The 57,671-nt window shown below is 71.5% G+C and carries 44 protein-coding genes (2 of these 44 only partly in view); 23 read left to right on the top strand and 21 right to left on the bottom strand.

Annotation, left to right across the window (positions count from 1 at the left end; translation table 11 throughout):
• Both ACZ5VD_RS07120 and ACZ5VD_RS07115 read right to left on the bottom strand, forming a co-directional pair.
• Nucleotides 1-430 carry the 5' end (the start) of a cytochrome P450 gene (locus ACZ5VD_RS07120; protein WP_468681258.1) on the bottom strand. 791 nt of this gene lie to the left of the window's left edge, so the window shows 430 of its 1,221 coding nt (coding positions 1-430); the start codon lies at nt 428-430; its stop codon lies beyond the left edge, outside the window.
• A gap of 57 nt (nt 431-487) precedes the next feature.
• Nucleotides 488-1,285 (bottom strand): N-formylglutamate amidohydrolase, encoded by a 798-nt coding sequence (locus tag ACZ5VD_RS07115; RefSeq protein ID WP_468681256.1) that lies wholly within the window; start codon nt 1,283-1,285, stop codon nt 488-490.
• Nucleotides 1,286-1,369: 84 nt separating this feature from the next.
• Here ACZ5VD_RS07115 and ACZ5VD_RS07110 point away from each other — a divergent pair, with 84 nt between their 5' ends.
• Nucleotides 1,370-1,711, top strand: coding sequence for a DUF5713 family protein (locus tag ACZ5VD_RS07110; RefSeq protein ID WP_468681253.1), 342 nt, complete (start codon nt 1,370-1,372; stop codon nt 1,709-1,711).
• Between the two features lie 108 nt (nt 1,712-1,819).
• On the opposite strand, the gene ACZ5VD_RS07105 is transcribed toward ACZ5VD_RS07110, so the two are convergent.
• Nucleotides 1,820-4,039 (bottom strand): NADP-dependent isocitrate dehydrogenase, encoded by a 2,220-nt coding sequence (locus ACZ5VD_RS07105; protein ID WP_468548409.1) that lies wholly within the window; start codon nt 4,037-4,039, stop codon nt 1,820-1,822.
• A gap of 233 nt (nt 4,040-4,272) precedes the next feature.
• On the opposite strand from ACZ5VD_RS07105, the gene ACZ5VD_RS07100 reads away from it, so the two are divergent.
• Nucleotides 4,273-5,814 (top strand): M1 family metallopeptidase, encoded by a 1,542-nt coding sequence (locus ACZ5VD_RS07100; RefSeq protein ID WP_468681251.1) that lies wholly within the window; start codon nt 4,273-4,275, stop codon nt 5,812-5,814.
• A gap of 12 nt (nt 5,815-5,826) precedes the next feature.
• Here the strand turns inward: ACZ5VD_RS07100 and ACZ5VD_RS07095 are convergent, their stop codons facing one another.
• The 3 genes from ACZ5VD_RS07095 to ACZ5VD_RS07085 form a co-directional block, all read right to left on the bottom strand.
• Nucleotides 5,827-6,906 carry a mechanosensitive ion channel family protein gene (locus tag ACZ5VD_RS07095; RefSeq protein WP_468548766.1) on the bottom strand — a complete coding sequence of 360 codons (1,080 nt, stop codon included), beginning with the start codon at nt 6,904-6,906 and terminating at the stop codon, nt 5,827-5,829.
• A 260-nt stretch (nt 6,907-7,166) separates the two neighbouring features.
• Nucleotides 7,167-8,696 carry an amino acid permease gene (locus ACZ5VD_RS07090; RefSeq protein ID WP_468548411.1) on the bottom strand — a complete coding sequence of 510 codons (1,530 nt, stop codon included), beginning with the start codon at nt 8,694-8,696 and terminating at the stop codon, nt 7,167-7,169.
• Nucleotides 8,697-8,768: 72 nt separating this feature from the next.
• Nucleotides 8,769-9,767, bottom strand: coding sequence for a hypothetical protein (locus ACZ5VD_RS07085; RefSeq protein WP_468548412.1), 999 nt, complete (start codon nt 9,765-9,767; stop codon nt 8,769-8,771).
• 311 nt (nt 9,768-10,078) lie between these two features.
• Between ACZ5VD_RS07085 and ACZ5VD_RS07080 the strand changes: the two genes are divergently transcribed.
• The 3 genes from ACZ5VD_RS07080 to ACZ5VD_RS07070 all read left to right on the top strand — a co-directional run bounded on the left by ACZ5VD_RS07080 (nt 10,079) and on the right by ACZ5VD_RS07070 (nt 14,371).
• Complete coding sequence (locus ACZ5VD_RS07080) at nt 10,079-11,518, top strand: FGGY family carbohydrate kinase (RefSeq protein ID WP_468681249.1); 1,440 nt, start codon at nt 10,079-10,081, stop codon at nt 11,516-11,518.
• Nucleotides 11,519-11,685: 167 nt separating this feature from the next.
• Nucleotides 11,686-13,131: an FAD-dependent oxidoreductase gene (locus tag ACZ5VD_RS07075; protein ID WP_468681663.1), complete on the top strand. Its 1,446-nt coding sequence runs from the start codon at nt 11,686-11,688 to the stop codon at nt 13,129-13,131.
• A gap of 22 nt (nt 13,132-13,153) precedes the next feature.
• Nucleotides 13,154-14,371 carry an NAD(P)/FAD-dependent oxidoreductase gene (locus ACZ5VD_RS07070; protein ID WP_468681247.1) on the top strand — a complete coding sequence of 406 codons (1,218 nt, stop codon included), beginning with the start codon at nt 13,154-13,156 and terminating at the stop codon, nt 14,369-14,371.
• A gap of 25 nt (nt 14,372-14,396) precedes the next feature.
• Here ACZ5VD_RS07070 and ACZ5VD_RS07065 read toward each other — a convergent pair whose 3' ends face one another.
• Nucleotides 14,397-15,383 (bottom strand): lysylphosphatidylglycerol synthase transmembrane domain-containing protein, encoded by a 987-nt coding sequence (locus ACZ5VD_RS07065; RefSeq protein WP_468681245.1) that lies wholly within the window; start codon nt 15,381-15,383, stop codon nt 14,397-14,399.
• Nucleotides 15,384-15,548: 165 nt separating this feature from the next.
• Here ACZ5VD_RS07065 and ACZ5VD_RS07060 point away from each other — a divergent pair, with 165 nt between their 5' ends.
• From ACZ5VD_RS07060 to ACZ5VD_RS07035, 6 genes are all read left to right on the top strand, one after another.
• Nucleotides 15,549-17,450, top strand: a complete 1,902-nt coding sequence (locus ACZ5VD_RS07060; RefSeq protein WP_468548767.1) for an ABC transporter ATP-binding protein — start codon at nt 15,549-15,551, stop codon at nt 17,448-17,450.
• A 175-nt stretch (nt 17,451-17,625) separates the two neighbouring features.
• The gene (locus ACZ5VD_RS07055) at nt 17,626-19,836 is read left to right on the top strand and encodes an MMPL family transporter (RefSeq protein ID WP_468681243.1); all 2,211 of its coding nucleotides are present in this window, start codon (nt 17,626-17,628) and stop codon (nt 19,834-19,836) included.
• A gap of 117 nt (nt 19,837-19,953) precedes the next feature.
• On the top strand, nt 19,954-21,303 hold the full coding sequence (locus ACZ5VD_RS07050; RefSeq protein ID WP_468548418.1) for a sensor histidine kinase: 1,350 nt from the start codon (nt 19,954-19,956) through the stop codon (nt 21,301-21,303).
• Entirely contained in the window at nt 21,300-21,980 is a 681-nt protein-coding gene (locus ACZ5VD_RS07045; protein ID WP_468548419.1) for a response regulator transcription factor, read from the top strand. Before ACZ5VD_RS07050 ends, ACZ5VD_RS07045 begins: the two co-directional genes overlap by 4 nt.
• Before the next feature lie 78 nt (nt 21,981-22,058).
• Nucleotides 22,059-22,949, top strand: a complete 891-nt coding sequence (ppk2, locus tag ACZ5VD_RS07040; protein ID WP_468548420.1) for a polyphosphate kinase 2 — start codon at nt 22,059-22,061, stop codon at nt 22,947-22,949.
• 205 nt (nt 22,950-23,154) lie between these two features.
• Nucleotides 23,155-23,916, top strand: coding sequence for an alpha/beta hydrolase family protein (locus ACZ5VD_RS07035; RefSeq protein WP_468548421.1), 762 nt, complete (start codon nt 23,155-23,157; stop codon nt 23,914-23,916).
• On the opposite strand, the gene ACZ5VD_RS07030 is transcribed toward ACZ5VD_RS07035, so the two are convergent.
• The 7 genes from ACZ5VD_RS07030 to ACZ5VD_RS07000 form a co-directional block, all read right to left on the bottom strand.
• Nucleotides 23,913-25,238: a lipase family protein gene (locus tag ACZ5VD_RS07030; protein WP_468548422.1), complete on the bottom strand. Its 1,326-nt coding sequence runs from the start codon at nt 25,236-25,238 to the stop codon at nt 23,913-23,915. The two genes, ACZ5VD_RS07035 and ACZ5VD_RS07030, sit on opposite strands and share 4 nt — an antisense overlap.
• 379 nt (nt 25,239-25,617) lie before the next feature.
• Complete coding sequence (locus ACZ5VD_RS07025) at nt 25,618-27,369, bottom strand: RICIN domain-containing protein (RefSeq protein ID WP_468681661.1); 1,752 nt, start codon at nt 27,367-27,369, stop codon at nt 25,618-25,620.
• Nucleotides 27,370-27,416: 47 nt separating this feature from the next.
• Nucleotides 27,417-29,570 carry a beta-galactosidase gene (locus ACZ5VD_RS07020; protein WP_468681241.1) on the bottom strand — a complete coding sequence of 718 codons (2,154 nt, stop codon included), beginning with the start codon at nt 29,568-29,570 and terminating at the stop codon, nt 27,417-27,419.
• A gap of 44 nt (nt 29,571-29,614) precedes the next feature.
• On the bottom strand, nt 29,615-30,547 hold the full coding sequence (locus tag ACZ5VD_RS07015; RefSeq protein WP_468681240.1) for a carbohydrate ABC transporter permease: 933 nt from the start codon (nt 30,545-30,547) through the stop codon (nt 29,615-29,617).
• The gene (locus tag ACZ5VD_RS07010; RefSeq protein ID WP_468681238.1) at nt 30,544-31,470 is read right to left on the bottom strand and encodes a carbohydrate ABC transporter permease; all 927 of its coding nucleotides are present in this window, start codon (nt 31,468-31,470) and stop codon (nt 30,544-30,546) included. Before ACZ5VD_RS07010 ends, ACZ5VD_RS07015 begins: the two co-directional genes overlap by 4 nt.
• Nucleotides 31,471-31,472: 2 nt before the next feature.
• Nucleotides 31,473-32,852: an ABC transporter substrate-binding protein gene (locus ACZ5VD_RS07005; protein ID WP_468681235.1), complete on the bottom strand. Its 1,380-nt coding sequence runs from the start codon at nt 32,850-32,852 to the stop codon at nt 31,473-31,475.
• Nucleotides 32,853-33,211: 359 nt separating this feature from the next.
• Nucleotides 33,212-34,357 (bottom strand): LacI family DNA-binding transcriptional regulator, encoded by a 1,146-nt coding sequence (locus tag ACZ5VD_RS07000; RefSeq protein ID WP_468681234.1) that lies wholly within the window; start codon nt 34,355-34,357, stop codon nt 33,212-33,214.
• A gap of 260 nt (nt 34,358-34,617) precedes the next feature.
• Here ACZ5VD_RS07000 and panD point away from each other — a divergent pair, with 260 nt between their 5' ends.
• Nucleotides 34,618-35,037, top strand: a complete 420-nt coding sequence (panD, locus tag ACZ5VD_RS06995) for an aspartate 1-decarboxylase (RefSeq protein ID WP_468681232.1) — start codon at nt 34,618-34,620, stop codon at nt 35,035-35,037.
• A 28-nt stretch (nt 35,038-35,065) separates the two neighbouring features.
• Nucleotides 35,066-35,410: a GNAT family N-acetyltransferase gene (locus ACZ5VD_RS06990; RefSeq protein ID WP_468548429.1), complete on the top strand. Its 345-nt coding sequence runs from the start codon at nt 35,066-35,068 to the stop codon at nt 35,408-35,410.
• A 595-nt stretch (nt 35,411-36,005) separates the two neighbouring features.
• Here the strand turns inward: ACZ5VD_RS06990 and gndA are convergent.
• The 3 genes from gndA to ACZ5VD_RS06975 form a co-directional block, all read right to left on the bottom strand.
• Nucleotides 36,006-37,445: an NADP-dependent phosphogluconate dehydrogenase gene (gene gndA, locus ACZ5VD_RS06985; RefSeq protein ID WP_468548430.1), complete on the bottom strand. Its 1,440-nt coding sequence runs from the start codon at nt 37,443-37,445 to the stop codon at nt 36,006-36,008.
• 150 nt (nt 37,446-37,595) lie between these two features.
• A complete protein-coding gene (locus ACZ5VD_RS06980; protein WP_468548431.1) occupies nt 37,596-39,467 on the bottom strand; it encodes a KGGVGR-motif variant AAA ATPase in 1,872 nt (623 codons plus the stop codon).
• Complete coding sequence (locus tag ACZ5VD_RS06975) at nt 39,464-40,045, bottom strand: TIR domain-containing protein (RefSeq protein WP_468548432.1); 582 nt, start codon at nt 40,043-40,045, stop codon at nt 39,464-39,466. The genes ACZ5VD_RS06980 and ACZ5VD_RS06975 overlap by 4 nt, the downstream gene beginning before the upstream one ends.
• Before the next feature lie 222 nt (nt 40,046-40,267).
• Here ACZ5VD_RS06975 and ACZ5VD_RS06970 point away from each other — a divergent pair, with 222 nt between their 5' ends.
• The gene (locus ACZ5VD_RS06970; protein WP_468681230.1) at nt 40,268-41,452 is read left to right on the top strand and encodes a transglycosylase family protein; all 1,185 of its coding nucleotides are present in this window, start codon (nt 40,268-40,270) and stop codon (nt 41,450-41,452) included.
• Here ACZ5VD_RS06970 and ACZ5VD_RS06965 read toward each other — a convergent pair.
• Entirely contained in the window at nt 41,442-42,782 is a 1,341-nt protein-coding gene (locus ACZ5VD_RS06965) for a DMT family transporter (protein WP_468681228.1), read from the bottom strand. The genes ACZ5VD_RS06970 and ACZ5VD_RS06965 overlap by 11 nt on opposite strands.
• A 192-nt stretch (nt 42,783-42,974) precedes the next feature.
• Between ACZ5VD_RS06965 and ACZ5VD_RS06960 the strand changes: the two genes are divergently transcribed.
• The 6 genes from ACZ5VD_RS06960 to ACZ5VD_RS06935 all read left to right on the top strand — a co-directional run bounded on the left by ACZ5VD_RS06960 (nt 42,975) and on the right by ACZ5VD_RS06935 (nt 52,216).
• Nucleotides 42,975-43,790, top strand: a complete 816-nt coding sequence (locus tag ACZ5VD_RS06960; protein ID WP_468681226.1) for a (2Fe-2S)-binding protein — start codon at nt 42,975-42,977, stop codon at nt 43,788-43,790.
• Between the two features lie 38 nt (nt 43,791-43,828).
• A complete protein-coding gene (glgA, locus tag ACZ5VD_RS06955) occupies nt 43,829-44,992 on the top strand; it encodes a glycogen synthase (protein WP_468548436.1) in 1,164 nt (387 codons plus the stop codon).
• A gap of 102 nt (nt 44,993-45,094) precedes the next feature.
• Entirely contained in the window at nt 45,095-46,318 is a 1,224-nt protein-coding gene (gene glgC / locus ACZ5VD_RS06950) for a glucose-1-phosphate adenylyltransferase (protein WP_468548437.1), read from the top strand.
• Between the two features lie 162 nt (nt 46,319-46,480).
• Entirely contained in the window at nt 46,481-49,084 is a 2,604-nt protein-coding gene (locus ACZ5VD_RS06945) for a PA14 domain-containing protein (RefSeq protein WP_468681224.1), read from the top strand.
• Between the two features lie 188 nt (nt 49,085-49,272).
• Nucleotides 49,273-50,604 carry a wax ester/triacylglycerol synthase family O-acyltransferase gene (locus ACZ5VD_RS06940; RefSeq protein ID WP_468681222.1) on the top strand — a complete coding sequence of 444 codons (1,332 nt, stop codon included), beginning with the start codon at nt 49,273-49,275 and terminating at the stop codon, nt 50,602-50,604.
• Between the two features lie 118 nt (nt 50,605-50,722).
• Complete coding sequence (locus ACZ5VD_RS06935) at nt 50,723-52,216, top strand: SDR family NAD(P)-dependent oxidoreductase (protein WP_468681220.1); 1,494 nt, start codon at nt 50,723-50,725, stop codon at nt 52,214-52,216.
• A gap of 43 nt (nt 52,217-52,259) precedes the next feature.
• Here the strand turns inward: ACZ5VD_RS06935 and ACZ5VD_RS06930 are convergent, their stop codons facing one another.
• Nucleotides 52,260-53,099: an SDR family oxidoreductase gene (locus tag ACZ5VD_RS06930; RefSeq protein ID WP_468681218.1), complete on the bottom strand. Its 840-nt coding sequence runs from the start codon at nt 53,097-53,099 to the stop codon at nt 52,260-52,262.
• A 25-nt stretch (nt 53,100-53,124) separates the two neighbouring features.
• The gene (locus ACZ5VD_RS06925) at nt 53,125-53,571 is read right to left on the bottom strand and encodes a hypothetical protein (RefSeq protein ID WP_468548444.1); all 447 of its coding nucleotides are present in this window, start codon (nt 53,569-53,571) and stop codon (nt 53,125-53,127) included.
• A 460-nt stretch (nt 53,572-54,031) separates the two neighbouring features.
• Between ACZ5VD_RS06925 and ACZ5VD_RS06920 the strand changes: the two genes are divergently transcribed.
• The gene (locus ACZ5VD_RS06920; protein WP_468548445.1) at nt 54,032-54,205 is read left to right on the top strand and encodes a hypothetical protein; all 174 of its coding nucleotides are present in this window, start codon (nt 54,032-54,034) and stop codon (nt 54,203-54,205) included.
• A gap of 59 nt (nt 54,206-54,264) precedes the next feature.
• A complete protein-coding gene (locus tag ACZ5VD_RS06915) occupies nt 54,265-54,747 on the top strand; it encodes a GNAT family N-acetyltransferase (protein ID WP_468548446.1) in 483 nt (160 codons plus the stop codon).
• A 92-nt stretch (nt 54,748-54,839) separates the two neighbouring features.
• Here ACZ5VD_RS06915 and ACZ5VD_RS06910 read toward each other — a convergent pair whose 3' ends face one another.
• The gene (locus ACZ5VD_RS06910) at nt 54,840-56,183 is read right to left on the bottom strand and encodes an amidase (protein WP_468681216.1); all 1,344 of its coding nucleotides are present in this window, start codon (nt 56,181-56,183) and stop codon (nt 54,840-54,842) included.
• Between the two features lie 248 nt (nt 56,184-56,431).
• Here ACZ5VD_RS06910 and ACZ5VD_RS06905 point away from each other — a divergent pair, with 248 nt between their 5' ends.
• Nucleotides 56,432-57,671, top strand: partial view of a family 20 glycosylhydrolase gene (locus ACZ5VD_RS06905; RefSeq protein ID WP_468681214.1) — the 5' portion only. Its footprint extends 605 nt past the window's final position; the window shows 1,240 of its 1,845 coding nt (coding positions 1-1,240); the start codon lies at nt 56,432-56,434; its stop codon lies off the right edge, out of view.

Below are 57,671 nucleotides of genomic sequence, written 5' to 3'. Positions count from 1 at the left end.
CGGGCCGTCCGTCGCTCACCACGCCGTCCACCAGTCCGTCGAGCATCTCCTGTGCCCGGGGCCGCAGCAGCTTCATCGCGCCGACGGTGAACGCCCCGGCCACCGCCTTGCGCAGCCGGTTGTGGTCGGGCTGGTCGGCGAAGGCGAGGGAGCCGGGCCGGGGCTTGAAGTGCGGGGCAAGACGGGTCACTTGACGGTTCGTCACCTCGGCCCGGCCGAACCGCGGGTCGTTGGTGATCGCCTTCACGTCGGCGTGGCGGGTGGCCAGCCAGGCCCAGCCCTCGCCGTGCGGCAGCCGGATACGGGTCAGCGGTCCCTCGCGCATGAGGTCCGCGAGGACGGGGTCGAACTCCGTCCCCGCCAGGTCGAGCGCGGGCCAGTCCCGTACCGGCGGTTCCCGCCCGGTCAGCGTGGTGGTCTCCTCGGTCATGCCCCCACCCTCACCGCCGCCCGGCCGGGTGTCGCGCGGGAGTGGTCCAGCCGGAGGTCAGCCCGTCACGGCCGCGACGAGGGCGGCCAGCGCCGACGAGAGACGGGTCAGTCCGGGCCCGGCGGGGCCGCCCGGCTCGCTCATGTAGGTGTCCCGGCGGATCTCCACCATCAGCGCGCTCACCCGGGGATCGCGACCGTAGAACTCCAGCGGCACGTACGCCCCGCCGAACGGAGTGTCCAGCCCGATCTCCCCGCACCCCGCGAACGCCTCCCGGGCCGCGCCGAGCAGCTCACCGGGTGTGTGGAAGGAGTCGGTGCCCAGACAGACCGGTGGCCGGGGCCCCTCGCCGTGCAGTTCGTAGGGCAGCGCACGCGTGGGATAGGAGTGCACGTCGATGATCACGGCCCGCCCCGCCACGGCGAGCCGCCCGGCCACCGCCTCCGTCATCGCCTGCGCGTACGGCCGGAAGTACCGCGCGATCAACGGCTCCGGGTCGGCGTCCGCGGGCCGCAGCGTCGCCCCGTGCGTGGTCCGGGTGTACACGGCGCCCATCCCGGCCGCGAGCATCTCCTCCCGCTCGTCGGGGAACCGCTCCGGATCCACGACCAGCCGGGAGAGCCGGTTGACGAACCGCCAGGGAGCGACCGGGGCGATCCGGGCGGCCTCGGCGGCGATCCGGGCGGTGTGCGCGTCGGTGATGTGGTCGAGCTCCCGCTCCAGCGCCGCGTCGTCCGGCACGATCCCCGCCCGCACCGCCGGCGGTATCTCCCGGGCCGAGTGCGGCACATGGAGGAGCACCGGGGAGTCCGCCGCGCCGGGCAGCAGCTCGAAGGACGGTGCGGCAGGGGTCATGGGGCGGCTCCCGGGGCGTTGTCAGTGGCATGGTGCACGATCAAGGTGGCACATCGGAACGTCGAGGAAGGGCGGGGAAACAGCATGCCCGTCAGCAACCAGCAGGTGACCGCACACCCGTTTCTCAAGGGGCTCTTCGGCGACGACTACTACCCCGACCAGGTGGTGGACCGAGGCCGGGAGATCCTGCTGCGCCTGTGCGGGCGCATCGAGACCGAGCGGCCCGCGGACCTGGCGGCGCTGTACGCCCTGACGCAGGCCGCCACCGAGGAGTTCAACGACCTCCAGACCGCCTTCGAGGAGGCCGGCAGCGACATCGAGACGGTGGCGCGGGAGGAGATAGCCGAGAACTTCTGGTTCGTGGCGCAGGCCTACGGCTTCACCGCCGCGGACGTGGAGGAGCTGATCGCCACCCGGGACTGGTGAGCCACGGCGGAGCGGACAGGACCGCAGGGACACGACCGCGCCCCGGCCGGGCGGCTGCCGGCCGGGGCGCGGTCGCGCGAGGTCTCCGAGGGGAGGCCGTCGCTCGCGTCAGCTCAGGGACGCGAGCGCCTCGTTCCACGTGGTCGACGGACGCATGACCGCCGCCGCCTTGGCCGGGTCGGGCTGGTAGTAGCCGCCGATGTCGGCCGGCTTGCCCTGGACGGCGTTCAGCTCGTCGACGATCGTCTGCTCGCTCGCGGCCAGCGTCTCGGCGAGCGGGGCGAAGGCCTTGGCCAGGTCCGCGTCGTCGGTCTGCCGGGCCAGCTCCTGCGCCCAGTACAGGGAGAGGAAGAAGTGGCTGCCGCGGTTGTCGATGCCGCCGACGCGACGGGTCGGGGACTTGTCCTCGTTGAGGAAGGTCGCCGTGGCGCGGTCCAGGGTGTCGGCGAGGACCTTGGCGCGGGTGTTGCCGGTGAACTCGGCGTACTGCTCCAGGGACGGGACCAGCGCGAAGAACTCACCGAGGGAGTCCCAGCGCAGGTAGTCCTCCCTGACCAGCTGCTGGACGTGCTTCGGGGCGGAGCCGCCGGCGCCCGTCTCGAAGAGGCCGCCGCCCGCCATCAGCGGGACGACCGACAGCATCTTGGCGCTGGTGCCCAGCTCCAGGATCGGGAACAGGTCGGTGAGGTAGTCACGCAGCACGTTGCCGGTCACCGAGATGGTGTTCTCGCCGCGGCGGATGCGCTCCACCGACAGCTTGGTCGCGTCGACCGGGTTGAGGATCCGGATGACCAGGCCCTCGGTGTCGTGCTCCGACAGGTACGCGTTCACCTTGGCGATCAGGTTGGCGTCGTGCGCGCGGGTCTCGTCCAGCCAGAACACGGCCGGGTCGCCGGTGGCGCGGGCGCGGGTGACGGCCAGCTTCACCCAGTCCCTGATCGGGGCGTCCTTGGTCTGGCAGGCGCGGAAGATGTCGCCGGCGGAGACGGCCTGCTCGATCACCGCGTTGCCGGCCTCGTCCACCAGGCGGACCGTGCCGGTGGTGGGGATCTCGAACGTCTTGTCGTGGCTGCCGTACTCCTCGGCCTTCTGCGCCATGAGGCCGACGTTCGGGACGGAACCCATGGTCGAGGGGTCGTAGGCGCCGTTGGCACGGCAGTCGTCGATGGCGACCTGGTAGACACCGGCGTACGAGGAGTCCGGCAGCACCGCGAGGGTGTCGGCCTCCTGGCCGTCCGGGCCCCACATGTGGCCGGAGGTGCGGATCATGGCCGGCATCGAGGCGTCGACGATCACGTCGGACGGCACGTGCAGGTTGGTGATGCCCTTGTCGGAGTCGACCATCGCCAGCGCGGGGCCCTCGGCGAGCTCGGCGTCGAAGGAGGCCTTGATCTCGGCGCCCTCGGGCAGGGACTCCAGGCCCTTGTGGATGCCGCCCAGACCGTCGTTCGGGGTGAGGCCGGCCGCGGCGAGGGTCTCGCCGTACTTCGCGAAGGTCTTCGGGAAGAAGGCACGCACCACGTGACCGAAGATGATCGGGTCGGAGACCTTCATCATCGTGGCCTTCAGGTGGACGGAGAACAGCACGCCGTCCGCCTTGGCCCGGGCGATCTGCGCGGTGAGGAACTCGCGCAGCGGCGCCACGTGCAGGACGGAGGCGTCGACGACCTCGTCGGCCAGCACCGGTACCGACTCGCGCAGCACGGTGGTGGAGCCGTCGTCGCCGACCAGCTCGATCCTGAGCGTGCCCGCCTCGGAGATCACGACGGACTTCTCGGTGGAGCGGAAGTCGTCGACACCCATCGTCGCCACGTTGGTCTTGGACTCGGGGGTCCAGGCGCCCATGCGGTGCGGGTGGTTCTTGGCGTAGTTCTTGACCGACGCGGGAGCGCGGCGGTCGGAGTTGCCCTCACGCAGGACCGGGTTGACCGCCGAGCCCTTGATCTTGTCGTAGCGGGACTGGATGTCCCGCTCCTCGTCGGTCTTCGGGTCGTCCGGGTAGTTCGGCAGCGCGTAGCCCTGGGCCTGAAGCTCGGCGACCGCGGCCTTCAGCTGCGGGATCGAGGCCGACACGTTCGGCAGCTTGATGATGTTGGCCTCGGGCGTCTTGGCGAGCTCGCCCAGTTCCGACAGCGCGTCCGGGATCCGCTGGTCCTCGGTCAGGTACTCCGGGAACACGGCGATGATGCGCCCGGCCAGCGAGATGTCCCGCGTCTCGACGGCGACACCCGCCTGCGCGGCGTAGGCCTGGACCACCGGCAGGAAGGAATACGTCGCCAGGGCCGGGGCCTCGTCAGTGTGCGTATAGATGATGGTCGAGTCAGTCACCGGGTGCTCCGCTCCACGTCTGCAACATTGCTCGACATCAAGATATCTCCTGATCGACCTCGGCTCGACAGGGGTCCGCACAGTCGTGCGGTTCGTCGGCAGAAATATCGCCTTCGACGCAACCGACTCGTCCGATCATGTGGTCATGGAGAGTGATCGACCACGATCGCCCGATCGCCCAATGGACGTGACGGCCGGAACCGACCAGCCGGCCGTCCGAGCGAAAGCGGACCATGAGATATCGCACCAGAGTGACGGCCCCGGCCACCGCCCTTCTCGGCACGGCCGTGGCCATGACCACGGGGACCCTGGCACACGCGGCCCCGAAGACGAACGGCACCCCGGGTCCCGAGACCCTCGGTGACCCCGTCTACCCGAGCCTCGGCAACGACGGATACCGCGTCTCCGCCTACCACCTCGACCTCGCCTACGACGCCACGACGCGGCTCGTCGACGCCGAGGTGACCCTGCGGATCCGCACCACCCAGGCGCTGACCCGCCTCTCCCTGGACGCGCTCGGCCTGGACATACGCGCCGTCCGCGTCGCGGGCCGCCCGGCCACGTACGAGCAGGTGGACGAGAAGCTGCGGATCACGCCGGCGAAGACCCTGCCGGCGAACGCGACCGTCACCGTCTGCGTGGAGTACGGCGCCGACCCGCGCCGGACACTCGCCCACACCGCCTGGGTCGCCACCCCGGACGGCTTCGCGGTGTGCCCCCAGCCGAAATCCGCGCACACCGTCTTCCCCTGCAACGACCACCCGGTCGACAAGGCCGACTTCACCTTCCGGATCACCGTCCCCGCCGGCCTGCGCGGTGTCGCGTCCGGCCACCTGGTCCGCACGGAGAGCCTGGACGGCGACCGCACCGCGTACACCTACCGCTCCCGCTCGCCGTTCGCCACCGAGCTGGTGCAGATCACGGTCGGCGACTACGTGATCAAGGACCGGCAGGGCCCGCACGGGCTGCCGCTGAGGGACGTGGTGCCGGTCGCGCGGGCCACCGCCCTGGAGCCCGCCCTCGCGCTCACCCCGAACCTGGTCGACTGGATCGAGCAGCGGCTCGGGGCGTACCCCTTCGAGACGTACGGGCTGCTGCCCTGCAACACCGACGACCCGAACGCCTTCGACTTCACCGGCCTGGAGACGCAGACCCTCACGCTCTACAAGCCGAACTACCTCCTCCAGGAGGAGTCGAAGATCGGCTCGCACATGATGCACGAGCTGGTCCACTCCTACTTCGGCAACAGCGTCAGCCCCGCCACCTGGGCCGACCTGTGGATCAACGAGGGCCACGCCGACTTCTACGGGCTGCTGTACCGCTACGAGCGCGGCTGGACCGACTCGCTGGGCCTCACCACGATGGAAGCCCGGATGAAGGACACGTACGCGCGCGGCGACCAGTGGCGCAAGTCCTCCGGGCCGGTCGCCGCGCCGAACGAGGCCAACCTCTTCGACAGCCAGCGCTACCTGGGCGGCGTCCTGGTCCTGTACGCCCTGCGGCAGGCCGTCGGCGAGGACGTCTTCCACGCGATCGAGCGGGCGTTCCTGCAGCGCTACCGGAACTCCTCCGCGTCCACGGAGGACTACATAGCCGTCGCCACGAAGGTCTCCGGCCAGGACCAGTCCGGCTTCCTGCGGGACTGGCTGTACGGCACGAAGACCCCGCGGATGCCCGGCCACCCGGACTGGACGGTCACGCCGGCGAGCGCCTCGCTCGTCGCGCCGCGCAACCGGACGGGCGGGCACCACCACGACAACTCGGCCACCCTGTAAGGGACGTGGAGGTCAGTCGAACCGGGCGGGGGCGACCTCGCCCGGTTCGAGTTCCGCGCCGCGCTGCTGCGGGATCACCACAGCGCCCTGCTGCAACGCCACGGTCCGGGCGGGCGCCGGGATGCGGATGCCCTCCGTGCGGTAGCGCCGGTGCAGCCGCTTGATGAACTCGTGCTTGATCCGGAACTGGTCGCTGAACTCGCCGACACCCAGGATGACCGTGAAGCCGATCCGGGAGTCGCCGAAGGTGTGGAAGCGGACCAGTGGTTCGTGGTCGGGGACGGCACCGGTGATATCGGTCATCACCTCGGCGACGACCTCGACGGTGACCCGCTCGACGTGCTCCAGATCGCTGTCGTACGCCACCCCGACCTGGACCAGGATGGTCAACTGCTGCTCGGGGCGCATGAAGTTGGTCATGTTCGTCCTGGCGAGTTCCCCGTTGGGGATGACGACCAGGTTGTTGGAGAGGGCGCGGACGGTGGTCTGCCGCCAGTTGATGTCCTCGACATAGCCCTCCTCGCCGCTGCTCAGCCGGATGTAGTCGCCGCGCTGAACGGTCTTGGAGGCCAGGATGTGGATACCGGCGAAGAGGTTGGCGAGGGTGTCCTGGAGGGCCAGGGCGACCGCGAGGCCGCCGACGCCGAGGGCGGTGAGCATCGGCGCTATCGAGATGCCCAGGGTCTGCAGCACCACCAGGAAGCCGATCGCCAGGACCAGGACCCGGGTGATGTTGACGAAGATCGTGGCCGACCCGGCGACCCCGGAGCGGGACTGGGTGACCGTCTGGATCAGGCCCGCGACGAACCGCGCCGCCGCCACCGTCACCACGAAGATCAGCAGCACGGTCAGGGTCTGGTTGACGGTGTGCTGGACCGCCGAGGTGAGCGGCAGGGCCGCCGCCGCGGAGGCCGCGCCACCGGTGATCGCGGCCCACGGGACGACCGCGCGCAGCGAGTCCACGATGACGTCGTCGCCGCTCCAGCGGGTGCGGTCGGCGTGCTTGCCCAGCCAGCGCAGCAGCATGCGCAGCAGGAAGGCCGCCAACAGGCCCGCGGCCAGGGCGATGCCGGCGATCACCAGGTCGTCCATGGTGAGATCCCGCTTCACCGGTCACCTCCGGAAAGAAGTCCTGCGGCGAAGGTCCTCGCCGACGGCCGGATGTGAAGTTGCGTCACGTTGCCACCTGTTCGATTCCGGGATGAGCGATCGCGCCGATCGTGAGGGTTCCGTGGTCGGCGCGATCGCTCATCCTGCCGTATCCGGTACGGGAGTTCGTACCGGGAGCGGCGCCGGATCGCGGGGTTTCGGACGATTCCCGAGGCTTCGGGATTCCTCGGGTCTTCTCGGCCTCAGACGATCCCTTCGGCCAACTCGGCCTGTTCCCGGTCGGAGTACGCGGCCGTGGTGGGCGTTCCGTACGAACGGCGGGCGACGAACCACCACACCGTGGCCAGGACCAGCACGACGGCGAGGGCGACGGACGCGTAGTTCATCGTGTCCACCGTCACCGGCGACGACTGCGGCAGGCAGAACAGGACCGTCACACAGGCCACCCACACCACGGCGACCCAGCCGATCGGCCTGCTCCACCGGCCCAGACTCCACGGACCCGGCTGAAAACGGTCGCCCGCGCGCAGTCGCAACAGCACGGGAATGGCGTACGCCGGGGTGATGCCGATGACGTTGATGGCCGTCACCGCGCCGTACGCCGTCGCCGAGTACAGGGACGGCACGGCGAGCAGACAGGCCACCGTCACCGACAGCCAGACCGCCGCGACCGGTGTCTGGGTGCGCTCGCTGACCTTGCGCCACAGGGCCGAGCCCGGCAGGGCCTTGTCCCGGCTGAACGCGAACACCATCCGGCTGGCCGCGGCCACCTCGGCGTTGCCGCAGAACAACTGGGCCACGATCACCACGAGCATCAGCGCGCTCGCGCCGTCCGTGCCCAGCCCGTCGAGGAGGATCTGCGCGGGCGGCACCCCGGTCTCGCTGGCCCGGGTGGCGTCGTAGTCCTGGATCGCGAAGGTGAGGCCGGCGAGCAGCACGAAGCCGGCGAGCCACGACACCCAGATCGAGCGCACGATGCCCTTCGCGGCCGACACCGACGCGTTGGACGTCTCCTCGGAGAGGTGCGCGGAGGCGTCGTAGCCGGAGAACGTGTACTGCGCGAGCAGCAGGCCGATCGCCGCCACATAGACGGGGTGGGACCAGCCGGTGTCGTTCACGAACTCGGTGAACACGAAGGACGGCGACTGGTGGTGGTCCGGGACGATCGCCAGCGCGCCGACGATGAGTGCGACGCCCGCCAGGTGCCACCACACGGATATCGAGTTGAGCACACTGACCAGCCGCACTCCGAACAGGTTCAGCACGGCGTGCAGCAGCAGGATCGCCATGAAGATCAGCATCGTCTTCTCCGGCGTCGGCTCGAAGCCCCACTGGAGGTTCAGGAACGCGCCGGTGAACAGGGCGGCTCCGTAGTCGATGCCGGCGATGGCGCCGAGCAGACCGAGCAGATTCAGCCAGCCGGTGTACCAGCCCCAGCGGCGCCCGCCGAGCCGGTCGGCCATGTAGTACAGGGCACCGGACGTCGGATAGGCGCTGGTGACCTCCGCCAGCGCGAGTCCCACGCACAGCACGAACAGGCCGACGCCCGCCCAGCCCCACAGCATCACGGCCGGCCCGCCGGCACCCATGCCGAAGCCGTACAGGGTCATGCAGCCGGACAGGATCGAGATCACCGAGAAGCTGATCGCGAAGTTGCCGAAGCCGCCCATGCGCCGGGCGAGCACGGGCCGGTAGCCGAGTTCGCGCAGCCGCTTCTCCTCGTCCTGCGGCGGGACTCCCGGAGACGTCGACGGACCTGGGCTGGGGGACATGCGGAAACCTCCGAAGGGAAGAAAAGGGACGGGACAGGACGGGGCGGGGCGGGCGCAGATCCTGGAGAGGCGTCAGACGCCGGGGTCGCGGGCCGCGGCCGACCGGCTGCGCGCGCGGGCCTGGAGGAAGATCTGTACGGCCTGTGCCTGGTCGCCCTGGTCCTCGGTGCGGCAGGTCCAGGGAACCGGCGTGTAGTAGGGGCCGATCGCCTCGAACACCCGGGTCGCTTCCTCGAACCGCAGGGCTCCCCACAGGCCGTGGGCCAGATGGTTGAGGTCGAGCGGGGTGTGCTCGACCGGCAGGGACCGTTCGAACCAGGCGTGCTGGGCCCGGTCCGTCTCCCGGATGGCGTCCTCGGCCACCCAGTGCAGGTCGAGGGCGGCGGAGCGCCCGCCGCCGCGCCGGTAGCGCTCGACGCGCACATAGAGCGGCAGGACGTGCAGCGCGGAGCCCGGCGGGGCGGTGTCGGCCACCCAGTGCGCGAAGCCGACCGCCTCCGGAACCCGGCCCGAGGTCGCCTGCGCGTACAGGAACTGCAGCATCCGGTGGTGGGCCTCGCGGTTGTACGGATCGCGCTTGTCGGCCTCGGTCAACAGGCCCCAGGGCCCGGGCGGCAGCATCGGCTCGGGCGGCGGCGCCCGGTGTTCCTCCCACAGCCGTCTGCGGTCCAGTTGGGCGAGCGCCAGCAGACACACCCAGGGCACCGGGTCCTGGGGGGCGGTGCGGGTCGCGGCGTCGCTCAGGTCCCAGGCCTCGATCCACAGTTCGTGGGTACGGCGGTGTCCCTCGCGGCGCGCCCGCAGTGCGCGTTCCACGGCGACCCGGGCGTTCATCACCGCCGCCGGCACACTGTCCGGCTCCTCGGCGAGCCAGGTCCGCACCACGTCGGTGCCGGCGGCGGCAGCGGCCAGGATCTGGGTGCGCTGCGTCCACTGCCACCAGGTCGCGGTCCGCTCCAGCAGGGTGCGCATCGACATCCAGCGCCCGGTCCGCACCTCCTGGAGAGCGGCGCGCAGTTCGGTGTCGTGACCTGCGGGGTCGTAGGCGGGTCGGGCTCCGTCTCTGGCCATCAGCCGTCCGCCCCGGTCAACGGGAACGAGTCGGACAAGACGGCAGGGTGGAGTAACAACAGCCCTCCTCGGGGCGGCGGTTGAGGAGATCGCGTTGGTCGGCGGTCACTATAGGGGCGTGCGTGGAGTGTCACCCGTGGTTCCTGAATCATTCCGAACACCTTGTCCGGAAAGGCGAATTGACTGGTCATCAGCCAGTCGACGCGGCGGTGTCGCCGCTGGTCGGCGGTGCTTGACGCGGCGCTGTCGACGGCGGCAGGCTGTCGGACTGTGATCACCTGAGGGACGTCGGGGACGTCGGGGAGGACGTGATGGCAGGTCCGGTGCTCGCCGTCGACCAGGGCACGTCCGGCACCAAGGCGCTGGTGGTCTGTCCCGAACGCGGGGTCATCGGGGCCGGGTTCGCGCCGGTACGGCCCCGTCATCTGCCCGGCGGACTGGTGGAGGTCGATCCGGCCGCGCTGTACGACTCGGTGGTCGAGGCCGGTACGCGCGCTCTCGCCGAGGCGCGGGAGCCCGTCGTCGCGCTGGGTCTGGCCAACCAGGGCGAGACCGTGCTCGCCTGGGACCCGGAGACGGGACGTCCGCTCACCGAGGCCCTCGTCTGGCAGGACCGGCGCGCCGAGAGCGTGTGCGCCGAACTCGCCGACCATGCCGAGGAGTTGCGGCAGCTGACCGGACTGCCTCTCGACCCCTACTTCGCCGCCCCCAAGATGGCCTGGATTCGACGGCACCGAACGGTCGAAGGGGTGGTCACCACCAGCGACGCCTGGCTGGTCCACCGGCTCACCGGCGCGTTCGTCACGGACGCCACCACCGCGGGACGTACCCAACTCCTCGACCTCGACAACGTGGCGTGGTCGCCGCGCGCACTGGACCTGTACGGACTGTCCGAGGAGCGGCTGCCAAAGGTCCTCGACAACGCGGGCCACGTGGCCACCACCAGCGCGTTCGGCCCGGAGATCCCGCTCACCGGACTCGTCGTCGACCAGCAGGCGGCCCTCCTCGCCCAGCGGATCACCGCACCCGGCGGCGCCAAGTGCACCTATGGCACCGGCGCGTTCCTGCTCGCCCACACCGGCGACACACCCCGCCGGGGCGACTCCGGACTGGTGAGCTGTGTCGCCCTGCGGCTCGGCGGCCGGACCGGCTACTGCCTGGACGGCCAGGTGTACACGGCCGCCTCCGCCGTCCGCTGGCTCACCGACCTCGGCGTCATCCGGGGCGCCGCCGACCTCGACGCCGTGGGCGGCGCGGTGCCCGACAGCGGCGGTGTCACCTTCGTCCCGGCCCTCGCCGGACTCGCCGCCCCCTGGTGGCGCGGCGATCTGCGCGGCTCGCTCACCGGACTGGGCCTGGACACCGGCCCCGGGCACCTGGTGCGCGCGCTCTGCGAGGGGCTGGCCGCGCAGGTGGTGCTCCTCGCGGAGGCCGCCGCGGCCGATCTCGGCGACCCCCTCGACGTCCTGCGCGTCGACGGCGGTCTGACTCGTTCCGCCCTGCTCATGCAGACCCAGGCCGACCTGCTGCAACGCCCCGTGGAGGTGTCCGCGCTGCCCGACGCGACCGCGCTCGGGGTGGGCGCGCTGGCGCGGCTCGGCGCCGAACCCGCACTGGCCGTGGCCGACGCGCTGCCGGCCTGGAAGCCGGCCGCCGTGTACGAGCCGCTGGTCTCGGCCGACGAGGCCGCGGAACGCCTCGGCCGCTTCAGGGCGGCCGTGACCGCGCTGCTGGCCGGGACACCGGGATGACGGGCACCGGGCGAGGGGTTCCGGGCGCCGATCGGCGCGTGCGGGTCACCGGCCAGGGGGTATCGGGCACCGGCCGGGGGATGCCGGGCATCATCGGTCAGGAGATGCCCGGCACCGGCCGAGAGGGGACGGTCACCGGCCGGGGGATATCGGTCACCGGTCGGGGGATGCCGGTCACCGGCCGAGAGACGCCCGGCACCGGCCGAGAGACGACGGTCACCACCAGGGGCCCGCTGCCCGCCGACCCGTACGACGTCGTGGTCGTCGGCGCCGGAGTCGTCGGCTGTGCGGTCGCCCGCGCGCTGGCCCGCCACCCCGGGCTGCGGGTCGCCCTCGTCGAGGCGCAGGACGACGTCGGCCAGGGCACCTCGAAGGCCAACACGGCGATCCTGCACACCGGTTTCGACGCGGTGCCCGGCTCCCTGGAGGCACGCCTCGTCCGTGCCGGCGCCCGGCTGCTGGCCGGGTACGCCGCCGAGTCCGGTATCCCCGTCGAACCCGTCGGCGCACTCCTCGTCGCCTGGGACGAGGAGCAACGCGCCGCCCTGCCCCGCCTCGCCGAGAAGGCCGAGCGCAACGACTACCGGGACGCCCGCCCGCTCGGTCCCGCCGCACTGTACGAGCGTGAACCCCACCTCGGCCCCGGCGCCCTCGGCGCGCTGCACGTGCCCGGCGAGAGCATCGTCTGTTCCTGGACGACGACCCTGGCGTACGCCACCCAGGCGGTCCGGCACGGAGTCGACCTGCACCTCAACTGCCGCGTGCGGCAGGTGAGTCCGACCGGCGAGGCGCACGTGCTGCACACCTCCCGGGGCCCGCTGCGGACCCGCTGGCTGGTCAACGCGGCCGGGCTGTACGCCGATCGGCTGGACCGCGCCCTCGGCCACGACGACTTCACCGTCACCCCGCGCCGCGGCCAGCTCCTCGTCTTCGACAAGCTCGCCCGCGACCTGGTCCGCCACATCCTGCTGCCCGTGCCCACGGCACTGGGCAAGGGTGTCCTGGTCGCCCCCACCGTCTACGGCAACGTCCTGCTCGGCCCCACCGCCGAGGACCTGGACGACCGACGGGCCACCGGCTCCACCGCCGAGGGCCTGGCCGTGCTGCGGGAGAAGGGCCGCCGGATCCTTCCCGACCTGCTCGACGAGGAGGTCACCACCGTCTACGCGGGGCTGCGCGCCGCCACCGAGGAGGACGACTACCGCGTCACGGCCCACCCGGGCGAGCGGTACGTCACCGTCGGCGGCATCCGCTCCACCGGCCTCACCGCGTCCCTGGCCCTCGCCGAACACGTGACGGCCCTGCTCGTGGAGGCCGGGCTGGAGCCGGGCCCGGCACGGGAGTTGGAGCCGGTCCGCATGCCCAACCTCGGCGAGGCCTTCCCACGCCCCCACCGACAGGCCGAACTCATCGCGGCCGACCCGGAGTACGGCACCCTCGTCTGCCACTGCGAGCGCGTCTCCCGCGGCGAGATCAGGGACGCCCTCGCCTCCACGATCCCACCGGCCGGCCTCGACGGACTGCGCCGCCGGACCCGCGCCCGGGCGGGCCGCTGCCAGGGGTTCTACTGCGGTGCCGCGGTGCGCGACCTGCTCGAAGGAGCCGGGGCGTGAGGGCACGCGAAGGAGCCGGGACATGAGGCAGGTCGACGTCCTGGTGGTGGGAGCGGGCCCCGCCGGACTCGCCACAGCGGCCCGCCTGGCCGCCTCCGGCACCGTCGGCACGGTGGAGGTACTGGACCGGGAGGAGCACGCCGGGGGAGTCCCCCGGCACTGCGCGCACGGCGGCTACGGCACCTGGCCGCACCCGCTCACCGGCCCGGAGTACGCCCGGCTCCTCGTCACCGCCGCCGAGGCCGCCGGAGCCGTCGTACGCACCGGGGTGACGGCCCTCGACTGGGACGGGCCGCTGGCGCTGCGCACGGTGGGGCCGCGCGGCCCGGAGACCGTCGGCGCCCGGGCCGTCGTCCTGGCCACCGGCGCCCGCGAACGGCCGCGCGCCGCACGGCTGGTGCCCGGCACCCGGCCCGCGGGCGTGTACACCACCGGGGAACTTCAGCAGGCCGTGCACCTGTACGGGCAGCACATCGGCACGCGGGCGCTGGTGGTGGGCGCGGAGGACGTCTCGTACCGGGCCGCCGGCACCGTACGGGCCGCCGGAGCCACGGTCGTCGCGATGCTCACCGACCTGCCCCGCCCGCAGACCGCGCCCGCCCGCGCCCTGGACGCCCGCCTCCGTCAGGGACTCCCGCTCCTCACAGGCACCACGGTCACCGAACTCCTCGGTCACGGACGCCTGTCGGGCGTGCGGGTGCGCCACCGTGACGGCCGGACGGCCGTACTGCCCTGCGACACCGTCGTGTTCACCGGCGACTTCGTGCCCGATCACGAACTGGCCCGGCGCGGCGGCCTGATCCTCGACACCGGCACCCGCGGCCCGGCCGTCGACGGCTCCCTGCGCACCTCGCGGCCCGGCGTCTTCGCCGTCGGCAGCGTGCTGCACGCCGTGGAGAGCGCGGCCACGGCGGCACGGGAGGGCGCGCACGCGGCCGGCACCGTCCTCAAGGCCCTCGCCGGGACCGAACGGCCGGACGGTGTGCCGCTGTTCGTGGCCCCGCCGCTGCGCTGGATCGCCCCGAACCTCGTCACCCCGTCCGACCGGCTGCCGTACGTCCTGCGCACGGCGGTCGCGCTGCCTTGCCCGGTGCTGCGGGTCGACCAGGACGGCCGGACCCTGCACCGGGAACGCCCGCGGACCGCCGTACCGAACCGCACACTGCGCCTGACCGCATGCTGGACCGGACGGGTGGACCCCAAGGGCGGTCCGGTGCGGGTGACCCTCACGGACCGCTGACCGTCGGCCCGGCGGGCCCGCTGTGTCAGATCACCTTCAGCCGGACCAGCGCGCCGAGCGTCAACGCCCCCGGCAGCAGCGGCAGCCACACCGTGATGATCCGGTAGGCGAGGACCACGGCCGTGGCCACGGCCACCGGGCTGCCCACCGCCACGAGGGCCACCACGAGCGCCGCCTCGACCGAGCCGATCCCGCCCGGCGTGGGGACCAGGGCGACCGCGACGGTCGCCGCGAGATAGGCGAGGGCGATGTGCGCGGCCGGTACCGGCAGACCGAGTGCCTGCCCCACCGCGGCGAGACCGGCCGCCTGCAACGCGGGGAAGGCCAGCGAGCCGCCCCACAGCGCGAGCGCCCGGGACGGCCGGGTGTGCACCGACCGTGCCTCGCCCAGCGCGGTGCGCAGGAAGGCGAACACGGGCGTACGCACCCGCCGTACGCCCGCCAGCACCCCCGCCGCCACGACCAGGACCGCCAGGGCGCCCAGCAACAGAGGGCCCGTCGCCCCGTCGGGCAGGAGCGTCCCGAGCCGCAGCGCGTCGGGGAAGACGACGAACAGCGCGGCCAGCAGACCGAGCCGGCCGATCGACTCCGCCAGCAGATACAGGGCGAGCGCGGCCGAGGAACGCGCCAGGGGCAGCCCGCACACCGTCATGAACCGCAGGTTGACCGCGCTCGCGCCGAGGCCCGTCGGCAGCAGGTGGTTGGCCGCGCCCGCCGCGAACTGGGTGGCCAGCAGCCGCCGTTTGGGCAGCGACTCGACCACGGCACCCTGCCGGGTGAGGGAGGCGGCGACCCAGGTCAGACAGGTGGCACCGACCGCGACCAGCAGCCAGGGCCATCGCGCGGCCCGCAGATGACCGAAGCCCTCGACGAGCACGGACCGGTGCTCCACCGCGACGACGGTGACGAGCAGGAGCGGGAGCAGGCACAGGATCTGCCGGAGCCGGCGGACCGGAAGACGACGAGGGAGCCGGGGAGACCCGGGGAGCCGGGGGAATTCTGCCGCTGTCACATCCGCAGAGGCTTCCCACCCCGCACCAACTGCGGGTTGCGGAAGCGCGGACACGGGATTGCGTACGGTCATCGGGTCCTTCGTGATCGGGTCCTTCACAAGGGTGGACGACGGAGACACCTTGACCTCAATCATGCTTGAGGTCCTACGGTCTCTCCCATGAGCATGGAGACCACAGCCTGGACCCAACTGCAGAGTGTCATGAACGCCGAACAGGAACGCCGGCCCCTGGCCCGCGCCACCCTGCGCCGTATCGGCGCCTTCGCGCGCCCCCACCGCCGCCGCATCGCCCGGTTCGTGGCGCTCGGCGTGGTGACCGCGCTGCTCGCGGTGGCGACACCGGTCCTCGCCGGACGGGTCGTGAACGCGATCGTGTCGGGCGGCGACGAGGGCACGGTCGTCCGCCTGGCCCTGCTCATCGCGCTCATCGCGGTCGCGGAAGCGGCCCTCGGCGTGCTCGGCCGACGGCTGTCGGCGACGCTCGGCGAGGGACTCATCCTCGATCTGCGGACGGCCGTGTTCGATCATGTCCAGCGCATGCCGGTCGCGTTCTTCACACGTACCCGTACGGGAGCGCTCGTCTCCCGACTCAACAACGACGTCATCGGCGCCCAACGCGCCTTCAGCAACACTCTGTCCGGAGTGGTCAGCAACCTGGTCACCCTCGTCCTCACCCTCGCCGTGATGCTCACCCTCTCCTGGCAGGTCACCCTGCTCGCGCTGGTGCTGCTCCCGGTGTTCGTGATCCCGGCCCGGCGCATGGGCCGGCGGATGGCCGGGATGCAGCGGGAGGCGGCGGCCCTGAACGCGGCGATGGGCACCCGGATGACCGAGCGCTTCTCCGCCCCGGGAGCCACCCTCGTCAAACTCTTCGGCCGCCCGGACCAGGAGTCCGAGGAGTTCGCGGCCCGGGCGCGCCGGGTGCGGGACATCGGCGTACGGACGGCCATGGCCCAGTCGGTCTTCATCACCGCCCTGACCCTGGTCTCCGCCCTCGCCCTGGCCCTGGTCTACGGCCTCGGCGGCCGGCTCGCCCTCCAGGGCAGCCTCGACCCGGGTGCCGTCGTGGCCCTCGCCCTGCTCCTGACCCGTCTGTACGCCCCGCTCACCGCACTCGCCGGCGCCCGCGTCGAGGTGATGAGCGCCCTGGTCAGCTTCGAGCGGGTCTTCGAGGTGCTGGATCTGAAGCCGCTGATCGAGGACGGGCCGGACGCCCGCGAGGTCCCCGAGGGGCCGGTCGCCGTCGAGTTCGACGACGTCCGCTTCGGCTACCCGTCCGCCGACAAGGTCTCCCTCGCCTCCCTGGAGGAGGTCGCCTCCCTCGACACCCGGGGCGGCGACGAGGTCCTGCACGGCGTCTCCTTCCGCGCCGAACCCGGACAGACGATCGCCCTCGTCGGCTCGTCCGGCGCCGGCAAGTCCACCGTCGCCCAACTCCTGCCGCGCCTCTACGACGTCGACGCGGGCGCCGTGCGGGTCGGCGGCGTCGACGTCCGCGAGCTGAGCGCCGCCTCGCTGCGCGCCACCCTCGGCATGGTCACCCAGGACGGCCACCTCTTCCACGACACCGTCCGCGCCAACCTCCTCCTCGCCCGGCCCGCCGCGACCGAGCCCGACCTGTGGGACGCCCTGCGCCGGGCCCGCCTCGACGCACTCGTACGCTCGCTGCCCGACGGCCTCGACACCGTGGTCGGCGAACGCGGCTACCGGCTCTCCGGCGGCGAACGCCAGCGCATGACCATCGCCCGCCTGCTGCTGGCCCGCCAACGGGTCGTCATCCTCGACGAGGCCACCGCGCACCTGGACAACACCTCCGAGGCGGCCGTGCAGGAGGCGCTCGCCGAAGCCCTGGCGGGCCGCACGGCGATCGTGATCGCCCACCGGCTGTCCACGATCCGCACCGCCGACCTCATCCTGGTCGTCGAGGCCGGCCGGATCGCGGAACGCGGCACCCATGAGGAACTGCTGGCCCTCGACGGCCGCTACGCCCAGCTGTACCGCACCCAGTTCGCCCACCGGGCGGACGCCGTCACGGAGATCGCGCCGGCGGACGAGGCGGCGGCATGAGGGGGACCACGGTCTGACACGGGGGCGCGGCCCTCGTACCAGTGGTGCACGCCGGGGGCCGGTCAGTACTGCGATCCGAGTAGCGGAGAGTGTCGGCAGGTGCACGACGACAGGACGGGTCCCGCCCGGAGAACCTGGGGCGGACAGTCGGCACCAGATCTGGAGACCTCCTGCCGTGGCAACTTTCCTGTACCGAGTGGGCCGTCTGGCCTTCCGGCGACGCTGGTACGTCGCCCTTGTCTGGGCGGCCGTCCTGGCCGCCGTGGGCCTGGGCGCCGTCAAGGCCCCGGCAGCCCCCGACGAGGGGTTCTCGATGCCGGGCATCGAGTCCCAGAAGGCGTTCGACCTGATGGAACAGCGCTTCCCCGGGGCCACGGCCGACGGTGCGACCGCCCGCGTCGTCTTCGTCGCGCCGAGCGGAGAGAAGGTCACCGCCGCCGGGAACAAGGCGGCCGTGGAGAAGGCCGTCGCCGCACTGGGCGACGGTTCGCAGGTCGCAGGCGCCGCCGACCCGTTCCGGGCGAAGGCGGTCAGCCGGGACGGCACGACGGCCTACGCGACCGTCACCTACAAGGTCGCGGCCCAGGACCTCACCGGCACAAGCAAGGCGCAGTTGGAGAAGACCCTCCACGAGGCCCGGGACTCCGGACTCACCGTCGAGGCCGGTGGCACCGCGATGAACGACGGCGGCGGCGCGGGCGGCGCGGCCGAGGTGATCGGCGTCGCCATCGCCGCCGTGGTCCTGCTGATCACCTTCGGTTCGCTCGCCGCGGCCGGACTGCCGCTGCTGACCGCCGTCATCGGCGTCGGCGTGAGCATGGCCACCATCTTGACCCTGGCCGACGCCCTCGGCCTGTCCACCACGACCGGCACCCTGGCGATGATGCTGGGCCTGGCGGTCGGCATCGACTACGCCCTGTTCGTGGTCTCCCGCTACCGCGAGGAGCGCGCCAAGGGCCGTACGCCCGAGGAGGCGGTCGGCCTCGCGGTCGGCACGGCCGGATCCGCGGTCGTGTTCGCGGGTCTGACCGTCGTCATCGCCCTGGCCGGCCTCGCGGTGGTCGGCATCCCGATGCTCACCAAGATGGGCCTGGCCGCGGCCGGCGCGGTCGTCGTCGCCGTCCTCGTCGCGCTGACCCTGGTCCCCGCGTTCCTCGGCTTCTGGCCCCACGCGGTCCTCACCCGCCGGGCCCGCAGGAGCCCTCGTGTCGAGGAGGCCGCCGAGACCAACGGGGGCACCCGCTGGGCGCGGTTCGTGCTCCGGCGCCCCGTGCCGGTGCTGCTGCTCGGCGTGGTGGGCCTCGGCGCCCTCGCGGTGCCCATGACCGACCTGCAGCTGGGCATGCCCGGTGACGAGGCGAAGCCGACGTCCACCACCGAACGCCGGGCCTACGACGCGCTCGCCGAGGGCTTCGGGCCGGGCTTCAACGGTCCGCTGACCGTCGTCGTGGACGCCAGGGGGGACGCCGACCCGAAGGGCGCCGCGGAGGCGGTCGCGCAGGAGATCGGCGCCACGATGGGTGTCGTGTCCGTCTCCCCGTCGCGGTTCAACGAGGCCGGTGACACCGCCGTCTTCTCGGTCGTGCCGTCCACCGCGCCGACCGACGAGAAGACCAAGAACCTGGTCACGACCATCCGCGGCGAACGTCCCGGGGTCGAGTCCGAGACCGGGGCGACCTTCGAGGTCACCGGCACCACCGCGCTGAACATCGACCTCTCCGAGAAGGTGCAGTCCGCGCTGGTGCCGTATCTCGTGGTCGTGGTCGGCCTGGCGATCGTGCTCCTGCTGATCGTCTTCCGGTCCCTGCTCGTACCGCTCAAGGCGGCGCTCGGCTTCCTGCTGTCGGTGCTGGCCTCCCTCGGCGTGGTCGTCCTGGTCTTCCAGCAGGGCCACGGCGCCGAACTCCTGGGTGTGGAACAGACCGGCCCGATCATGAGCCTGATGCCGATCTTCCTGGTGGGCATCGTCTTCGGCCTCGCCATGGACTACGAGGTGTTCCTCGTCTCCCGGATGCGGGAGGCGTACGTCCACGGGGAGGGCCCCGGCCAGGCGATCGTGTCCGGGTTCCGGCACAGTGCCCGCGTGGTCGTGGCCGCCGCGCTGATCATGATCGCGGTGTTCGCCGGGTTCATCGGCGAGAGTGAGTCCATGATCAAGATGATCGGGTTCGGGCTCGCCACCGCCGTCCTCTTCGACGCCTTCGTCGTCCGGATGGCGATCGTGCCCGCCGTGCTCGCCCTGCTCGGCCACAAGGCCTGGTGGCTGCCCGGCTGGCTGGACCGGCTGCTGCCGCGGGTCGACGTGGAGGGCGAGGCGCTCGGCCGCCTGCCCGGGGAGGATCCGGCCCCGGCCGACACGACCGACCTGGAAGTGGCGCGCACCTGACGACCACCTGACCCACCCCCGCAGGGGCCGCTCGTGGCGAACGACACGGGCGGCCCCGTCGGTCGTTCGCGCCACGAGCGTTCACGATGGACCCAGCACCACCGACCGGAGACCCTGATGAGCATCAGCCTGGAGCGCTACACGGGCCGCTTCGAGCAGTACGCGGACCGGCATCCCCTCGTGGTCGACCTGGTGGTGGTCCTGGCACTGATGGGCTGCGCCACGCTCGGCGGCTCGCTCACCATGCCCGGCGCCGACCCGCCCGACCAGGACAAGACCGCCACCCTCCTCATGGGGGTGTCCTGCCTCTCCCTGCTGAAGCACCGCAGGTACCCGCGCGCGGCCGTGACCGTGACCGCGGTCTGCACGGTGGTCACCATCGCGATGGGATATCTGCTCACCCCCCTCCTGCTGGCCCCCCTCATGGCGGCCCTGTACTGGCTGGCCTCACTCGCCGACCGGAAGACCACCCGCGTCTACGGCATCGCCACCATGGTGGCGATGATGATCGCGGCCGTGATCTCCGACTCCATGGAGCATCTCTCCCTGCTCCTGAGGACGATCGGCCCGTTCTTCTGGCTGCTGCTGCCCCTGGCCGCCGGCAACATGACCCGGCTGCGGCGCGCCTACCTGGAGTCGGTGCAGGCCCGCGCAGAACACGCCGAGCGCACCCGCGAGGAGGAGGCGCGGCTGCGCGTCACCGAGGAACGCATGCGCATCGCCCGCGAGCTGCACGACGTCGTCGCCCACCACCTGGCCCTGGCCAACGCCCAGGCGGGCACCGCCGCGCACCTGGCGCTCGTCCATCCCGAGCAGTCGCGGAAGATCCTCACCGACCTCACCGGCACCACGTCCTCCGCGCTGCGCGAGCTGAAGGCCACGCTGGGGCTGCTGCGCCGGAGCGACGAACCGGGCGCCCCGTCGCTGGAACCGGCCCCCGGCCTGGCCCTGCTGCCCGACCTGGTCTCGTCGTGCGCCTCCGCCGGGCTCACCGTGACGGTCACCACGGAGGGGGAGCCGCAACCGCTCTCGCCCGGCGTGGACCTGACGGCGTTCCGGATCGTGCAGGAGGCGCTGACCAACGTCACCAAGCACGCCGCCGCCGAGCACGCACACGTACGGCTCGCCTTCGTCCCCTCCCGGCTGCTGATCACGGTCACCAACGACGGCCCCACCGCCTCGCCCGCCCCCGCCGCGAAGGGCCGTGGGTTCGGCGTCGTCGGCATGCGGGAGAGGGCCCACTCCATCGGCGGCGAACTGTGCGCGGGCCCGCGCCCCGAAGGCGGCTTCGAGGTCACCACCGCGCTGCCGCTCCGGCCCGCCGCGGTCGTGCGGGCCGCGGGAGGCGCACACCTCCCGGTGGCCACGGGTGCCGGCGATGTCCCCCGAGCCACCGAAGCGGCCAGAGCCGTCGACGTCACCGAAGTCACCGAGGCCGCTGAGGTCACCGAAGGAGAAACGCCATGAGCACCAGGGTGCTGCTCGCCGACGACCAGGCCCTGCTGCGGGCCACCTTCCGGATCCTGATCGACTCCTGCGACGACATGGAGGTGGTCGGCGAGGCATCCGACGGCAAGGAGGCACTGGACCTGGCCCACCTCCACCACCCCGACGTGGTCCTCATGGACATCCGCATGCCGGGTATGGACGGCCTCGCCTCCACCACCGCCATCTGCGCCGACCCGCGCCTGGCCACCACCCGCGTCCTCATCCTGACCACCTTCGAGACCGAGGACTACGTGGCGCAGGCGCTGCGCGCCGGGGCCAGCGGCTTCCTCGGCAAGGACGTCACCGCGGACACCCTGCTGGCCGGGCTGCGCACCGTGGCCTCCGGCGAGGCCCTCCTCTCGCCCGGCGCCACCCGCTCCCTCATCACGCGCTTCCTCCTGAGCCCCACCCCCGGCGTGCCGCTGGCCCGCCCGGAACGCCTGGCCGAACTCACCGTCCGTGAGCGGGAGGTGATGGCCCTGGCCGCCGAGGGCAGATCCAACACGGAGATCGCCGAGGACCTCACCGTCAGCCCGCTGACGGTACGCACCCACGTCCACCGGGCGATGACCAAGCTGGGCGCCCGCGACCGTGCCCAACTGGTCGTCATGGCCTACCAGACGGGCCTGGTCCAGGCCGCTCCGCCGGCCTCTTGATCCGGGGATGCCCGGCCGCTCGCGTGGAGTTCGCCCGCGGTTCGCCGCGCGTACGCACACGCTTGCTTCCATCGCGGGATGGACGAACTGCTGTCAGGGATGCGCGTCGACCACTCCGACCACGACGATCCGGTACTGATCGCGCCGGACGGCAGCCCCGTGGACACCTGGCGGGAGAACTACCCCTACGACCGGCGCATGGAGCGCGGGGAGTACGACCTGCACAAACGGCTCCAGCAGATCGAGCTGCTGAAGCTGCAGAGCTGGATCAAGGAGACCGGCCGCCGCCTCGTCATCGTCTTCGAGGGCCGTGACGCGGCGGGCAAGGGCGGCACGATCAAGCGCTTCACCGAGCATCTCAACCCGCGCGGCGCCCGGGTGGTGGCCCTGGAGAAGCCGACCGAACGCGAGCGCGGGCAGTGGTACTTCCAGCGCTACGTCGAACACCTGCCGACCGCGGGCGAGATCGTGCTGTTCGACCGGTCCTGGTACAACCGGGCCGGCGTGGAGCGCGTCATGGACTTCTGCACGGACGACGAGTACCGCCGCTACATGCGCCAGGCACCCCTGTTCGAGCGCATGCTCGTGGACGACGGCGTCGACCTGGTCAAGTTCTGGTTCTCCGTCTCCCAGAGCGAGCAGCGCACCCGTTTCACGATCCGTCAGGTCGACCCCGTACGACAGTGGAAACTCAGCCCCATGGATCTGGCCTCGCTCGACCTCTGGGACGACTACACCGCCGCCAAGGTCGCCATGTTCCGGGAGACGGACACCGACCACGCGCCCTGGACCGTGGTGAAGAGCAACGACAAGAAGCGGGCCCGTGTGGAGGCCATGCGCAGTGTGCTGGCCCGCTTCGACTACGCGGACAAGGACGCGGAGGTCGTCGGCAGCCCCGATCCGCGGATCGTCGGCGCGGCGGCCGGCCTGTTGGAGGCGGGCGAGGACGACAGCGCGCACGCGCGGTGAGCCCCGCCCCGCCGCCGGCGGAAAAAGGGTTGGGCGGGGCGACGCCCGGGCTGGTACCTTCCGGGCGACCGTGACATCGCGCGAGGAGGTGGGACCCGTGAACGCCGTATCCAGGTGGGTGCTCCCCCTCTTCCTCGCGGTCGGGCCGACGGCATAGGTGTCGCCGGGAGCGCCTCGACAAGGCACTCCCGAAAGGCAACACCCCATGAATTCCGCACTCTTCACCACGGACACCTCGTCGAACGGTGTCCGCGAACGCGACTTCACCGTGGGCGAGGTCCCCGGCGTCCTCTGGTCGCCCGCGTCCGGCTCCGATCGCGCGCCCCTGGTCCTGATGGGCCACGGAGGCGGCACACACAAGAAGGCACCGGCGATGACCGGCCGCGCGCGACTCCTGGTCACCGGCTGCGGTTTCCATGTCGCCGCCATCGACGCGCCCGGGCACGGCGACCGGCCCCGCACGGCGTACGACGAGCGGGAGATCGCCGTCATGCGGCAGGCCATGGCGGCGGGCGAACCGGTCGGCGCGATCGTCGTCCGGTACAACGCGCACCTCGCGGAGCGTGCCGTACCGGAGTGGCAGGCGACTCTGGACGCCCTCCAGGAACTGCCGGAGATCGGCACCGAGGGACCCGTCGGCTACCTCGGCCTGACCCTGGGCACCGCGATCGGGGTGCCGCTGACGGCGATCGACCCCAGAATCACCGCCGCGGTCCTCGGCCTCCACTGGCCCGACGCCCTGGCCGCGTACGCGCGGCGGATCACCGTACCGATCGAGTACGCGCTCCAGTGGGACGACGAGCACATCCCCCGGGAGTCCGGCCTCGCGTTGTTCGACGCCTTCGCCTCCAAGGAGAAGACGTTGCACGTGAACGCGGGCACACACCAGGAACTGCCCAGGTTCGAGGCCGACAGCGCGGTCCGGTTCCTCGCCAGGCATCTCGGGGGACGGACGCGCCCGGTCTAGGGCTGGACGGGCATGCTCCAGCAGTTGGAGGCGGCCCGCTTGCCGGACAGCCGGTCCGTCAGCCAGTCGACGGCGGCGCCCTGGTCGGTCAGCAGCGGGGCGAAGTGGTTGATCAGCGCACTGCCGACACTGGGCAGGACGACGGCCTTGTACGTGACGTCGGCGCCCTTGCGGCACCAGTCCACGGCGAGATCGCGGGCCTGGCCGTGCGGGACCAGGTTGTCGCTGACACCCGTCGCCAGACGGACCGGCCCCGACGGCTTCAGCGTGCCGATGCGCTGGCTGTCCAGGAACGCCCGGAGCGCGGGGGTGGCGGCGATGATGTCGCTGACGGAGCGTCCGTCGGTGGTCCACCTGGTGCTCTTGGTGTAGGCGTAGCCGAAGAGGGCGTCGCCGACGCACATCGTCGACAGGTCGGTCAGGGCCGCCCTTCCGGCACTGTTCAGATGTGCCTCGGCGATGGGCTTCAGGGACGGGTCGGACTGGAGGAAGCCGTTGAGCGACCAGCCCAGCGCGCCCGCCAGTTCACTGCCGTCGATGGCCCGGGTGACCGAGGCCAGGTCGGCGGGCGGCGCACCCGCGTAGGTTCCGGCGAGGGTGATGTCGGGGGCGTAGGAGGCCTGGAGTTCGGCGGCGGCCGCGGTGGCCCCGCCGCCCTGGCTGTAGCCGAAGAGTCCCACCGGCGAGTCGGCTCTCACCGAGGTCCCGCGCAGGGAGCGGGCGGCGCGGACGGCGTCCAGCACGGCGTGGGCCTCGTCGACCCGGTTGACGTAGGTGTGCAGCCGGTCGGTCGCGCCCAGGCCGGCGTAGTCGGTGACGACCACGGCGGCGCCCTCGGCGAGGAGGCGGTAGATCGACAGGTCCTCGTAACCGACGGACACCGTCTGGCCGTTGAACGACAGCGGATGTTCCAGGCCCAGGGACGCGGCGCACTGGTCGCCCTGTCCCATGGTGCCGGGCGCCACCGCGACCAGGGGCCGTGGTCCGGCGCCCTTCCAGGCGGCGGTCGGTTCGATGTAGGCGCCGGTGACGGCGACCGGCTGTCCGTTCGAGTCGGTGGACTTGTACATGATCCGGGTCGCCTCGCCCGGCAGCGGCCCGTCGAGCGTGGGCAGGCTGAGGGCCAGCGGGAGGGGCTCGCTGCGGACGAGAGTGCCGTCGGCGGCGGGCAGGGTGGCGGGTGGGGTGTAGAACGCGGGGATGGTGACGCCCCGGGACACGACCTCGTCGGCCGCCGTGGCGGCTGTGGACGAGAGTGTCTGGGCGCCGAGGCAGGCGGCAGTGGTGACTGCCGCGGCCAGAAGCCTTCTGCGTGCGGGCATGACGAACCTCCTGCGAAGCGGCCGGCACAGAGGTGCTGAACTACGGCGGCACGGCGCGCACCCGCGTCCCACGGGCTTGCGCCTACCGATCGGTAGTGATGCGCCAGGACCTTACCCGCAAGTAAGTTACTCGTGGTAGCACTCGGGAGGTTACGGTTCAGTAATGTGGCTCCCCGTCCGGCTGAGGGGCCCGGTCGCCCGACCGCTCTGCAGGGGCGCCCCCGCCGAGCCGCTCTCGTCGTCGACACCTCGACGCCGGCCCGACCCAGGACCACGGCCACGGCCACGTCTCAGGCCACGGCTGTCCGGGACCACCCCGTACGAGGAGCCACGCCCCCCGAAGCCCTCGTACGGGGTGACCCGGGAGAGAAGGCGCGGCCTAGGGGACGAGCTTCCAGTCCTGCGAGCCGTCCGTGGCCGCGTTCTCCAGGGTCAGCGGGGCCCCGTCGGACGCGCCGGTCAGGTACAGGCTCGTGTTCTTGACCGACTGCAGTCGGTAGAACCCCCTGCCGGTCCTGATCAGGTTCCAGCTGCCGGTGGCGCTGTCGTCGACCCACTGGCCGATCCGCTGCCCGGCCGTCGCGTTGCCCGTCCAGACGGCCGCCGCCCGGCCGCCCGACTTGTTCAACAGGGTCTTGCCGCCGTTCGGCTCGGTCACCACGTGCCAGTACTGGGTGTCCGGGTTCGCCGCCGAGCCGGGCTCCTCCAGCACGACGTCGGGAACGTCGCCGTTACCGATGTTCGCGTCGTTGGTGTGGTTCCCGGTGCCGATCACCTGGGCGGTCCTCCGGTTGACCAACCGGTGGTAGGCGCCGTCCGATCGGCCGAGATCGACCTCGGCGTAGGCGATCGTCGACGTGCCCTGATTGTTGAGGATCGCGACGCGGCCGGTGCCGTCGACGTACTGCAGGTTGCGGCTGTAGCCGGCCGGCGAGGTCGTCTGGTACTCGGTCCACGTGCCGTCGCTGCGCCCGCTCGCGTTGACCCAGACGTTGCCGCTGCCGGCGGCGTTGTAGACCAGGCGCCCGTCGGGGAGCCGGACGATGACCGGACTGCCGCCTCCCGCGAGGGGACGGGAGCCGGCGGTGACGGGCAGGGAGGCGATGTCCGTGCCGGTGGCGGAGCCCCGGAAGAACTCCAGCGGGCTGTCGGCGACGACGTAACGGGTGTTGGCGCCGCCGGCCCAGTACTCGAACGGGAGCATCCACTTGCCGTCCGTGGTGCGGACGACGTTCGTCATGCCCGGCCGGCCGCCGCCGATCTCCGTCTTTCCGCCGCCCATGTTCTGGGTCAGCCCGGCGATGTCGACGACGGGGGCGCTCCACGGGGCGCCGCTGCCGTCCCAGGTCCGGTGGGCGAGGATCTGGCCCTGCGAGTCCGTGGCGGTGTCGTTGGCGGGATCCGGGGTCGGGACACCCGTGGTCGCGTTGAAGCCGGTGTAGTCGTTCTCGTCGGAGTAGTAGCAGACGAGCCGGCCCTTGTAGACCATCAGGTAGGGCTCCCAGAGGGGGTCCACCTGCCTGTTCGTGTTCGCGCCCGCGATGTTCTGCCCGGTGGCGCCCGCGCTGCCGCCCTGCCAGCCGCCGGTCGCGACGATGTTGAGGACCTTCCACGTCACGCCCTGGTCGGTGCTGGAGTACAGGGCGATGGCCAGGTTCGCGCGGTCGCCGTCGTTGGACGGCGTCCAGTTCGGGTCGGCGGCCTTGTGCTCCTTGTAGTAGTGGTCGTCGCCCGAGACGACACTCGCGAGGAGCAGGGTGCCCCGCTTCAGCTTCCCGACGTCCTGCGGCAGCGTGTACAGGTACGGGTTCGTCCAGTTGCTCGTGTACTTCGCGTACTTGGGGTTGGCGGAGAGATACGCGGGAGCCTTGACCTGGGACAGCGGCTGCCACGACGTACCGTGGTCGTCGCTCTTGTACACGGGGAGGGTCTGCCGGTCGGCGCTGCCCGTCGACGACACCACCGTGGACTTCTCGAACGACGCGACGAGGCGTCCGCTCGGCAGTTGCGCCGACTTCGGGTAGACCGCGCAGTTGGCGCGCCCCTTCAGACACGGTTCGTTGCCGAGCTGGTAGAGGATCCCGCCCGTCGGGTTGTACGCCCGCGCGCTGCCCAGGGGTATCGCCAGCATCGCGGACGCCGCGACGAACGTACCCAGTGCCTTCGCCGTTCTTCTCTTCACAGCCGCTCCTTCGGGGAGACGAGTACGCGGACGTCCCAGGCACCGAGCTCCAGCGCCGTGCCCGCGGGGAGGGACGTGCCGGTCAGGGCGTCGGAGAGATCCGTCGGGACCTGGACGCGGGCCGGTTCCCAGCTCCAGTTGTGGACGATGTGGACACGGCGGCCGTCGGGGGACGTGCCGGTCGTCGCGGTGGCGCAGACCGGGAGGTCCTGCCAGGTGTCGCCGCGGGAGGCCGATGCCATCCAGGTGGCCAGCGCCCGCGCGAGGTCGCGGCCGGGGACCGTGCCGACGGTGGTGACGCGGCCGGTGCCGTGGCGGCGGGTGGTGACCGCGGGCCAGCGCCCGAAGTGCGGGTGGTCGTAGGTGGCCAGCACGTCGGCGTCGGTGACGGTCAGGCCGTCCGCCCAGAGGGTCGCCGTCGCGTCCTCGGGCAGGTCGAGCGGACCGCCGGGCGCCGACTTGACGGGGACCGCCCGGGTGAGGTTGCTGAACTCGTCGTAGTGCACGCCCGCCGCCTCCACCAGCCGCCCGGGGGCCGGTTCCTGGCGGGCCCTGGCCTCGTGGTCGGCGTAGCCGGTGCGCGGGCCGAGCACCAGATGGCCGCCCGCCTCCGCGTAGGCCGCGAACCAGTCGAGCGTCGAGTCGGCGGCGATGTACAACGCCGGGACGACGAGGACGGGGTGACGGCGGACGGCCTCCTCCGGCGTCAGCCCCTCCCGCTCGCCGCGCGGGTCGTGCAGTTGGCGGGCGTGGACGATACGGACCTGGCGGCCGGCGTCGAAGGCGCCACGGTAGAGGGGGTCGAAGATGCGGTGATAGGCGTCCCCGTCCGGCTCGCCGTCGGCGGTCGGGACGGGCGGGTACTTCTGCATGAGCCACTTGCTCGGCGTCGAGTAGACCATCGTGATGTCCGCGTCCGGTTCGAGCCCGGCGACCAGCGGACCCGCGGCCTCGAACTCGGCTCCTAGACGGGCGAGTTCGGTATACGTGCGGCCGGGCTGTCCGGTGTGGGGCAGGACGCCGCCCCAGTAGGTCTCCGCGCCGAAGTGCAGTGTGTGCCAGTGCCAGTACTCGATCATGCGGGCCCCGCGACCGACGAGCGCCCAGGCCGCCTGTCGCCACTGGCCGTCGTAGGCGGGGTGGTTGTCCCACGGCATGCCGATCGAGCCGGCGTTGGTCTCGGTGACGAGGAAGGGCTCCTGGCGGGAGGAGAACATCCAGTCGGCGGTCTGGTACAGCGCCCAGACGCCGGTGGTCTGCCACTGCTGCTGGTGCTCGTCGGGCGTGGGGTCGGGCAGCAGCAGATCGTCCTGCATGCCGTAGTACGGGTTGCCCGAGGCGATGTCGAGGCGGTCGGTCAGCTCGTCGTCCTCCACCCCGGGGCGCTTGTAGGAGATGCAGGTGGTGACGAAGTGCTCGGGCCGGGCGTACTCGCGGACGAGGTCGGCCTGCCAGCCGATGAACTCGGTGACCTGGCGGGCCTGGAACTCCCGCCAGGCGACGTCGTACTGCGGCTGGGCGTTGCCGTCCGGCGTCCACAGGTCGGCCCACGTGGACAGCCGGTGCGACCAATAGACCAGGCCCCACTCGCGGTTGAGGGTCTCGACGTCGCCGTACCTGGCGCGCAGGTGGTCGGTGAAGCGCTGGAACACCCCGTGGTTGTGGAAGAGTTCCAGGCCCGGTTCGTTGTCGACCTGGAAACCGATGACGGCCGGGTGGTCGGCGTACCGGGCGACGACCCTGCGGATGATCCGCTCGGCGTGGAAGCGGAACGCGGGGTGGGTGAAGTCGACCTCCTGGCGGGCGCCCCAGCCGATGCGCTGACCGGTGCGCCGCTCGCCGGTGATCTCCGGGTACTGGCGGGCCAGCCACGGCGGGACGGCGTACGTCGGGGTGCCGAGGACCACGGAGATGCCGCGTTCGTGGGCTCCGTCGAGGACCGGCTGGAGCCAGTCGAGGTCGAAGCACCCGCTCGCGGGCTCCCAGGTCGACCAGACCGACTCGCCGACCCGGATGACGGTGACATGCGCGTCGGCCATCAGGTCGAGGTCGGTCTTGAGACGCTCGTCGGCGCGCTGGGTGTCGTGGGGGTGCCGGTACTCGTGGTAGTACGCGGCGCCGAAGAGAACGCGGGCAGGCAGAGCCGCCATGGACAAACCTCCGGAGAAGCAAGGGGAGTCGGGGTGTGGGGGTGTCACTGCTTGACGCCGCCGGTGGCGAGGCCGCTCTGCCAGTACCGCTGGAGCATCAGGAAGGCCAGGACGAGCGGGACGATCGAGATCAGGGAGCCGGTCACGACGAGGGCGAGCAGGTCGCTGCTGGCGCCGGCGCCGCCGTTCTGGGCCTGGTCCGCCCAGCGGGACAGTCCGACCGTGATCGGGTACAGGTTCGGGTCGTTGAGCATGATCAGCGGCAGGAAGTAGTTGTTCCAGGTGGCGACGAGCGTGAACAGCACGACGGTCACCAGGCCGGGGGCGAGCAGCCGCAGCGCGATGGTGACGAAGATCCGGAACTCTCCGGCGCCGTCCACGCGGGCGGCCTCGATGAGGCTGTCGGGGACGGCGTCCTCGGCGTAGATGCGCATGAGGTAGAGGCCGAAGGGGCTGATGAGGGAGGGCAGGATGACGGCCCAGGGGGTGTTGACCAGGCCCGCCTTGGCGAAGAGGAGGTAGGTGGGGATCGCCAGCGCGGTCGTGGGGATCATGATGGCGCCGAGGACGAGGTTGAAGGCGGCTCCGTGGCCGCGGAACCGGTACTTCGCGAACCCGTACCCGGCGGCGGCCGCGAGCAGCGCGGCGCCGAGTGCGCTCACCCCGGCGTACAGGACCGTGTTGAGCAGCCAGCGCCCGAAGACGCCGTCGTCCTGGGTGAAGGTGGCCTTGATGTTCGACAGCAGTTGCGGGGCGTCCGAGAACCACAGACCGAAGCTGTTGAAGAGGTCCTGGGTGCTCTTGGTGGAGGCGACCAGCAGCCAGAACAGCGGCAGCAGGAAGTACCCCAGGACGGCCAGCATGGCGATCGTGAGCGGGGTGCTGCGGCGGGCCGGCGACCGGCGTCGGGACCGGGCCTCGGCGGGCAGCCGCTTCGCCGTCGCGGTGGTCGAGGCGGTGGGCGTCACGGTGGTCACGAGGTCCTCCTGCGGTTCGCGGTGAGCAGGAAGGCGTACGACACGATCACGATGACCAGACCGAGGATGAAGGACACCGTGGCCGCGTAGTTGGTCTGCTGGCTGATGAAGGCGACGGAGTAGGCGTAGAGGTTGGCGGTGTAGGAGCTGTCGATGACGTCCGGGGCGACCTTCGTCAACAGGCTCGGCTCGTTGAAGAGTTGGAAGCTGCCGATCACCGAGAACAGCAGGGTGAGGGTCAACGCCGGTCGCAGCGCGGGGAGTTTGATGGACCAGGCGATCCGCCAGGATCCGGCACCGTCCATGGCGGCGGCCTCGTAGAGCTCGGCGGGGATGGTGCGCAGCGCCGCGTACAGGATGATCATGTTGTACCCGACGAACTCCCAGGTCACGATGTTCGCGAGGCTGCCGAGCATCCAGCTGTCACTGAGGAAGTCCGGGGCCGGCAGGTGGAGATCGCGGCTGATCTGGGCGAAGGGGCCGAAGTCGGGGCCGTAGAGGTAGCCCCACATGAGGGTGGCGATCACGCTCGGGACGGCGTACGGGACGAAGATGCCGAGCCTGATCACCCGGGACAGCCGCAGCAGGCCGCTGTCCAGCGCGAGCGCGAAGAACAGGGCGAGCAGCAGCATCACGGGGACCTGGATGACGAAGAACAGCGCGACGCGGCCGATGCCCTTGCGCAGCAGCGGATCCTTCAGAGCCGTCACGTAGTTGTCCAGGCCGACGAACGACGAGCCGCCGATGAGCTTCTCCTGGAACAGGCTCAGGTAGGCGGCGTAGCCGAGTGGGGCGAGGAAGAGCAGCACGAACAGCACCATGAACGGGGCGATGAACAGCGCCCCTGCCGTGCCGTGCCGCCGGCGGGGCGGGGCCTTCGTGCGGGCGGTGCCCGTGCCGGTCACCGCTGTGGTGGTGGCCATCGTCAGCCTCCCTTGACCGTGAAGCCCTGGCCCTTGGCGAAGGTCGTGATGCGCGACTGCCACGCGCCGAGCGCACGGACGGTGTCGGACCGGTCGGCGAGGGACTTGCCGACGGTCTCGGTCCAGTCCGTGGCCACCCGGTCGAGGAACGGCGGCCACTGGAAGGAGGGGTTGACCTGGGTACTGATGTCCGCGAACACCTCGTTGACCTTCTGGCCGCCGTAGAAGGCGGGCGTGTCCCCGAGGAAACTCGCCTCGGCGAGCAGGGACTTGGTCGCCGGGAAGAAGAACTGCTCGGTGGCGAACATCTTGGCGCTGGCGGGGTCGCTGTTGAGGAACTGCGCGAACACCGCCGCCTGGACCGGGTTCTTGGTGGAACGGATCACCGCGGTGGTCGAGCCGCCCCAGTTGCCCGCGCTGGGCTTGGCGGCGTCCCACTGCGGCATCGGGGCCGCCCGCCACTTGCCCGCGGTGGCCTTGGCGGAGCCGGAGAGGAAGGCCGGACCCCAGGCACCGGTGAGCCAGGTGGCGTACTTGCCCCTGTTGAGCGCGGCGTACCAGCCGTCCGTGAAGTCCGGCTCGACACCGATCACGCCCTCCTTGGCGAGACCGCCCCAGTACTCGCCGAGCTTCCTGGAGACCGCGTCGTCCACGCTGACGGTGATGTCGCTCTTGCCGGCGGTGACGTACGGCTTGGCACCCGCCTGCCACAACAGGCCGTGCCAGGCGGCGACCTGGTTGGCGGCGAGGTTGGTGAGGTAGACGTCCGGGTCGGCCTTGTGGAGCTTGCGGGCCGCCGCGGCGAACTCGTCCCAGGTGGCGGGGACGTCGATGCCGTGCTCGTCGAAGATGTCCTTGCGGTACAGCATGCCCATCGGGCCGGTGTCCTGCGGGATCGCCCAGACCTCGCCGCCGCTGCCGCTGACCTGGCCCCACGTCCAGTCGACGAACGTGGACTTGAGCGCGGAGGCGCCGTAGGGGCGCAGGTCCAGCAGGCTGTCGGTGATGGTGAACGTCGGGATGGCCTGGAACTCCATCTGCACCATGTCCGGGGCGCCGCTGCCCGCCTTGAGCGCGGTGCGCAGCTTGGTGTACTGGGGCGTGCCCTGACCGGCGTTGACGACCTTGACCTTGACGGCCGGGTACTTCTTCTCGAAGAGCGCGATCTCCTTGTCGATGTTCGGGACCCAGGTCCAGAACGTCAGCTCGGTCGGCGTCCGCATCGCCTTGTCGATGTCGGCCTGGCCGACAGGCTCGGCGGAACTTCCGCCGCTGCCGCCGCTGTCGCCGCCACAGGCGGACAGTGCGGCGCCGAGCGACAGCGCTCCGGTCGCGGTGAGGAAGAGCCGACGGTTCATGGAGGAGGAGCCGGACATGGGCATGGTGAACTCCCGCCGATGGCGAAGGGGCCGGCACGCCGGGGGAGGGCGTGCGGAAAGAGGATGGGGAAGGGCAGAGGTGGCGCGACGATCCGGTCGTCGAAGCCGACGTGTTCGGGAAGCGCGGCGGCGCGGCCGGTGTGCGGCACACCGGGGTGTGCGGGACAGTCGGGGAGCGCCGAGCCGCTGCGGCTCAGGAGCCGCCGGGTGAAGCGGAGTTCGCGTGATGCCCGTGCCGCGGGGTCGTCCGTGGCGCCGGGGCGCGGTCGGGATGGACGGGGCCGAGCGATGGCCGGTACGGCGGCTCGCCCCTGGGATCACCTGCCGGGTCCGGGCTCCGAGGCGGGACCGGGCGGTGCTGTTCAGAGGTGGGTGGACGGGCCTCCCTTCGGAAGCGGGGGACCGGACGTGCCCTCATCGGATCGCGAGGGGGTGCGTCGTCGACGTCCCGAGGCCGTCCGGGGCGGCGGCGGGGGCCGGGTCGAGGCACGGACGACGAGGTCGACCGGTGGGTCGCTCGCCGGCAGTGGCTCCGCCTCCGGGTTCTCGATGGCGTGCACGAGTCTCTTGAGGCCTTCCTGCGCCACGGTGTCGAACGGCTGCCGCACCGTGGTCAGCGGGGGAGTCACATAGGCGGCGACCGGGATGTCGTCGAAGCCGACGACGCTCACGTCCTCCGGCACCCGCCGGCCGGCTTCCGCCAGCGCGCGGATCAGACCGATCGCCATGTCGTCGTTGGCGGCGAAGACCGCCGTCGTCCCGGGGTCGGCGGCCAGTTCACGGCCCGCCGCGTAGCCGGAGGCGGCCGACCAGTCGCCCTCGATGACCGGCGGTACGTCCCTGCCGTGCGCGGCCAGCGCCGCCCGCCAGCCCTGGAGACGGTCCTTGGCGGCGTACCACCGCTGCGGACCGGCGAGGTGATGGACCGTCACATGCCCCAGGTCCAGGAGGTGTTCGACGGCGGCCTGCGCCATCAGGTCGGCGCCGCCCGCCCCGGCCAGCACGGTGGAGGCCGTGAAGGGCGGTGGTGCGCCCAGCACCAGGACCGGCACGCCGACCCGTACGGAGGGGGCGCCTTCGTCCCCTTCCTCCTCGATCGGTTCGGAGATGACGATGCCGTCCACGCCCTGGTCGAGGAGCGAGTCGACGGCGCCGGCGACGCCCGAGGGGTCGCCTTCCATCGTGTTGACCACGCGGAGCGCGTAGCCCGTGTCCCGGACGACCCGTTCCACACCCATGAGCAGGGAGGCGGGACCGTACAGGGCCGTGCCCAGCGTCACCACGCCGATGGAGCGGGTCCGTCCGGAGGCCAGCGCCCGGGCGGCGTTGTTGCGCCGGTAGCCGAGCTGTTCGGCGGCTTCGAGGACCCGCCCGCGCACCTCGGCGGAGACGTACGGCTCGTCGTTGAAGACCCGCGACACCGTCTTCTGCGAGACCCCGGCCAGACGGGCCACGTCCACGCTGCGCGGCGCTCCGGAACTCCCGTCCCGCCCTGTCCCTCGCGTCATGACGTCTCCCGGTGGCCGCGATGTCGAGCCCGATTCTGCCAGACGCCGTATGTCTGACTGCGCGGTCATGTCTACGCAGTCAGAAGACGGGCGTCAAGAGTCCGGAACGTATCCGTAACGTTGAGCGGCTCGGCGTGGAGCGCGGAGGGTCCTCGTCACCGCGTGACGAGCGCGCTCCGACCGCGAATCGTTGTAGCCTCCGGAGACCGCCCTTGACCCGCAGAAAGCGGGCAGGGAGCAGGCAGGACAGGAGTTTTCCCATGCTTCGCACCATGTTCAAGTCCAAGATCCACCGCGCCACCGTCACCCAGGCCGACCTGCACTACGTGGGATCGGTGACCATCGACGCCGACCTTCTCGACGCCGCCGACCTGTTGCCCGGCGAGCTCGTGCACATCGTCGACATCACCAACGGCGCCCGCCTGGAGACGTACGTCATCGAGGGCGAGCGCGGCTCCGGTGTGGTCGGCATCAACGGGGCGGCGGCCCATCTGGTGCACCCCGGCGATCTGGTGATCATCATCAGTTACGCTCAGGTGACCGACGCCGAGGCGCGGTCACTGGAACCCCGGGTCGTGCACGTGGACCGGGACAACCGTGTCGTGGCCCTCGGAGCCGACCCGTCCGAGCCGGTGCCGGACTCGGACCAGGAGCGCAGTCCGCAGGCCGTGGTGGCCTGACCCCGATCTCCGGACCAGGAGCGTGCCCATGAGCGACATCGAGATCCGCGACGACCGGGCGGCGGGCCGCCTGGAGGCGATCGGCGACGGCGAAGTCGTCGGCCACATCGAGTACTTCGTCCTCGAATCGCCCCGGGCCGCGTTCGTCCCGGTGCACACCATCGTCGAACCGGCCCACGAGGGGAAGGGCATCGCGGGCTCCCTGGCCCGCGAGTTGTACGCCACGGCCGGGCGCGAGGGAATCGTCGTCGCCCCGCTGTGCCCGTACGTCGTCAAGTGGGCCGAACGCCACCCCGAGGAGGCGCCGGCCGCCGACCCCGAGCTGCTGCGCGCGGCGAAGCAGTGGCTCATCGCGCATCCGGGACGGTTCTGAGCCGGCTGTTCCGGGCCGACTGACCTGGGTGGGTTGTTCCGAGGCGGCTGAACCGGGTGGGCCGTGCCGAGTACGCCGTTCCGCGTCGGCTGTACCGGTTCCGCCGTTCTCGGTCGCCGCACACCGGTGGACCCACCCGGCTCAGCCCCTTCATGCGGCGGGGTGAGTGGTGGGTCCGCCGTCGGGTACGCGGGGGAGTGGTCCAGAGCCGACGCAGACGACTGGCCGGAGGACGCCATGACGTACCCGCACCCCGACCCCGTCCACCCGGACCCCACCCCGGGGCCCGGGCCGGACCCCACACCGGGCCCCGACCCACAGCCGTTCCCCGACCCGGTCTCGCCCCCGGAGCCGCCGGCACCGGGCCCCGACCCGACGCCGCCCCCGCGGCCCACGCCGGGACCCCCGCCCGTACCGCCCTCGCCCGTCCCGCCGGGCCCGGAACCGGTCCCGGGCCCGGAACCGGTCCCGAGCCCGGAACCCGGACCACCGCTCACCTGAGCCACGGGCGGCCGGTGACGAACCGACGCCGCCCACCGCACCCCCTGACGGGGTGCGGTGGGCGGCGCGATCGGTCTCTGTGCAGCGGCGGACGCTACTCGGAGACCTCCGACCGGTCCCCGCCCCACAGCGTGTGGAACGAGCCGTCACGGTCGGTCCGCCGGTAGGTGTGCGCACCGAAGAAGTCCCGCTGCCCCTGCGTGAGCGCCGCGGGCAGCCGCTCCGCGCGCAGGGCGTCGTAGTAGGCGAGGGCCGCCCCGAAGCCCGGCGTCGGCACCCCCTGGCGGGTCGCGGCGATGACGACCTCGCGCCAGTCGTCCTGGGCCGCGGCGATCTCCTGCGCGAACGTCTCGTCGGACAGCAGGCTCGGCAGGTCGGCCCGGGTGTCGTACGCGGCACGGATCCGGTCCAGGAAGGCCGCGCGGATGATGCAGCCGCCCCGCCAGAGCGCGGAGACGGCACCCAGGTCGATGTTCCAGTCGTACTCGTCGCTGCCTGCCGCGACCTCGTGGAAGCCCTGCGTGTACGACACGATCTTCGAGGCGTACAGCGCCTGCTCCACCCGGTCCGCGAAGGCCCCCGCCTCGGCCTCGCTCAGCGGTGTCGCCTTCGGCCCGGCGAGCCCCCGCGAGGCCTCCCGCAGCGCCGCGTGACCGGACAGGGAGCGGGCGAAGACCGCCTCCGCGATACCCGACACCGGCACACCGAGGTCCAGCGCGATCTGGACGGTCCAGCGGCCGGTGCCCTTCTGCTCGGCCTGGTCCACCACCACGTCCACGAACGGCTTGCCCGTCGCCGCGTCCACGTGGGACAGCACCTCGGCCGTGATCTCGATCAGGTAGGAGTCGAGGCGTCCCGTGTTCCAGGTGCGGAAGATCTCGGCGATCTGCGCGGGCTCGTAACCGGCGACGTCACGCAGCAGTTGGTACGCCTCGCCGATCAGCTGCATGTCGGCGTACTCGATGCCGTTGTGCACCATCTTCACGAAGTGCCCGGCGCCGTCCGGACCCACGTGCGTCACACACGGCGTCCCGTCGGCCGCCTTCGCGGAGATCTTCTCCAGCATCGGGCCCAGCGAGTCGTACGACTCCCTCGGCCCGCCCGGCATGATGCTCGGCCCGTGCAGCGCGCCCTCCTCGCCGCCGGAGACGCCCATGCCGACGAAGTGGATGCCCTGCTCACGCAGTTCGCGCTCCCGGCGCCGGGTGTCCGCGAAGTGCGCGTTGCCACCGTCGATGATCATGTCACCGGGTTCGAGGAGCGGGGCGAACTCCTGGATCACCGCGTCCGTCGGGTCACCGGCCTTCACCATGATGACCAGGCGCCGCGGCCGCTCCAGCGCCGCCACGAACTCCTTGGCGGTCTCGGCCGCCACGAAGTCGCCCTCGCTCCCGAACTCCTCCACCAGCGCGTGCGTACGCGACGCCGTCCGGTTGTGCAACGCGACCGTGTAGCCGTTGCGCGCGAAGTTGCGGGCGAGATTGCGGCCCATGACCGCGAGTCCGGTGACGCCGATCTGGGCGGAAGTACTCATATGGCTGGCTCCTGTAAGTGCGGGAATCGGTGCTGCCGGCAGTGCACGTCCATACTGCCTCCCGGCCATCCTGACGTGCCCGTGCACCGATCGCACCTCTGGGCTTGTGCGGAGGTGCGTACGCAGATACGGATCAGAGCCGCGTGTGGCTCAGTACAGGAGCGAGTCGGGCAGGACGAAGGAGCCCTTGCGGGGGAGGGGGCGGTCGGGGGGCAGGCTCAGTACGGCCCGTGCGACACGTTCGACCTGTTTCACGTACTCCTTCGGAGAGTTCGCCCTTCTGAAGTCGATGACAGGCTCGCCTGTCACGAAATCGGGCAATTTGGGATCTCCCAGGATCACGGGAATCACCCGCTGCCTGAACCGGGCCTCCAGGTACTCCTCGACGGCCCACTTCGACCGTGTCCAGTCCGACGTCACCACGGACACCAGAACCTCGGAGTTCGCCAGCGCGTTCTGAAGCCGGGACGTCCACTCTTCCCCCGGCACCCTGTTCCACTGGTCCACCCACACACTGACCCCCAGCCGCTGGAGGTTCTCCGCGAGCGCGAGCGCCCAGTTCTGGTCCGCGTGCACGTAGGAGAGAAAGACGTCGAAGTGGTGCTCGGGAGTCCGCCGAGGCGCACCGAACTCCGGGTCCGGTTCCTTGCGCAACTGGGCCGCCACCGCACGCGCGGCCTGGGCCAGCGTGCCCTGCTCCAGGTTGAACGCCTGCAGGGATCGCGCGATGTGCGGCAGATTGCCGAGCGCCTCGGACGAGGTCACCACCGGCAGGGTGAGCCGCTCGGTGACCCCGCTGACGGAATGGCGCAGAAAATAGCCGAGGTCCTGTTCCTGTTCCGTGGCGGGGTTCCCGTCCACGACCATGGCGAAGTGGCGGCACTCGTCCATGAGTTGCTGCCGTAGCTCGGAAGACCAGAACAGGTCGGTCGGTCCGGCGGCGTGATCGCGGGGATGGGTCGTCACGCCGTTTTCGTGCAGCAGCGAGATGAAGTCCTGGGCCAGCATGGCGGTCGAGCGGCTGTAACTGACGAAGAGGTCCGCTTTGTACGTCCGGCGCGCCGCCTGCCGCGCACTGTCGACGTACGAATCCCGGTTCTCGATCAGCAGACTCGCGTCCTCCAACCGGCGTGCGAGAAGCGCGGCCAGGGAGGCGATGCTGTACGTGACCTGTTCCGAGTTGCGATGGCTCTCGGTGAGGGCGGGCAGCGCCTCGCCGAAGGACCAGATCGGGAAGTACGGGATGGTGATGCGCTGGAGGAGTTCCGTCGCGGTGCTCCCGCGCGGGGCCCAGTCCCTGAGACGCGGTTCCATCCGCTCGGCCAGCCGGCGGCGCCAGGTCTCGCCCTGTTCGTACTCGGGCTGCGCGTCGAACCGGCTCAGCAGCGGCACGGTCAGCAGGCGCGGCCGGTCGTAGGGAAGCGCGTCCCGCGCCTTCATCGCGCGGTCGACGATGTCCAGGACGCCGTCCACGTTCTGCTGGTTCGCGGTGAACGCGAAGACCAGCACGTCGGGGACCTGCGCGGTGCAGATACCGCCGGAGTCGGTGATGCCGGTGCGGCTGTCGACGAGGACGACGTCGTAGTGGGCCATCCACTCGGCCCGCCACGATTCGAGGGTCTCGCCGAAGCCGTGGTCGCCGTACAGCCGCTCCCAGTCGACTCGCTGGAGGCGGGACACGTAGGTGTCGTCCTGGTGGCCCGCCGCGATCAGATCCAGCCGTACGTCTTCGGGGAGACGGACCGTGGTCCGGTGCTCCAGGGCGAGGGACGGGCGGGCGGGTGCGTCGCGGGCCTCCTCGATCATCTCCAACAGCCCGGCCCGGGGCGGAGAGCCCAGATACGGGTCGAAGAAGTACGAGAGCCCCGGTGCCTCCAGGTCCCAGTCCACGCACAGCACCCGGTATCCCCAACGGGCCAGCAGAACAGCCGTGTTGGCGAGGGCGAAGCTGCGGCCCACTCCGCCCTTGTAGGAGTAGAAGGTGACGATCTGGCCGGTCTCCGTCCGGCGCGGCTCCCTCATGCTCCGAACCGGGGCAGCGGGGCGGGCCGAGGCGCGATGGCCTGGGGTGTCATGGTCGGCCAGTCCTCACACCACTCGGGTACCTGTTGCAGGCGTTGCCGAAGGTGACCCGCGAGGCGTTGCACCTCCTGGTGGAAGTCCGCGTACGACTCGGAGTCCCGGTACTTCGGGTGCGGCACGCTGTAGTTCTTGAACGCGTTGTCGAGTTGCCGGTCGTGTACCTCCGCCGGAAAGTTCTCGCCGTCCGCGAACACGACGGGAAAGATGAGGCCGTTGCGCTCGGTCAGCCTTTCCCGTTCCTCCATCGTCCCCCACTCGGCCGTGCACCACTCCGAGTGGAAGTAGGGAGCGGAAAGGACGGGAACCAGGAGCTTGCTCCTGTGGAGCGATCCCACGAGTTCGTCGGGCCAGGGGATACCGATCTTGTCGTTGAGATGGCGGTCGATGAATATCTCCGCCTTCCCGATCTCGTCCTCCAGGCAGCCCTTGAGGATGGGGAAGAAGTGATTCCAGACCCATTCCCGGACGTGCCCCGCGCTCCGTCTGTAACTGATGAACACATCGAACTCGTAGTCCATCGCCGCCCCATTCCCCGCGTTCAGAAACCCGCCCGAAGGCGCCTCCACCCCTGGTGGGAGGGAGTGTAGTCGCCTGATGACTGATCAACTCCGCTTTGATCAGGCTTGTTTGGACGGCCCATGGGCGCGGGACTATTGCAGGGCGGCCGATTGCCGTCTTGTCATGGCCTGTTCGCAGCGCTTACTTTTGCCCCTCCTGACGCATGTCATAGGGGGCACCTCATGGCCGTACGCGGCCGGCACCGCCGGTATCAGCCGAACAGGATCAACCGCGCCTCGCTCACCGTGACGGCGGGTGGTGCCGGGATGGCGATGCCGCTGATGGGGGCCGGGACCGCACAGGCCGCCGACGTGGACACCTGGGACAAGGTCGCCGCGTGCGAGTCCACCAACGACTGGAACACCAACACCGGTAACGGCTACTACGGCGGGCTGCAGTTCAGTCAGTCCACCTGGGAGGCGTACGGCGGCACGCGGTACGCGCCCCGTGCGGATCTGGCCACCAAGGACCAGCAGATCGCCGTGGCGGAGAAGGTACTGGACGGGCAGGGGCCGGGCGCCTGGCCGACGTGCTCCGTACGGGCCGGCCTGACGCGGGGCGGCGACACCCCGGACATCCACCCCGCCGGGACCGGCGACAGCGCCTCGAAGAAGTCGGGCAGCGGCTCGGCGCCGGACATACAGCCGCAGACCACGCCCCAGTCGCGGGCCGGGACCGCCGAGATGTACACGGTGGTCCGGGGCGACTCTCTCTCCGAGATCGCCGACGCCCAGCGCGTCCGGGGCGGTTGGCGGGGGCTGTACACGGCCAACCGGACGACGATCGGCTCGGACCCCGACCTGATCATGCCCGGTCAGCGGCTGAGGCTGCGCGCCCAGGACGGCACGGGCGGCACCGGGGCGACCCGGACCGGCGACAAGTCGACGAGTGAGAAGAAGACCTCCTCGAACGCTCAGGACACCAAGGACACCAAGGACGCCGAAGAGAAGGCGACGGCCGGCGGTTCCCTGGTCTCCCCGGTGAACGCCACCACGGGCACGCCCTACCGCAAAACGGGTTCCTCCTGGTCGAAGGGCTACCACACCGGCGTCGACTTCGCCGTGCCCACGGGGACCTCGGTGAAGGCGGTCGCGGCCGGCAAGGTCGTCACCGCCGGGTGGGGCGGTTCGTTCGGTTACCAGGTGGTGGTCCGGCACTCCGACGGCCGCTACACCCAGTACGCGCACCTGTCGGCGATCTCCGTGAAGTCCGGGCAGGCGGTGGGCGGCGGACAGCGCCTCGGGCGCTCGGGCTCCACCGGCAACAGCACGGGCCCGCATCTGCACTTCGAGGTGCGGACGGGGCCCGGCTTCGGATCGGACATCGACCCGGTGGCCTATCTGAAGGCGGGCGGCGTCAGGATTTGACGCGTGTACGGTGCCGGTCGATGACCGGCAGCGGGATGAACGGGCCGCCGTAGAAGGGACCGTAGAGATACGGCGGCACGGCCGTGCCCGGGCCCGGATCCGACGGCTCCACGTCCTTGGGCGCGGCCGAGAGGCCCGGCGGGACGGTCTCCGGCGTAGGTGTCGGAGTCCCACGGACGGGCTCCGGTGCCCGCGGGACGGTCTCCAGGGTCGATACGACGCTTTCCAGAGCCGGCGAGGGTCCCGGGCCGGGCACGAGCACGCCGTCCGGGACCACCACCGCACCCGCGGCGGCCAGGCTCGGGACGAGCGCGTCCTTGCGCGCCAGGGCCTCCCGCGTCCCCACCGATCCCGGCTGCTCGGGCATCCGCGTCAGCAGCACCTCGGCGGGTACCGATCCTGTGGCCACCGACCCGGCAGGTACCGGCTCGGTGGAAGCCGTCGGGGCCGTTCGGACGGGGACCGGCTGCTCGGGCAGTGGCTCCGCCGCCTCCGCGTGCGACCGCTCCATCCGCTCCGTGGTCAGCAGGATCAGACCGCCCGCCGCGACCACACCGCAGCTCAGCGCGAGCGCGGTACCGGTCGTGCCGTAGCGGAAGGTCTCGCCGAACATCGTGATGCCGACCGCGGCCGCCACCACCGGGTTCACGACGGTGAGCGTGGCCAGCGGGGCCGCGAGCCCGGCGCCCCGGTAGGAGGCCTGGGAGAGCAGCATGCCGGCCGTGGCCAGGACGCCGATCACGGCGAGGGAGGGCAGGTCGGCCGCGGTGACGCCGCCCGTCCAGTCGACGGCGACGGTCTTCGTGAACACCGAGGACATACCGAACGCGATACCGGACGCGATGGCGAGCAGGATGCTGCGCACCGCCGGGTGCCGGTGCGCGGCCCGGCCGGCGATCATCAGCGCGACGACCGCACCGGCGGTGACGACGGCGACGGCGATCCGCTGCGTGGTGTCCAGCGACTGCGCGTCGGACGCGCCGACCAGGGACAGCAGACCGGCGAGACCGACGGTCGCCATGATCGCGCCGCGCCACGCGGTCGCCCCCGCCCTGCGGCCGACGAACACGGCCGCCATGGGGAGGGCGAAGACGATGGTCAGTGCGCCCAGCGGCTGGACCAGGCTCAGGGGGCCGTAGGCGAGCGCCACCACGTGCAGCAGGCCGCCCAGGCCGTTCAGCGCGACCGCCGCCCACCAGCCGGTCCGGCGCAGCGGTGCGTACTGCTGACCGGGGGAGGAGACCGCCACCTGCTCCTGGACGATCGCCCCGCCCGCGTACGCCACGGCGGAGACGAACGACAGCAGCACGGACAACGCGAGGGCACTCATGAGCGACTCCTCTGCGTGAGGCGGGGGCACTCGGCCCGGCGCGGCGTACGGTCGGCTTCCATAAGGAACACGATCCCGTGAAAAGTTCTTCCCGTCGTCGTACCTGAGCAGGCAATGGGTCCTACTGCCGATGGAGTACGAATCGGGCGCCATCATCCCCAAGGTGGGTGACGCGGGGGTGAGACCCCTTGCATGGGACCCCTAAGGGCCTTGGTACTACTGCTCTTCGTGGACCTCGACCCGGATCTCGCCGCGCTCCGTCCGCTCGGCGGCTTCTTCGCCCTGCGCACGCCACTACCCACGGCAGGAGCGCCGCACGCGGTGCCGCGCGTGCCACCGCCGACGCTCGCGTACGTGTACGAGAACGGGTCGTCGGATGTTTATGGAAATTCTATGACTTTTCGCGTCCGGAAGGTAGCGGACGCCCTACGCGCCCCCGAGACGCGGATCGCGGCCTCGGTCGCGCAGCAGGGACTCGCGGCCCGGCTCTGGTCGGTGGCCCTCGGCTGCGCCGCCCTCTACGGCCGGATCCCCGACCTCGACCCGCGGCTGCTGCACTGGGATCCCGACGCCACCGCCCCCGACGACCTGTGGCTGTCCGCCGTACGGCCCCTGCCCGCGAGGGCGGGGAAGCCCGTGGACGCGCAGAGCCTCGTGGAGGCCGTTCTGGACGCCCACCTCCGGCCACTGGCCGACCACGTGCACGCCCGCTACCGGGTCGCCGAGGGACTGCTGTGGGGCAACGCCGCCTCCGCGCTGGCGGGCGCCGCCCGGCAGCTGGACGGCTGGGCGCGCGCCCACGGCCGCGCGGAGGCGGGGGCGAGGGCGCGCGGCCTCACCGCGGAACTCCTCGGCCATCCCCTCCTCGCCGGCACCGGCACGCTCACCGGCACCTCCTTCCGGCGGCGCAGCTGCTGCCTCTACTACCGGGTGCCCGGCGGGGGCGTCTGCGGCGACTGTTGCTTCCCGCGACCCCCGCGGTCTTCCCCGCGCGCCGCATCTGGGTGACCATGAGGGCAACCAGCCGCTGAGACAGGGGGTTCCGGGTGCGAGTGGGACTGCTTTCCCGGGAGTACCCGCCGGATGTGTACGGCGGTGCGGGTGTCCATGTCGAGTTCCTCGCGCGGGAGTTGCGGGCCCTGGTCGACCTGGACGTGCACTGCTGGGGCGAGGTCTCCGCGGCGGAGAAGGCGGCGGGCGTGATCCGTCACCGTCCCTGGCCCGGGCTGGACACCGCCAACGACGCGCTGCGCACGTTCTCCGTGGACCTCGCCATGACCGCCGGCCTCGAAGGCCGCGAACTGGTCCACTCCCACACCTGGTACGCCAATCTCGCCGGCCACCTCGGCAAGCTCCTGTACGGCATCCCGCATGTGATGACCGCCCACTCCCTGGAGCCCCTGCGCCCTTGGAAGGCCGAACAACTCGGCGGCGGGTACGCCCTGTCGAGCTGGGCCGAACGCACCGCGATCGAGTCCGCCGACGCGGTGGTCGCCGTCTCCGGGGCCATGCGCGAGGACATCCTCGGCTGCTATCCGGCGCTGGATCCGGCCAAGGTCCACATCGTGCACAACGGCATCGACACCGCTCTCTACCGGCCCGACCACGGCACCGACGCGCTGCGTCGCGTCGGCCTCGACCCGGACCGCCCGTACGTGCTGTTCGTCGGCCGCATCACCCGCCAGAAGGGCGTGCCCCACCTGCTGCGGGCGGTGCGGGACATCGACCCGGCCGCGCAGGTCGTGCTGTGCGCGGGCGCCCCCGACACCCCCGAGATCGACCGGGAGTTCCGTGAGCTGTTCGAGGAGCTGAGCCGGGTCCGCGAGGGGGTGCACTGGATCCCGCAGATGCTGCCGCGCCCCGAGGTGATCCAACTCCTCACGCACGCCGCGGTGTTCGTCTGTCCTTCGGTGTACGAACCCCTCGGCATCGTCAACCTGGAGGCCATGGCGTGCGGAACCCCCGTCGTGGCCTCCCGGGTCGGCGGTATCCCGGAGGTGGTGGACGACGGCCGGACCGGGGTACTGGTCCCGGTGGACGACGACTTCGAGGCGGGGCTCGCGCGGGCGCTGGACTCGGTGCTCGGCGATCCGGTGGCCGCGCGCCGGATGGGCGAGGCGGGACGGGAGCGCGCGGTGGGCGAGTTCGCCTGGGACGCGGTCGCCCGGCGCACGGTCCGGCTCTACGAGGAGATCCTCAAGCAGGGCTGAGGGCCGCCGGTGGCCGCCGCAGGGCGACAAGTGTTCTTCGAACAGGCGTAGTCGGCCCTGCTCAGGGGCAGGCATGGGTCAACCAGGGTGAGGGGAGCGGCCATGCGTCGTGGTGGTGGTCCTTCGGTGCTCGGCATCGTGCTTGCGGGCGGAGAGGGCAAGCGTCTGATGCCCTTGACCGCGGACCGGGCGAAACCCGCGGTCACCTTCGGCGGCACCTACCGCCTCGTGGACTTCGTGCTGTCCAATCTCGTCAACGGCGACATCCTGCGTATCTGTGTCCTCACGCAGTACAAGTCGCACTCGCTGGACCGGCACATCACCACCACCTGGCGGATGTCCAGTCTGCTCGGCAACTACGTCACGCCCGTCCCGGCCCAGCAGCGCCTCGGTCCGCGCTGGTACCTGGGCAGCGCGGACGCGATCCTGCAGTCCCTGAACCTCGTGTACGACGAACGGCCCGAGTACGTGGCGGTGTTCGGTGCCGACCACGTGTACCGCATGGACCCGCGCCAGATGCTCGCCCAGCACATCGAGAGCGGCGCGGGGGTGACGGTCGCCGGCATCCGGGTGCCGCGCTCCGAGTCGTCGGCGTTCGGCGTGATCACCCCGGGCTCCGACGGGCTGACGGTGGAGGGCTTCCTGGAGAAGCCCGCCGACCCGCCGGGTCTCGTCGACGACCCCGAGTGCGTGTTCGCCTCGATGGGCAACTACATCTTCACCACCAAGGCCCTCATCGAGGCGCTGCAACGGGACGCCGAGGACCCCCAGTCGGTGCACGACATGGGCGGTTCGATCCTGCCCCAGCTCACCGACCGCGGCGAGGCCCAGCTCTACGACTTCAGTGCCAACCACGTCCCCGGCGAGACCACCAGGGATCAGGGCTACTGGCGTGACGTCGGCTCTCTGGACGCCTACTACGACGCCCACATGGACCTCATCGCCGAGCGCCCCGCCTTCAACCTCTACAACCGCAGCTGGCCCGTCTACACCCACTCCGGCCAGCTCTCCCCGGCCCGCTTCAACGCCGGCGGCATCGCGAGCGAGTCCATCATCAGCGCGGGCTGTCTCATCCGGGGGCAGGTCACGCGGTCGGTGCTGTCGCCGGGTGTGGTGGTCGACCCGGGAGCCGTCGTCCAGGGATCGGTGCTGCACGACAACGTGCACATCGGGCGGGGCGCGGTGGTGCGCGGAGCGGTGCTCGACAAGAACGTGGAGGTGCCGCCGGGCGCGACGATCGGCGTCAACCCGGAGCGGGACGGCGAGTTGTACACGGTCTCCAAGGGCGGAGTGATCGCGCTGGGGAAGGGGCAGCGGGTTCCCTGACGGGCCGGCGCAGGCTCCCGGAGGGCCGGAGGATTCCCCGAAGTCCCCGAGCGGCCTCGGTGTGTTCCGCACACCGAGGCCGTTGTCATGTCCCTGGACGAGAAACGGAATCCGTGTTGTCATGCCAACTCCTGTCCATGACAACGTTGTTATGGGAGTTCCGTGCTCACCAGACACCTCAGAAACCGACTCGCGTTACTGTTCGCCGCGCTGCTGGGCCTCAGCGGCCTCACCGCGGCACCCGCCCTGGCCGACGGCCCCGACGAGGCCCGCGGACTGAAGGGGGAGTACTACACCCAGTCCGCCCCCGGAGCCTTCGACTTCCACGCGCTCAAGGCCACCACCTTCGACCCGGTGCTCGACTTCGACAACCTGGAACCGCGCCTGGTCTCCACCACCGGCCGCTCGGACGACGTCAGCGTCCGCTGGACCGGCCGGATCGTGCCGGAGAAGACCGGTCCGCACACCTTCTCGGTCATCGGCGACAACGGCTTCCGGCTGTGGGTCGACGGACGGCTCCTCATCGACCACTGGGTCGACGACTGGGACCGCGAACAGACCGCCCCACCCGTGGACCTGACCGCCGGCACGGCCCACGACATCAGGGTCGAGTACTTCGAGCACTACGGCGGCTCCAACCTCCACCTCCGCTGGACCCAGCCCGGCGGCGCCAAGGAGACCGTCCCGCAGTCGGCGTTCCGGCTCCCCGCCGGATTCGACTATGACGGACCGGTCGCGACCACGGTCCTCGGCGACGGCCGCACCCTGAAACTCGACTTCGCCCAGCCCCTCGCCCCGCCCCCGCCGGGCCTGACCACCCACCTCACGGCGGTCATCGGCGGCGCCGCGTGGCCGCTCGGCGCCGCCGGGCAGGACCCCGCCGACCCGAGCGCCCTCCTCGTGGCCCTCGACGAACCCGTCGTGGGGAACAAGACCGGCACCGCGCGCGGCACCGCCGACGTCCGCTACGACGGTGCCGGCGGACTGACCGCCGTCGACGGCAACGTTGTCGAGCCGTTCTGGAGCAGCGGCCCCAACCACTCGACGTACCGGCTGCGTACCGAGTGGGCCGACGAGGTCGGCCCGGACAACGCCCTTCCGGAGTATCCGCGCCCGCAGTTGACCCGTTCCGACTGGCGCAACCTCAACGGCCGCTGGCAGTTCGCCGCGGCCGAGGCGGGCGAACAGCCGCCCGTCGGCAGGACCCTGCCCGAACGGATCCTCGTCCCCTACCCCGTCGAGTCGCAGCTCTCCGGCATCGAACGGCACGAGGACCGTATGTGGTACCGCCGCACCTTCACGGTCCCGGCCGACTGGCAGATCGGCTCCGGCAAGCGGCTGCGGCTCAACTTCGGCGCGGTCGACTGGCAGACCGAGGTGTACGTCAACGGCACCAAGGTCACCGAGCACAAGGGCGGTTACGACAAGTTCGGCGCCGACGTCACCGACGCGCTCAAGCCGGGCCGCACCCAGGAGCTGATCGTCGGCGTCCACGACCCGACGGACGCCGCGGGCGGCGAGAACCCCCCGCTCGGCAAGCAGCGCCTGGACCCGAGCGGCATCTGGTACACCCCGTCCTCCGGGATCTGGCAGACGGTCTGGATGGAGCCGGTGGCCCGCGACCACGTCGACTCGCTCAGGCTGACGCCCGACGTCGCCAGGAGCGAGCTCACCGTGGCGGCACGGGGCGTCCGGGACGGCGTACCGATCACGGCGACGGCGTACGAGGGGAAACGCAGGGTCGCCACGGCCCGCGGCCGTACCGGCGGCCCGCTCACCCTGACCGTCGAGGACCCGAGGCTGTGGTCGCCCGACGACCCGTTCCTCTACGACCTGAAGGTGACCGTCGGCGCCGACCGGGTCGGCAGCTACTTCGGGATGCGTTCCATCGCCGTGGAGCGGGTGGACGGGGTGCCGCGCACGGTCCTCAACGGCGAACCCGTCTTCATGATGGCCACCCTCGACCAGGGCTTCTGGCCCGACGGCCTGCACACCGCGCCGACCGACGAGGCCCTCGCGTACGACCTGAGGGCGCACAAGCGGCTCGGCTTCAACTCGGTGCGCAAACACATCAAGGTCGAACCCGACCGCTGGTTCCACTGGGCCGACCGGCTGGGCCTCCTGGTGTGGCAGGACATGCCCGCGATGACCGCGGGGGTGAACCCGAGTGCCACGGCCCGCGCCCAGTACGAGCGCGAGCTGAAGGAGATGATCGACGAGCACATCAGCAGCCCCTCGGTCGTGATGTGGGTCACCTTCAACGAGGGCTGGGGCCAGTACGACGTGGGCCGGGTCGCCGAGCAGGCCAAGGCCTGGGACCCGAGCCGGCTGGTGAACAACCAGTCGGGCCTGAACCTGGGGGCCGACGGCGACGCCGGCGACATCATGGACGAGCACGGCTATCCCAGCCCCGCCCTGCCACCCCGCCCGGACGGCAGACGCGCCCTGGTCAGCGGCGAGTACGGCGGCCTCGGACTGGCGGTGCCCGGCCACGCCTGGTCCGTGCAGCAGTCGTACGTCGACGTCGACCCGGCGACCTACACCGACGACTACCTGAAGAAGCTCGACGAGGTACGCGCCCTGGTCTGCCGGGGGAGCAACGGAGCCGTCTACACGCAGATCGCGGACGTCGAGGGGGAACTCAACGGCCTCCTGACCTACGACCGCGAGGTCCTCAAGCCGGACGTCGAACGGGTGAGGGCCGCACACGAGGCGCTGATCCGGGACGCGTCCTCGGCCGAGCCCGCGGGCTGCCCGGCCACCTGAGGACCCGTGCGGTCACCCGGCGGCGCGTGAGGTCACCGAAATGACCCCATGAGCCCCGTGAGTCCCGCCCCTCCCTGAGGGGCGGGACTTAATCCGTTGTTAACTGAGCGTAGCTTGATCGTACTTGACCGTAATCGCCAAGGGGCGATTGACTGCTGGCTCACCCGTCGTCGACGCGAGGCAAGCCCTTGACTTCCGATCTGCTCGCCCCTCTCGACCTGGCTTTCTGGAACATGGAATCCGCCGAGCACCCCATGCACCTCGGCGCACTCGGCATCTTCACGGCACACTCGCCCACCGCGGGCGCCCACGCGGCGGACCTGCTGGCCGCCCGGGCCGCCGCGGTACCCGGACTGCGGATGCGGATCCGGGACGTGTGGCAGCCGCTCGCCCTCCCGCCCGTGTTCGGCGGCGCCGCCCGTGAACCCGACCCCGGCTTCGACCCCCTCCACCACGTCCTGCTGCACGCCCCGGCCGCCGACTTCCACGCCGAGGCCGGCCGGCTGATGCAGCGGCCCCTGGACCGCGGCCGGCCGCCCTGGGAGGCACACGTGCTGCCGGGGGAGGACGGCGTCTCCTTCGCCGTGCTGTTCAAGTTCCACCACGCCCTGGCCGACGGCCTGCGCGCGCTCACGCTCGCCGCCGCGATCCTCGACCCGATGGACGTACCGGCCCGCCGTCCCCGACCCGCCGAGCCCTCGCGGGGCCTCCTCCCGGCCGTCCGCGAACTGCCCGGGCTGCTGCGCGGTGTCCTGTCCGACGCGGGCCGGGCCCTCGACATCGGCGCCTCGGTGGCCCGTTCCTCCCTGGACGTCCGCACCTCGGCCGCCCTCAGCGCCGCCTCCACCGGCACCCGCCGCACCGCCGGGGTGGTCGTCGACCTCGACGACGTGCACCACGTCCGCAAGGCCGTCGGCGGCACCGTCAACGACGTCCTGATCGCCGTCGTCGCCGGCGCCCTGCGCCGCTGGCTGGACGAACGCGGCGACGGCAGCGACGGCGTGGCGCCGCGCGCCCTGATCCCCGTCTCCAAACGCCGCCCGCGCACCGCCCACCCGCAGGGCAACCGGCTCTCCGGGTACCTGATACGGCTTCCCGTCGCCGACCCGGACCCGCTCGGCCGCCTCGCCACCGTCCGCCTGGCCATGGACCGCAACAAGGACGCCGGGCCCAACCGGGGCGCCGGCGCCGTCGCCCTGCTCGCCGACCACGTCCCGGCGCTCGGCCACCGGCTCGGCGGCCCCCTGGTCGGCCAGGCCGCCCGGCTCTGGTTCGACATCCTCGTCACCAGCGTGCCGCTGCCGGGCATCGGCCTGAAGCTCGGCGGCAACCAGGTCACCGAGATCTATCCCTTCGCCCCGCTCGCCCGCGGCCAGTCCCTCGCGGTCGCCATCTCGACGTACCGCGGACGCGTCCACTACGGCCTGGTGGCCGACGCCGAGGCCGTTCCGGATCTCGACCGGCTGGCCCTCGCCGTCACCGAGGAGGTGCGGACACTCATCACCGCCTGCGCCCCGTGATCGTCGAGGGCCATGATCGTCACGGGTTTGGCGCTGGGGCCGGGGCTCCGTAAAATTCCCTGTTCGAAAGCGTCGCCGTCGGAGCGCCGCGCGAAACACCCAGGGAACGGCAGCGGCCATGACGGTGACAGACAACGGCTCGGCGACCACGGACGAGACCGTCCACGGTCCCGGCATCGACCCGGAGCGGCTCGCCGTCTGCCTCAGCGTGCTCGACGAACTCGACAAGCTGGACGTCGACCACCCCGACGCGATCGCCGTGCGCCGAGCCACCGCGGGCGTCTACCGGACCGTCAAGCAGCGCCGTCGCCAGGACCGCCGGGCCGCCAAGACCGCGCACGACAAGGCGGTCACGGAGGCCACGGCGACCGGCTCCGCGCAGCGCATCGACGACGAGACGGAGGGCCTCCTGCCGTCCTCGGTCACCGAGGAGGGCCGGATCGCGGGGATACTCCAGCGCCCCCGCTCCTGCTACACCTGCAAGGCCCGGTTCGTGGAGGTCGACTACTTCTACCACCAGCTCTGTCCCGACTGCGCCCGTCTGAACCGGGCCAAGCGCGACGCCCGCACCGACCTCACCGGCAAGCGCGCCCTGCTCACCGGCGGCCGGGCCAAGATCGGCATGTACATCGCGCTGCGGCTGCTGCGCGACGGCGCGCACACCACGATCACCACGCGTTTCCCGAAGGACGCCATCCGCCGCTTCAAGGCCATGGACGACTCGGGGGACTGGATGCACCGCCTGGAGGTCGTCGGCATCGACCTGCGCGACCCGGCGCAGGCCGTCGCCCTCGCCGACCGGGTCGCCGAGGCGGGCCCCCTCGACATCCTCATCAACAACGCGACGCAGACCGTACGCCGCCTGCCCTCCGCCTACGCCGCCCTCGTCGACGGCGAGAGCGCCGCGCTGCCCGCCGGGGAACTCCCCGCCCACCACGTCATCGGCGCCTTCAACTCCGGCGCGGTGGACGGCCTGGCCGCACTGCCCGCCGGGATCTCCGGCATGGACGCCCAGCAGGTCGCCGACCTCGCCCTGGTCGCGGGCAACGCCAGCGTCGCCCGGCACCTCGACGGCACCGCCATCGACGCGGGCGGCCTCGTCCCCGACGTCGTCGACAGCAACACCTGGGTGCAGACGATCGAGCAGATCTCCCCGGTGGAACTCCTCGAAACCCAACTGTGCAACTACACGGCGCCGTTCATCCTGATCAGCAAACTCCGCCCGGTCATGGCCGTCGCCGCCACGAACGCGACGAGCGAACGCGCGCACATCGTGAACGTCTCCGCGATGGAAGGCGTCTTCGGCCGCGGCTACAAGGGCGCCGGCCACCCGAACACGAACGCCGCCAAGGCCGCGATGAACATGGTCACGCGGACCAGCGCCCAGGAGATGTTCCAGTCCGACGGCATCCTCATGACCTCGGTCGACACCGGCTGGATCACCGACGAACGCCCCCACTACGACAAACTCCGCCTCGCCGAGGAGGGCTTCCACGCCCCCCTCGACCTGATCGACGGCGCGGCCCGCGTCTACGACCCGATCGTCCGCGGCGAGCAGGGCGACGACGTGTACGGCGTCTTCCTCAAGGACTACGCGCCGGGCAAGTGGTAGATCGTCGTCCGGTGGCCTCCTGGAGGCCACCGGTGTGTCGGGTTCAGCGGTGGCCGAAGGGGTCGGCGTCGGTGTCCGACGGCGACCCGCCCCGCAGTCGCTCGTGGATCGCGTAAGGCGCCGACGTGCTCGCGGCCCGGACCCGGGTGCCCCCGTCGACCAGCAGGTCCGCTCCGGTGATCCAGTCGGCGGCGTCCGAGGCCAGCCAGGCCACCGCGCGGGCCACGTCCTCCGGTTCCCCGATCCGTCCGAGGGGGAGCCCCGCGGCGACCTCGTGTTCGTCCGGCTCCCAGACGAAGCGGGCCATTTCGGTGCGGGTCAGGCCGGGGGAGACGGAGTTGACGCGTACCTTCGGGGCGAGTTCGCCCGCGAGTTGCCGTGTGAGGTGGAGGAGGGCCGCCTTGCTGGTGCCGTACGCGCCCACGCCGGGGCCGACATGGCAGGCGCCCTCCGTGCAGATGTTCACCACCGTGCCGCCGTGTTCGCCCATCCAGGCCCGCCAGGCGCACTGCACCAGCCGCAGGGGTGCCTCGACGTTGACCGTGAACGCCTCGCCCCAGGCCGCCGGATCGGCCGACATGAGCGGGCCGTAGGGCCGGTTGGTCGCCGCGTTGTTGACCAGCACGTCGATCCGGCCGAACTCGCGCAGCACCGACTCCGTGACCCGGGACAGGTGGTCGGGGTCGGCGACGCTGCCCGCGAGGCCGATGCCGCCCAGCTCCTCGGCGGTCCGTCGTACGTCGTCGGGGTCGCGGGCGGTCACACACACCAGCGCCCCGGCCGCGGCCAACCGCCCCGCGACGGCCCGCCCGATCCCGCGGGTGGCGCCGGTGACGATCGCTGCCCTGCCCCGGAGCCCCGGGAGTTCGTACGACGACGTCATCGGCGTACCGTCTCATGACGGACCGTCAGTCGACAGCCCCGAGGCGCGAGTTCCGTGCCGCCACCAGTTCCAGCACCGTGCGCCAGTCCTCCAGGACGCCCGCGTCGAACCCGGCGAACCGGCCCTCCTCGGCGGCCTGGCGAAGGCGCAGTACGTCGTCGGCGGCGGGGTGGTCCGGGGCGTGGCCGCGGACGAGGCCCCAGACGCGCTCGCCGAGCAGGGCGCGCACCGCGTCGGCGGCGCAGGGCGCCTGTGCGGCGGTGTCGCCCGGCCGCAGCAGCGGACCGATCGCGAGCACCAGCCCGGCGATCTGGAGCTCCTTGTCGGCGGGCCGGGTGCGGCGCAGCAGTGCGGCCGTCCGCAGTGCGTGCTGGTGCAGGTCGCCCCGTCCGCCCCCGCGTCCCGGCGCGCCGCCCGTGCCCCGGCAGGCGTGCAGCAGATCCATCAGCTCTTCGACACCGCGCAGCTCCATGCGCCAGTCCTTCCGCCGGACAAGCCGTTGCCGTCCGCCACCAGATCATGGCCGGTTGGCGAATCGGCCAACGGGATCTGAACTGCTTCGTCACTGCGTCGTCTGTTCGGCGGCCTAGGCCGAACGGGGGACCCGTATAAAGGGCGTGAAGTGACAAACGGGGGCAGACTCTGACGGGCCGAATGCGGAAAGACTCCGGATAGTTACCCCTTGTTTTCAGCCCTATCGAGCACCCTGCCGCTCATTTGGTTAATCTGTAGCCGACGGACAGCAGTAAGGGGTTCTACCCACACCCAAGGTCCGTCATGGGACACGCCCGTTCACCACGGCCCGATCTCGTACGACCCACCGGCGCCACCGCGTCCGAACTGCCTCTAGCCACACCTGAGCGGGCGCCGAGAACCAGGCTGATGACTTGGCGGTACGCCCCGAGGGTGACCCGACACATAAGGAGTGCGCGGTGACACCGGAGACGACTGATCGCGAGCAACGCCCCAAGGCACGACCGGAGGGCGCGAGCCGCAGGCCCGGCCAACTCGGCAGCCTCGACGTGTGGGCCCGGTCCGCCCCCATCCGCCTGGCCGGCTACGAGGACGACCTCGCCGAGCCCCACATCCTGCCGAGCGTGGACTGACCCCGCGGGACCGCACCCGTCGTGATCGCCGAAGGCATGGGCGTGCGAAACTCACGCCCATGCTGATCAGAGAAGCCGTGGCCGAGGACTGGCCGCGGATCTGGCCTTTCTGGCACCGGATCGTCGCCGCCGCCGACACCTACGCCTGGGACCCGGACACCTCCGAAGAGGCGGCCCGCGCCCTGTGGACGGCCCCGGCCAAACGCGTCTACGTCGTCGAGGACGACGCCGGCGCCCTCGTCGCCTCCGCCTACCTCACCCCCAACTACGGCGGCCCCGCCGCCCGTGTCGCCAACGCGGGCTTCATGGTCGACCCCGACCGGGGCGGCCGGGGCTACGGCCGGGCCCTCGCCGCACACGTCCTGGACGCGGCGAAGGCCGAGGGTTACCGGGGCATGGTGTTCAACGCCGTCGTCGAGACCAACCCTGCCGTGCAGCTGTGGACCTCCTTCGGCTTCACGATCCTCGGCACGGTCCCGGACGCCTACGACCATCCCCGGGACGGCCGGGTGGGCCTGCACATCATGTACAAGTCCCTCTAGTCCTGCGCCGGTTCACCCGGCCGACGGCTGATCGAGGCCGATCGGCGTCCGATCGCCGGCTGACCGACGGCTCATGGGGGTCCGATCGACGGCTAGTCGAGCGGCGCCGTCCGCTGCCAAGGGCGCCGCTCCTCCAACTGCTCCGCCACGGCGAGCAGATCGGCCTCCGACCCCGGCCGCCCCACCAGCTGCACGGCGCAGGGGGCGCCGGAGGGCAGGCTGCCGAACGGGACGGACATAGCCGGCCAGCCGGTGAGGTTCCACGGCGGGGTCAGCGGCGAGTAGTTGGTGTTGGCGAGGACGTTGCGCAGCCAGCCCCGCTCGTGCCAGGGCGCGGACTTGGGGGAGCGCCGCGCCAGTGCCGGGGTGAGCAGCACGTCGTGCTCCTCGAAGAACGGCTCCAGGCGCCGCCGCAACGCCTCTCGGCTCCCGCCGGACCGGACACTGCCGAGGAACCGGCGGCCCACGGCCGCGTGCACCCGGGTGCGCCGCGTCAGCAGCGCCCGGTCCAGGCCCCGCGCGTCCACCGACGTACCGGCCGTCCAGTGGGCGAGCGAGGTGAAGCTCAGCGACAGCGGGTACGGCGGATCGGCCCTGCGGACCCGGTGACCGGCCTTCATCAGCAGCTCCGCCGCCTCCCGGGCCGCCGTCGTGTACGGCTTGGTGAGGGCGATCCCGGCGAGCGGGCTGCGCAGTGAGACGGCGACCCGGTGTGTCGCGTCCGCGTCCCGTCGTACGAACGCGGCGTCCGCGAGGACCGACAGCATCAGGCGCGCGTCCTCGACGGTGGTCGTAAGGGGTCCGTTCTCGGACATGCCGAACCAGTCGCCGTCGCCGATGCCCGCGGGCACCACGCCCAGGCCCGGCTTGATGGTGAGCAGCCCACAGTTGGCCGCGGGGATCCGCAGCGAACCCATGCCGTCGTTGCCGAGCGCGATCGGCACCAGTCCGGCGGCGACCGCGGCGGCGCTGCCCCCGGAGGAGCCGCCCGCCGTGCGCGAGGTGTCCCACGGGTTGCGGGCGGTGCCGTGCACGCCCTCGGAGGTGCCGAAGACGCACAGTTCGGGCACATTGGTCAGCCCCACGACCACCGCGCCCGCCGCCCGCAGCCGGGCCACGGTGAGATGGTCGTCCTCGGAGGGCGTCTCGGGCGTCGCCGCCGAGCCGACGCGCATCGACTCACCGCGCACGGCGAGGTTGTCCTTGACGGCCACCGGCACGCCCGCCAGGGGCAGTTCACCCAGGTCACCGCGCGCGGCCACCTCGTCGGCCTCGGCGAGGGCCGCCTCGGCGCGGACCACCCTGAAGGCGCCGATGCCCGCGTCGAGCCGCTCGATCCGGGCGAGGTGCTCGGCCACCACCTCACGGGGCGTGGCTCGCTTCTCCCGTACGGCGGCGGCGATCTCGGTGGCGGTCCGGCCGACCCAGCTGGTCACGGGGGCTCCTCGTTACTACTCGCGAGTACGTCGGGACAACTCTGCCCGGCGGGGGGCGCCGCGTCGAGGGCGTGCGCGCTTGGACATTCGGACCGCTCTTCTTGGACTTTTCGCGGACCGACGCTCCGTCCCTCTCGACCGACCGGCAGGTCATCCGATCAATGACCCAACTTTGACGCCGTCTCGCCCCATTGACAGGTCGAGATGGCAAGCCAATCATCAGGCCTCCGATGACTGGGGAGTCGCTGATGAGTGGACGGCTGAAACTGGTCGGTGTCGTGGCGGCGCTGATGCTGCTGATGGTTCTCCCGGCGCCCGTCTCCGCGGTCGCCAAGGCGGAACCGGCCCGGCCGGTGACCGTGCCCGCCCTGTCCGACTGGACACCCGCCTCCGGCAGTTACCTCCTCCGGCGCGGCAGCCGACTGGTGGCCGACAGCCCGGCCGAACGCCGGGTCGCCCGCATCCTGGCCGACGACCTCAGGGCATCCGGCCACGGCACGGTCCCGGTCGCGCAGGACACCGCCCGCACCGGTGACATCGTTATCGACATACGGCCGTCCCGGCCGGTGCTCGGGGACGAGGGCTACGAACTGCGCGCGGGAGAGCGGCTGTCGATCACCGGCGCGACCGAGACCGGCGCCTTCTACGGCACCCGGACCCTCCTCCAACTCCTCGCGCAGGGCGACCGGATCCCCGCCGGACGGACCGTGGACGTACCGCGCTACGCGGAGCGGGGCGTCGGCGTCTGCGCCTGCTACGTCCACATCTCCACGGACTGGCTGGAGAACCTCGTCCGCGAGATGGCGTACCACAAGCTCAACCAACTGCTCCTCGAACTCAAGGTGAAGAGCGACACCCACCCCGAGGCCAACACCTGGGGCTACTACACCAAGGACGAGATCCGCCGCCTCGTCGCGCTCGGCGACCGCTACCACGTCGAGATCATCCCCGAGATCAACTCCCCTGGGCACATGGACCCGTGGATCGAGAACCGCCCCGATCTCCAGCTGACCGACTCCGAGGGCGCCAGGCAGCCCTCGCGCCTCGACATCACCCGGCCGGCCGCCTTCGACTACTACACGAGTCTGATCGACGAGTACGCCCAGGTCTTCACCGCCGACTCCTGGCACATGGGTGCCGACGAGTACATGCTCGGCTCCGACTTCGCCAAGTACCCGCAGATCCTGAAGTACGCCCGCGACACCTACGGTCCGGACGCCACACCCCAGGACGCGTTCATCGACTTCGTCAACCGTGTCGAGGCCCACACGGCGGCCAGGGGCAAGAAGCTGCGCATCTGGAACGACGGGCTCACCGGCGCCAACACCGTACCGGTGACGGCGGGCACGACCGTCGAGCACTGGCTGAACGTGACGACCAAGCCGAGCGAACTCATCGCCCAGGGCTACCCCTTGATGAACGCCGCCTACGCGCTCTACCTCGTCCGCGGCGGCTTCCACAGCGACACGAAGGGCCTGTACGACCAGA

This window comes from Streptomyces sp. NPDC032822 (genome assembly GCF_055578825.1).
This window is presented reverse-complemented; position numbering and strand designations above follow the sequence as displayed.

What these genes read in the sequence shown, in the direction of transcription:
- ACZ5VD_RS07060 (WP_468548767.1), top strand. Translation starts at nt 15,549, where the DNA reads ATGGAGACCACAGCCTGGACCCAACTGCAGAGTGTCATGAACGCCGAA.
- ACZ5VD_RS07090 (WP_468548411.1), bottom strand. Translation starts at nt 8,696, where the DNA reads ATGTCCCCCAGCCCAGGTCCGTCGACGTCTCCGGGAGTCCCGCCGCAG.
- ACZ5VD_RS07080 (WP_468681249.1), top strand. Translation starts at nt 10,079, where the DNA reads ATGGCAGGTCCGGTGCTCGCCGTCGACCAGGGCACGTCCGGCACCAAG.
- ACZ5VD_RS07030 (WP_468548422.1), bottom strand. Translation starts at nt 25,238, where the DNA reads ATGCCCGCACGCAGAAGGCTTCTGGCCGCGGCAGTCACCACTGCCGCC.
- ACZ5VD_RS07010 (WP_468681238.1), bottom strand. Translation starts at nt 31,470, where the DNA reads ATGGCCACCACCACAGCGGTGACCGGCACGGGCACCGCCCGCACGAAG.
- ACZ5VD_RS07050 (WP_468548418.1), top strand. Translation starts at nt 19,954, where the DNA reads ATGAGCATCAGCCTGGAGCGCTACACGGGCCGCTTCGAGCAGTACGCG.
- ACZ5VD_RS06975 (WP_468548432.1), bottom strand. Translation starts at nt 40,045, where the DNA reads ATGGACTACGAGTTCGATGTGTTCATCAGTTACAGACGGAGCGCGGGG.
- ACZ5VD_RS07085 (WP_468548412.1), bottom strand. Translation starts at nt 9,767, where the DNA reads ATGGCCAGAGACGGAGCCCGACCCGCCTACGACCCCGCAGGTCACGAC.
- ACZ5VD_RS06935 (WP_468681220.1), top strand. Translation starts at nt 50,723, where the DNA reads ATGACGGTGACAGACAACGGCTCGGCGACCACGGACGAGACCGTCCAC.
- ACZ5VD_RS07115 (WP_468681256.1), bottom strand. Translation starts at nt 1,285, where the DNA reads ATGACCCCTGCCGCACCGTCCTTCGAGCTGCTGCCCGGCGCGGCGGAC.
- ACZ5VD_RS07095 (WP_468548766.1), bottom strand. Translation starts at nt 6,906, where the DNA reads ATGGACGACCTGGTGATCGCCGGCATCGCCCTGGCCGCGGGCCTGTTG.
- ACZ5VD_RS06970 (WP_468681230.1), top strand. Translation starts at nt 40,268, where the DNA reads ATGGCCGTACGCGGCCGGCACCGCCGGTATCAGCCGAACAGGATCAAC.
- glgC (WP_468548437.1), top strand. Translation starts at nt 45,095, where the DNA reads ATGCGTCGTGGTGGTGGTCCTTCGGTGCTCGGCATCGTGCTTGCGGGC.
- ACZ5VD_RS07070 (WP_468681247.1), top strand. Translation starts at nt 13,154, where the DNA reads ATGAGGCAGGTCGACGTCCTGGTGGTGGGAGCGGGCCCCGCCGGACTC.
- ACZ5VD_RS07045 (WP_468548419.1), top strand. Translation starts at nt 21,300, where the DNA reads ATGAGCACCAGGGTGCTGCTCGCCGACGACCAGGCCCTGCTGCGGGCC.
- ACZ5VD_RS07110 (WP_468681253.1), top strand. Translation starts at nt 1,370, where the DNA reads ATGCCCGTCAGCAACCAGCAGGTGACCGCACACCCGTTTCTCAAGGGG.
- ACZ5VD_RS06960 (WP_468681226.1), top strand. Translation starts at nt 42,975, where the DNA reads ATGGGACCCCTAAGGGCCTTGGTACTACTGCTCTTCGTGGACCTCGAC.
- ACZ5VD_RS06990 (WP_468548429.1), top strand. Translation starts at nt 35,066, where the DNA reads ATGAGCGACATCGAGATCCGCGACGACCGGGCGGCGGGCCGCCTGGAG.
- panD (WP_468681232.1), top strand. Translation starts at nt 34,618, where the DNA reads ATGCTTCGCACCATGTTCAAGTCCAAGATCCACCGCGCCACCGTCACC.
- ACZ5VD_RS07075 (WP_468681663.1), top strand. Translation starts at nt 11,686, where the DNA reads ATGCCGGTCACCGGCCGAGAGACGCCCGGCACCGGCCGAGAGACGACG.
- ppk2 (WP_468548420.1), top strand. Translation starts at nt 22,059, where the DNA reads ATGGACGAACTGCTGTCAGGGATGCGCGTCGACCACTCCGACCACGAC.
- ACZ5VD_RS07035 (WP_468548421.1), top strand. Translation starts at nt 23,155, where the DNA reads ATGAATTCCGCACTCTTCACCACGGACACCTCGTCGAACGGTGTCCGC.
- ACZ5VD_RS06925 (WP_468548444.1), bottom strand. Translation starts at nt 53,571, where the DNA reads ATGGAGCTGCGCGGTGTCGAAGAGCTGATGGATCTGCTGCACGCCTGC.
- ACZ5VD_RS07100 (WP_468681251.1), top strand. Translation starts at nt 4,273, where the DNA reads ATGAGATATCGCACCAGAGTGACGGCCCCGGCCACCGCCCTTCTCGGC.
- ACZ5VD_RS07025 (WP_468681661.1), bottom strand. Translation starts at nt 27,369, where the DNA reads ATGCTGGCGATACCCCTGGGCAGCGCGCGGGCGTACAACCCGACGGGC.
- ACZ5VD_RS06915 (WP_468548446.1), top strand. Translation starts at nt 54,265, where the DNA reads ATGCTGATCAGAGAAGCCGTGGCCGAGGACTGGCCGCGGATCTGGCCT.
- ACZ5VD_RS07020 (WP_468681241.1), bottom strand. Translation starts at nt 29,570, where the DNA reads ATGGCGGCTCTGCCTGCCCGCGTTCTCTTCGGCGCCGCGTACTACCAC.
- gndA (WP_468548430.1), bottom strand. Translation starts at nt 37,445, where the DNA reads ATGAGTACTTCCGCCCAGATCGGCGTCACCGGACTCGCGGTCATGGGC.
- ACZ5VD_RS06980 (WP_468548431.1), bottom strand. Translation starts at nt 39,467, where the DNA reads ATGAGGGAGCCGCGCCGGACGGAGACCGGCCAGATCGTCACCTTCTAC.
- ACZ5VD_RS07000 (WP_468681234.1), bottom strand. Translation starts at nt 34,357, where the DNA reads ATGACGCGAGGGACAGGGCGGGACGGGAGTTCCGGAGCGCCGCGCAGC.
- ACZ5VD_RS06930 (WP_468681218.1), bottom strand. Translation starts at nt 53,099, where the DNA reads ATGACGTCGTCGTACGAACTCCCGGGGCTCCGGGGCAGGGCAGCGATC.
- ACZ5VD_RS06965 (WP_468681228.1), bottom strand. Translation starts at nt 42,782, where the DNA reads ATGAGTGCCCTCGCGTTGTCCGTGCTGCTGTCGTTCGTCTCCGCCGTG.
- ACZ5VD_RS07005 (WP_468681235.1), bottom strand. Translation starts at nt 32,852, where the DNA reads ATGCCCATGTCCGGCTCCTCCTCCATGAACCGTCGGCTCTTCCTCACC.